Annotated in this window: 35 protein-coding genes and 2 tRNA genes; 23 read left to right on the top strand and 14 right to left on the bottom strand. The window is 45.9% G+C overall.

What is annotated here, in order from left to right; translation table 11 throughout:
- Positions 1–121: 121 nt before the first annotated feature.
- The 6 genes from JFC06_RS11525 (at position 122) to JFC06_RS11500 (ending at position 4,122) form a co-directional block, all read left to right on the top strand.
- Positions 122–457, top strand: coding sequence for a hypothetical protein (locus JFC06_RS11525; RefSeq protein WP_198335170.1), 336 nt, complete (start codon positions 122–124; stop codon positions 455–457).
- 362 nt (positions 458–819) lie between these two features.
- A complete protein-coding gene (locus JFC06_RS11520; protein ID WP_198335169.1) occupies positions 820–1,224 on the top strand; it encodes an ATP-binding cassette domain-containing protein in 405 nt (134 codons plus the stop codon).
- A gap of 6 nt (positions 1,225–1,230) precedes the next feature.
- Positions 1,231–2,277 carry an AAA family ATPase gene (locus tag JFC06_RS11515; protein WP_198335173.1) on the top strand — a complete coding sequence of 349 codons (1,047 nt, stop codon included), beginning with the start codon at positions 1,231–1,233 and terminating at the stop codon, positions 2,275–2,277.
- 186 nt (positions 2,278–2,463) lie between these two features.
- The gene (locus JFC06_RS11510) at positions 2,464–2,874 is read left to right on the top strand and encodes an OsmC family protein (protein ID WP_198335168.1); all 411 of its coding nucleotides are present in this window, start codon (positions 2,464–2,466) and stop codon (positions 2,872–2,874) included.
- Between the two features lie 67 nt (positions 2,875–2,941).
- Positions 2,942–3,406 carry a flavodoxin family protein gene (locus tag JFC06_RS11505; protein ID WP_198335167.1) on the top strand — a complete coding sequence of 155 codons (465 nt, stop codon included), beginning with the start codon at positions 2,942–2,944 and terminating at the stop codon, positions 3,404–3,406.
- 74 nt (positions 3,407–3,480) lie between these two features.
- Positions 3,481–4,122, top strand: coding sequence for a DUF938 domain-containing protein (locus JFC06_RS11500; RefSeq protein ID WP_227685599.1), 642 nt, complete (start codon positions 3,481–3,483; stop codon positions 4,120–4,122).
- A 151-nt stretch (positions 4,123–4,273) separates the two neighbouring features.
- Here JFC06_RS11500 and JFC06_RS11495 read toward each other — a convergent pair whose 3' ends face one another.
- Entirely contained in the window at positions 4,274–5,071 is a 798-nt protein-coding gene (locus JFC06_RS11495; protein ID WP_198335165.1) for a dienelactone hydrolase family protein, read from the bottom strand.
- Positions 5,072–5,545: 474 nt separating this feature from the next.
- Between JFC06_RS11495 and JFC06_RS11490 the strand changes: the two genes are divergently transcribed.
- Together JFC06_RS11490 and JFC06_RS11485 are read left to right on the top strand one after the other, a co-directional pair.
- Positions 5,546–7,633, top strand: coding sequence for a catalase (locus JFC06_RS11490; protein WP_198335164.1), 2,088 nt, complete (start codon positions 5,546–5,548; stop codon positions 7,631–7,633).
- Positions 7,634–7,818: 185 nt separating this feature from the next.
- The gene (locus JFC06_RS11485) at positions 7,819–8,607 is read left to right on the top strand and encodes an MBL fold metallo-hydrolase (protein WP_198335163.1); all 789 of its coding nucleotides are present in this window, start codon (positions 7,819–7,821) and stop codon (positions 8,605–8,607) included.
- Between the two features lie 62 nt (positions 8,608–8,669).
- On the opposite strand, the gene JFC06_RS11480 is transcribed toward JFC06_RS11485, so the two are convergent.
- From JFC06_RS11480 to leuS, 7 genes are all read right to left on the bottom strand, one after another.
- Positions 8,670–8,745: transfer RNA gene (locus JFC06_RS11480), tRNA-Lys, on the bottom strand.
- 159 nt (positions 8,746–8,904) lie between these two features.
- Positions 8,905–8,980: transfer RNA gene (locus tag JFC06_RS11475), tRNA-Lys, on the bottom strand.
- A gap of 337 nt (positions 8,981–9,317) precedes the next feature.
- Positions 9,318–11,315 carry a MacB family efflux pump subunit gene (locus JFC06_RS11470; RefSeq protein WP_198335162.1) on the bottom strand — a complete coding sequence of 666 codons (1,998 nt, stop codon included), beginning with the start codon at positions 11,313–11,315 and terminating at the stop codon, positions 9,318–9,320.
- A 116-nt stretch (positions 11,316–11,431) separates the two neighbouring features.
- Positions 11,432–12,763, bottom strand: coding sequence for an efflux RND transporter periplasmic adaptor subunit (locus JFC06_RS11465; RefSeq protein WP_198335160.1), 1,332 nt, complete (start codon positions 12,761–12,763; stop codon positions 11,432–11,434).
- A gap of 217 nt (positions 12,764–12,980) precedes the next feature.
- Complete coding sequence (gene holA / locus JFC06_RS11460) at positions 12,981–14,057, bottom strand: DNA polymerase III subunit delta (RefSeq protein WP_198335172.1); 1,077 nt, start codon at positions 14,055–14,057, stop codon at positions 12,981–12,983.
- A 160-nt stretch (positions 14,058–14,217) separates the two neighbouring features.
- The gene (locus JFC06_RS11455; protein ID WP_227670130.1) at positions 14,218–14,934 is read right to left on the bottom strand and encodes an LPS-assembly lipoprotein LptE; all 717 of its coding nucleotides are present in this window, start codon (positions 14,932–14,934) and stop codon (positions 14,218–14,220) included.
- A gap of 63 nt (positions 14,935–14,997) precedes the next feature.
- Complete coding sequence (gene leuS / locus JFC06_RS11450) at positions 14,998–17,739, bottom strand: leucine--tRNA ligase (RefSeq protein ID WP_198335159.1); 2,742 nt, start codon at positions 17,737–17,739, stop codon at positions 14,998–15,000.
- A gap of 207 nt (positions 17,740–17,946) precedes the next feature.
- Here leuS and JFC06_RS11445 point away from each other — a divergent pair, with 207 nt between their 5' ends.
- Positions 17,947–18,324, top strand: a complete 378-nt coding sequence (locus tag JFC06_RS11445; RefSeq protein WP_198335157.1) for a Spx/MgsR family RNA polymerase-binding regulatory protein — start codon at positions 17,947–17,949, stop codon at positions 18,322–18,324.
- A gap of 42 nt (positions 18,325–18,366) precedes the next feature.
- Here JFC06_RS11445 and JFC06_RS11440 read toward each other — a convergent pair whose 3' ends face one another.
- The 6 genes from JFC06_RS11440 to JFC06_RS11415 all read right to left on the bottom strand — a co-directional run bounded on the left by JFC06_RS11440 (position 18,367) and on the right by JFC06_RS11415 (position 25,849).
- On the bottom strand, positions 18,367–18,600 hold the full coding sequence (locus JFC06_RS11440; protein ID WP_198335155.1) for a hypothetical protein: 234 nt from the start codon (positions 18,598–18,600) through the stop codon (positions 18,367–18,369).
- Positions 18,601–18,609: 9 nt separating this feature from the next.
- Positions 18,610–19,521: an acetylglutamate kinase gene (gene argB / locus JFC06_RS11435; protein ID WP_198335153.1), complete on the bottom strand. Its 912-nt coding sequence runs from the start codon at positions 19,519–19,521 to the stop codon at positions 18,610–18,612.
- Between the two features lie 197 nt (positions 19,522–19,718).
- Positions 19,719–21,521, bottom strand: coding sequence for a phosphohexomutase domain-containing protein (locus JFC06_RS11430; RefSeq protein WP_198335152.1), 1,803 nt, complete (start codon positions 21,519–21,521; stop codon positions 19,719–19,721).
- Positions 21,522–21,682: 161 nt separating this feature from the next.
- Positions 21,683–22,147, bottom strand: coding sequence for a dUTP diphosphatase (gene dut / locus JFC06_RS11425; protein ID WP_198335150.1), 465 nt, complete (start codon positions 22,145–22,147; stop codon positions 21,683–21,685).
- Positions 22,148–22,282: 135 nt separating this feature from the next.
- Positions 22,283–23,686 carry a magnesium transporter gene (mgtE, locus tag JFC06_RS11420; protein ID WP_198335148.1) on the bottom strand — a complete coding sequence of 468 codons (1,404 nt, stop codon included), beginning with the start codon at positions 23,684–23,686 and terminating at the stop codon, positions 22,283–22,285.
- 129 nt (positions 23,687–23,815) lie between these two features.
- Complete coding sequence (locus JFC06_RS11415; protein WP_198335146.1) at positions 23,816–25,849, bottom strand: UvrD-helicase domain-containing protein; 2,034 nt, start codon at positions 25,847–25,849, stop codon at positions 23,816–23,818.
- 811 nt (positions 25,850–26,660) lie between these two features.
- On the opposite strand from JFC06_RS11415, the gene ndhC reads away from it, so the two are divergent.
- From ndhC to JFC06_RS11345, 14 genes are all read left to right on the top strand, one after another.
- The gene (ndhC, locus tag JFC06_RS11410; RefSeq protein ID WP_198335144.1) at positions 26,661–27,284 is read left to right on the top strand and encodes an NADH-quinone oxidoreductase subunit A; all 624 of its coding nucleotides are present in this window, start codon (positions 26,661–26,663) and stop codon (positions 27,282–27,284) included.
- Between the two features lie 178 nt (positions 27,285–27,462).
- Positions 27,463–28,131: a NuoB/complex I 20 kDa subunit family protein gene (locus JFC06_RS11405; protein WP_193005618.1), complete on the top strand. Its 669-nt coding sequence runs from the start codon at positions 27,463–27,465 to the stop codon at positions 28,129–28,131.
- Positions 28,132–28,279: 148 nt separating this feature from the next.
- On the top strand, positions 28,280–30,055 hold the full coding sequence (nuoC, locus tag JFC06_RS11400; RefSeq protein ID WP_198335143.1) for an NADH-quinone oxidoreductase subunit C/D: 1,776 nt from the start codon (positions 28,280–28,282) through the stop codon (positions 30,053–30,055).
- Positions 30,056–30,199: 144 nt separating this feature from the next.
- Positions 30,200–30,709, top strand: coding sequence for an NADH-quinone oxidoreductase subunit NuoE (gene nuoE, locus JFC06_RS11395; RefSeq protein WP_198335142.1), 510 nt, complete (start codon positions 30,200–30,202; stop codon positions 30,707–30,709).
- Positions 30,706–32,130: an NADH-quinone oxidoreductase subunit NuoF gene (gene nuoF / locus JFC06_RS11390; protein ID WP_198335140.1), complete on the top strand. Its 1,425-nt coding sequence runs from the start codon at positions 30,706–30,708 to the stop codon at positions 32,128–32,130. The genes nuoE and nuoF overlap by 4 nt, the downstream gene beginning before the upstream one ends.
- Before the next feature lie 10 nt (positions 32,131–32,140).
- Positions 32,141–35,236: an NADH-quinone oxidoreductase subunit NuoG gene (gene nuoG, locus JFC06_RS11385; protein WP_198335139.1), complete on the top strand. Its 3,096-nt coding sequence runs from the start codon at positions 32,141–32,143 to the stop codon at positions 35,234–35,236.
- Between the two features lie 52 nt (positions 35,237–35,288).
- Positions 35,289–36,281, top strand: a complete 993-nt coding sequence (gene nuoH / locus JFC06_RS11380; RefSeq protein ID WP_193005637.1) for an NADH-quinone oxidoreductase subunit NuoH — start codon at positions 35,289–35,291, stop codon at positions 36,279–36,281.
- Positions 36,282–36,336: 55 nt separating this feature from the next.
- Positions 36,337–36,885 (top strand): NADH-quinone oxidoreductase subunit NuoI, encoded by a 549-nt coding sequence (gene nuoI, locus JFC06_RS11375; protein WP_193005623.1) that lies wholly within the window; start codon positions 36,337–36,339, stop codon positions 36,883–36,885.
- Positions 36,882–37,601 (top strand): NADH-quinone oxidoreductase subunit J, encoded by a 720-nt coding sequence (gene nuoJ, locus JFC06_RS11370; RefSeq protein WP_198335138.1) that lies wholly within the window; start codon positions 36,882–36,884, stop codon positions 37,599–37,601. Before nuoI ends, nuoJ begins: the two co-directional genes overlap by 4 nt.
- Before the next feature lie 98 nt (positions 37,602–37,699).
- Positions 37,700–38,008, top strand: coding sequence for an NADH-quinone oxidoreductase subunit NuoK (gene nuoK / locus JFC06_RS11365; RefSeq protein ID WP_040641932.1), 309 nt, complete (start codon positions 37,700–37,702; stop codon positions 38,006–38,008).
- 4 nt (positions 38,009–38,012) lie between these two features.
- Positions 38,013–39,887: an NADH-quinone oxidoreductase subunit L gene (nuoL, locus tag JFC06_RS11360; RefSeq protein ID WP_198335137.1), complete on the top strand. Its 1,875-nt coding sequence runs from the start codon at positions 38,013–38,015 to the stop codon at positions 39,885–39,887.
- Between the two features lies 1 nt (position 39,888).
- On the top strand, positions 39,889–41,514 hold the full coding sequence (gene nuoM / locus JFC06_RS11355) for an NADH-quinone oxidoreductase subunit M (RefSeq protein WP_198335135.1): 1,626 nt from the start codon (positions 39,889–39,891) through the stop codon (positions 41,512–41,514).
- Between the two features lie 3 nt (positions 41,515–41,517).
- Positions 41,518–42,996 (top strand): NADH-quinone oxidoreductase subunit N, encoded by a 1,479-nt coding sequence (locus JFC06_RS11350; protein ID WP_198335134.1) that lies wholly within the window; start codon positions 41,518–41,520, stop codon positions 42,994–42,996.
- 194 nt (positions 42,997–43,190) lie between these two features.
- Complete coding sequence (locus JFC06_RS11345; protein ID WP_198335133.1) at positions 43,191–44,030, top strand: ferredoxin--NADP reductase; 840 nt, start codon at positions 43,191–43,193, stop codon at positions 44,028–44,030.
- The last annotated feature ends 282 nt before the right edge of the window (positions 44,031–44,312 follow it).

The following is a 44,312-nucleotide window of genomic DNA, read 5'->3' as shown; positions in this document are numbered from 1 at the left end:
CGTAGCGCCAATGGTAGTGTGGTTCGCCCATGTGAGAGTAGGTCATCGTCAGCTCTCTATTCCTGATTTGCCCCTTGATACTAACGTATCAAGGGGCTTTTCTTTGCCTGATTGATTATAAATGTGGGTTGCTGACAAACCTGTAGGAATGAGTTTGGTAGGTTTAATAAATCCGCTTGAAGGTAGAAATAAAATTAAGATGTATTTTACAGGCTTGTATAGGCTATACTTAAGTTCAGTATTTAAACATAACTGTTTTGAGTACTCTACTCTAAAAGGAAAAGTGCAATGGCTGTTAAACATACACCTACTAGCGAAATTCATAGTGGAACAAAAGGCGGGCGTACTGGTTGTGGTTTTGATACTAAGCTACATCCCAACCATTGGGTTAATAGTTCGCAAAAAATTACCTGTGGCAAAAATGGATGTAAAAATTAATAGTTTATTTTATATTTAAAGTTTTACTAGACTTGATCTCTACTTGGACTCAGAAGTGCAACATTGTTGCCCCATTAGTAATATAGTTTGCCCATGTGAGAGTAGGTAACCTTCAGCTCTCTATTCTATATAAAAGCCCCCTTCGCTAATGCGAAGTGGGCTTTTCTTTGGCTGGATGTTTTATTGCTTCATTTGATTATAGTTTTTTTATGTACAAAAATAAACTAAATCAGTAGTGATATCTTATTGAGTTTTATTCAAAACAACTTCCTCAGATGATTGTATCTTAGATTATAATTTGTATTATACGTTATCGGGACTTACAGATAGATACTATGAAAATCACTCTTGAAAAATTAAAAAAAATAGAAAAACTAGAGTTTGAAAATACCAAGTCAAGGTGTTTGGCTTATTACAGGTTTAAATGGTTCAGGTAAAACGAGTTTATTAGCTGCTTTATTTAGAATTGGATCAAGCCATGCGTTTCAACGCTATTATAGAACGAGTACTTTTGAAGATAAGCTTGATTCATTCAGTGACGCAAAAATTACGTATCAAATCAATGGTAATGAAGTTTCTTATGCTTATGGTGGAAAACGATGGAGGGCTACTCCAAGCAGAAATTCAAGGTTGTTTCAAAATTTTCCATATAATTCAGTAAAATTTATTGAAGCTAATGGAAGTAGAGTAGAACCCTTTGCTGATGAAATTAGACCTAGATCTGTAAGGACAGCGCCTGAAGATATTCGAGCTTTCATGGAGTATGTGTTGGGTGATAGCAAATAGAGTAATCTGAAGTATGTTAATACAAGAAGGGGTGTTGGAAGCGAGGCTTATCTTCTATCATATTTAAGTAGAGGAATAAAGTATTATTTTTCTGAAAAAAATTTTAGTTTAGGTGAGCTTTGTGTATTAAAGCTTGCTTGCCAACTTTCCAATATCCAACAAACTAGTTTAGTTTTAATTGATGAGATCGAAATGGCTCTTCATCCTCAAGCACAAGTACGATTACTTGAGAAAGTAAAGGATATATCAAGTATCAAACAATTAACTACTTTATTTTCTACGCACTCAGCCACTTTAATAAAAAATATTGATAGAAAAAGGATAATTTTACTCAAAGAGCAGACTGTGGAAATATTCAAAAGCGTACTCGATGTCTACCCAGCACAAGTATTAGGAGAAATAGCTTTTGATGACGAACTCAGTGCGGATTATATTTTTTTAGTTGAAGATAAACAGGCTAAAATACTATTGGAGCAAATGCTAGCCTTTTATATCTCAGAAACGCACAGTACAAGAAACTATTCACCATTGTATAAAATTGTTCCTATTGGCGGGTATAAACAAGTTGTTGAACTACTCAATAGCTCAAGTCAGATATTTCCAGAGTTTGTTAAACGCTATGCTTTTCTAGATGATGATGTACGATCTGAAATACTTGTTAATGCTACACTACAAAATAATCAGGACTTGTTACAATTATTTGAGCAATCTAATAGTAATATTAAATATTTACCATGCACTCCTGAAGTTGGATTAATGGAAATGATTGAAGCAGGAAACGCAAATACTGAAATTAATGGCTTATTTAATGGTGCATCAATAAATATTCAAAGAATCATTTCAAACTCTGATTATACGAGCTTAAATAAACAAAATAATCGCGCTAAAGCTAAAGATAGAATCAAACACGTAGTTGAAAAAATTAATTCCTCTACAGGTGTAATTGATAACGATATATATAAGTCACTGTATAAACTTTATTGTGAACAGACTTACAATCAATCGTTGACTGGTTTGGACCAATTATTAGCTCCCATCCTAAATTCAAGGTAGCGTATGAAAAGTTAGTTAATCTTGATTACTATTAAAGTCCTCAAAGGTAGTATTAATCTATAGAGTATATTTTAAGTTATTGTGCATTAATTCCTAAATTTATAATCTAGTTTTTTGACTATCAGTACACTACTTAAACCTGTTAAGACTAGTAAATCAACAACAGTAACTATCAAAGAGAACCCAATGACCACTTCAAAAGTAACCTACCAAGGCGATCTACGCACCACCGCTATTCATTTGCAATCAAACAATGAAATCATTACCGATGCGCCAACAGATAATCAAGGTAAAGGCGAAGCGTTTTCACCGACTGATTTATTAGCGACTAGCTTAGCCAGTTGTATGCTGACCATTATCGGTATCAAAGCGCGGGAGATGGATATCGATATCGCAGGTACTACGAGCGAGGTGACCAAAATCATGGCCGCTGAGCCAAGACGTGTTAGTGAAGTGCATGTGGCTATCACATTTAATAAACAGCTTGATGAAAAAACGCAAAAAATATTTTATAACACGGCGCTGACTTGTCCGGTTGCAAAAAGCATCCATCCTGACATTATCCAAAAGGTGACTGTTAATTCTAAGAGCTATTAATTCTAAAGCTAACAAATCTAAGAACTACTAATTCCAGAAACTAGTAACCTCTATAATGGTGATTGATATGGCTACCAAAACCTTACTTATTGTCGCTCACGCACCGTCGCCCAATACCGAGAAGTTGGCACAAGCGGCCTACGATGGGGCCAATCATCCTGATATAGATATCAATGTCATTCTAAAATCACCGCAGGATACACAGCCCGAAGATGTACTCGCAGCCGATGCGCTATTATTAGGCACGACTGAGAATCTCGCGTATATGGCAGGGCTCACCAAGGACCTCTTTGATCGCTGTTACTATCCCGTATTAGAAGAGAAGCAAGGCATGCCATTTGCCTTGTACATTCGCGCAGGCCAAGATGGTACAGGTACCAAACTTGCAATGAAGACGATTACAACTGGGCTGCGTTGGGAGTGGATTCAAGAGGCGCTGATTTTACAAGGGGAGTGGCAAGAGGTATTTGCCGAGCAAGTCGAAGAGCTGGCTATGACACTAGCCGCAGGAGTAGAGGCTGGGATTTACTAACATTAATGTTATGCGTTGTCTAATACTGCCAACGTTGTCTTTATTTATAGGGGGAATCAGTGCAAAGATCCAATTTGGGTAATACAGATGTAGAGCCGCGGGAGACACTGCCATTTTCTCAAGCTTGTGAAAACAATAAAGGAGCCATCTTAGCGGTATTGAAAACCGTACTGGCATCGTCTGCGCACGTTTTGGAGGTGGGGTCAGGAACAGGGCAACACAGTGTGTACTTTGCACCGTATCTGCCACATTTGCAGTGGCAAACCAGTGATTTGGACAGCAATCACAAGACTATCCAAGCTTGGCACAATGCCTATCCATCGACTAATTTGTCTCTGCCGTTGTCGCTTGATTTGGCAAAAAGCGATTTCCCCGTTAATGTAACCCAGCCGTTACCTTACGATGCCATTTTTACGGCCAATACCCTACATATTATCACTTGGCCATTGGTTGAGCGGTTACTTACGCTAGCGGGAGGCACATTGCCCTTATGTGGAAAGTTAATAGTATATGGCCCATTTAACGAGAAGGGACGCTATACCAGTGATAGCAATGCTCAGTTTGATCAATTGCTACAGCAACGAAACGCTGGTAGCGCTATTCGTGACAAAGAAGCGGTTATAGCATTGGCTGACAGTCACTATCTAACGTTAATCGCAACTCATGCTATGCCTGCTAACAATCAACTGTTGGTATTTGAAAAGGTAGCTACCTAGTACCTAGCATTAAAATTCAGCTGTATTAAGCCTCTCATTTCACCTGCTTTTTATTGATAAAAAGCACCGGCACCATAGCTTACATAGAACTGCTATAGTGCCTGTGCTTCGTAAACATCATTCTCTACCTTAGATAGCGTCAGTACGTCTCTTATTTGTTAGGGTACTCATTCGCTAAAAAATCTAAATAACGGTTCCATGACCGTTCATCCGCCCGAGCGTCGTATCTGTCGCTACCAAACACAGTAAAGGCGTGGGGCGCACCGCTATAGGTGATCATCTCATGAGGCACCTTGGCCGCCTCTAACGTCTTGCCTAAAGTCGCAAAGCTCTCTAAGGATACAGAGTCATCAGCAGAGCCATGGAACACCAAAATCTCTCCAGTAGTCTGATCATAACTTTGACTCGTTGGAATATCAAAGGCACCGTGGAAAGGGACAAAGGCTTTTTGCGGGAACCCTGAACGTGCTAGCTCTAACGCAACGGTACCCCCAAAACAGTATCCCATGGTAACGCCTTTACGCACATCATTACCTTGTAGTCGTCCTGCATTCAACGCCCCCTCTAACAAGCGCCGCATTTTGCTGCGATCGTCATATAATGCGCCGGTTAAGCGTTTGTTTTCCTCAACAGAAGTGGGGCGGATTCCTTGTCCAAACATGTCTGCCGCTAGGACGTTGTAGCCTTCAGTCGCTAGCATCTCAGCGCGTTTGCGTTCATAGTCTGTGAGTCCATCCCAATCATGAATCAGTAAAATAAAAGGGGCGTTGGGCTTATCCGCTTTGGCGTAATAGCCTTCGTATGCTTGGTCATCCACAGTATAGGTAACATTTTTGGTTGTAATGGCAGCAGCCGTTTGGCTGACGGTCAATGCCATCATGCTCACTGCAGCACTGATGATCAAAGAGGAGTAAGCACTTTTAGAGAGAAAACGCGGTGTTGATAACATAGTCGGTAGCCTTATGGTTTTATAAAAAAGATAAATATATGGCTAAAAACTATGTCCATTTTATTTATCAACGATGATTAGCACGTGTCCTCACTATGAATCATTTAGAAGATTATCGATTAAATGGAGAACACGGCCTAATTGCTCATAAAATCATACCGTAAAGAATAACTACATTACAAGATGCGATTGTTAAAAGTTATACGTCATTAAAAAACGTAACGTTCGCTTAATCCATGAATGTGTGCAAAGTTTAACCAAAAATCAACAAGGTTCACTATATAAAAAACTGAAATTTTGGTTAGTATAAGTCGCAGGCCTATTATTTCTTTTTGTTTTAATAATTGGTAACACTGGAAGCACAGATAATAAAAGACATGTGAAGTCACAACTATCTCAAAGGATACTAAATCTGTGTGAGCACATTTTTGATGGTCTCAAAAAGACTATTTTACTCATTAGTAAGGATATTTTATGAAAAAGACTCTTGATCATAACGACCCCGCTAAAAATATGAATACGGAGCGTGGGAATGGAGGTGAACCTCACCAGCGTGCTGAAGGTGACACTCAAGTGTTAACCACGCAGCAAGGTGTGCCTATCTCTGACAATCAAAATTCTCTAAAAGCCGGAGACCGTGGTCCAACGCTGTTAGAAGATTTTGCCTTACGTGAAAAAATTACCCATTTTGACCATGAGCGTATCCCTGAACGTGTCGTTCATGCTAGAGGTAGTGCGGCTCATGGCTATTTTGAGCTGACCGAATCACTGGCAGAGTACACAACGGCCAATATCCTAACTGAAACTGGTAAGCAAACTCCGGTCTTTACCCGTTTCTCAACGGTAGCTGGTAATAAAGGCTCAAAAGATACACCGCGCGATGTGCGTGGTTTTTCCACTAAGTTCTATACGGACGAAGGCAACTGGGATTTAGTGGCTAACAACATGCCTATTTTCTTTATTCAAGACGCTATTAAATTTCCAGATCTCATTCATGCAGTAAAACCAGAGCCAGATCGCGGATTTCCACAAGCCGCCTCTGCCCATGACACATTTTGGGATTTTGTCTCTTTAACCCCTGAAACCATGCACAACGTTATTTGGCTGATGAGCGACCGTGCGTTACCACGTAGTTTTAGTATGATGGAAGGTTTTAGTATTCATAGTTTCCGTTTGATCAACAAAGAAGGTAAAAGTACGTTTGTACGTTTCCATTGGAAGCCAGTAGCAGGCGTGCAATCACTCATTTGGGATGAAGCGGTTAAAATTTCTGGCGCTGACCCTGATTATAATCGCCGAGATTTATTTGAAGCGATTGAAGCGGGTGATTACCCAGAATGGCAATTGGGCGTTCAGCTCTTCACTGAAGAAGAAGCCGATAAGTTCCCATTTGACCACTTAGATGCAACCAAGCTGATTCCAGAAGAGACCGTACCAGTGAAGATTATCGGTAAGCTGGTACTGAACCGTTATCCTGATAATTTCTTTGCAGAAACTGAACAAGTAGCGTTCTGTCCATCGCACGTACCACCAGGTATCGATTTCAGTAACGATCCTCTATTACAAGGTCGTCTGTTTAGTTATTTAGATACGCAGTTATCACGTTTGGGTTCACCAAACTTTGCGCAGATTCCAATCAATGCGCCGAAGTGTCCGTTTGCCAACAACCAAAAAGACGGTCATATGCAAATGCGAGTGCCAAAGACGCGTGCTTTATATGATCCACAGAGTCTAGATCCAGAAAGACCCCGTGAAAGTGAAGAGAAAGGCTTTAAATCGTTTGATGAACAACTGGATGATGGTGTTAAAGGTCGCGTAAGAGCAGAGAGCTTTGCCGATCACTATAGTCAACCGCGCATGTTCTATCGTAGTCAAACGCCAGCAGAGCAAGCCCATATCGCCACCGCTTATACCTTTGAGCTCAGTAAAGTAGATACACCACATGTACGTACACGTATGCTTGGACACTTGCGTCAGATCGATGAAGAGTTGGCTTCTCGCGTGGCTAAGGCGCTGGGTATGGAGCTACCAGAACCAGCTGAAGCGATGGCACCAGTACAAGATTTAGCGCTATCAGAACCGTTGCAAACGATTGGAAGAACACCTAAAACCTTACAAGGTCGCATGATTGGTATCTTGGTCGCAGAAGGCTCAAAACATAGCGAAATTAAGAAGTTTGAAGAAGCTGCTATGAAAGAGGGCGCACGAGTCAAGATTGTTGCACCTAACAAAGAAGTAGCGTTAGATGATGGTACGCGTATCCAAGCAGATGAGCGGGTATCAGGCGGACCGTCAGTGTTTTTTGATGCAGTCGTGAGTATTATTATGCCGGATCAAGCCAAAAAAATGGCCAAAGACAGTGCTACGTTAGATTGGTTTAATGATGCTTATGTACACTGTAAAGCGATTGCCTATTGCGGTGCGACAGATGAGTTTATTTTAAGTAAACTACCGGTCAAAAAAGATGCCTTTGTTACGCCACTGGCTGAACTCGATAGCTTTATTGATAATGCCAAACAGCGTTTATGGGAGCGTGAACCAAAGGTACGTGATTTGGCATAAGCGTTGTCTAACCAAACTTTACTCTTATCATAAAAAGACTCAGCCTAAGTGCTGAGTTTTTTTATGGATAAAAAATACATGATGAGAGTAAAAACGATAGTCACAAGCGTTCACTGAAAAGGATTTATTTTGTACTGATCAACGCTATACTAAAAATACAAATATAAGCCAGTCAGGGATGATGAATGAGTTCATGTGAAATTGTACGCTTAGAAGGATATATTCAAAACACTTACCTTGCTGTGTATCCCAATAAGATATTATTGCTGGATGGTGGCTGTCGCCCTGATGTCGCGATGGTGCTAGACTACATCAGGCTTACTTTGCAAAGACCCATAACGGATTTAAAAGTAGTCGTAGTCACTCACATGCACCCTGATCATGCAGGCGGTGCCCATAAATTTAGAGAAAAAACAGGCTGTCTGATTGTGTCTGCAGATAAGTCGCGTCAGTGGTACAGTGGTCTTGGTGGACGTGCCATGCACTTTGTGGATATGAATCTTGCTAACTACGTGGCAAGACGTCAAGGTCGATCTCTCACAAATCTATATTATCCAGCACACCTCAAACCCGATGTTAGGGTTACAGAGGGTGAGTGTGTGCCAGAATTTGCGGACTGGCAGATACTTGAGACGCCAGGACATACTGACCGTGATCTCTCTTTATTTCACGTACCAAGTCGGCAGGTATATACGGCTGATTTGATTATTAAGCTGCGACATAAATTCGTTGCCCCTTTTCCCATTTATGACCCTAAAATTTATATTAAGTCGCTACAAAAAATCAGAGACTTAAAACCTTCGATGGTGATGATGGCACATGGCGGTGAGCTGGCGATAGATGAGGCAACTTTTGATAAGCTGATCGCCCAAGCGCCTAAGCATCCCCGTACGATTAAAGATACCATTAAGCATAAGCTGCTGTGGCGCAAAGATGCTGACTTTAGCGTTTTTAAAAGACGCCGTAAAAAATAAAATAAAGCAACAAACAGAAAAAAGCCCAGTCACTATGTGATAGTGACTGGGCTTTCTAAATATGGTGGGCCGACCGCGACTCGAACGCGGGACCAATTGATTAAAAGTCAACTGCTCTACCAACTGAGCTATCGGCCCTGAGAAATATAAAAAAGCAGTGCTTTTTTAGCTTCGCAAGATAAACTTCCTTAAAGGGAGGTTTATTGAAACTAGACATTTAAACAATGTCTTAAAAACTTTAATTTATCCTGTTAATGCCGAGTAGGGCAGAACACATGATAAACATCATACTAAATATGGTGGGCCGACCGCGACTCGAACGCGGGACCAATTGATTAAAAGTCAACTGCTCTACCAACTGAGCTATCGGCCCTGAGAAGCGTTAAAAAATTGTATGACAATTTTAGCTTCGCAAGATAAATTTCCTTAAAGGGAAATTTATTAAAACTAGACATCTAAACAATGTCTTAAAACTTAATGCTTTATATACTGAGTTATCAATAATAAAAGAGACAGTAAGCTTGCTTCAGCGTTTAAAGAGTTTGTATCCCTAAACGTGAGAGCACATTATATATATTATTATGACAATTACAACCCCGTATTATAAAAAAAGTGCAAATCTCACGTAAAAACCTGTCTTTTTTTAGAATTTCGTTATTAAATCTCTTTTAAGCGCTTATATTTGGACCAAAAGCGTTAGTCATTAGCGGCTAGTCTCTAGAAAGTGCTTCAACGGGATCCAATTTTGCGGCATTACGGGCAGGCAAGAAACCAAAAATAACACCAATCAAAGTTGAGCAGACAAACGCGGCAATGATGGAGGTCGGTGAGTAAATAACTTTGAAACTATCACCGCCAACACGATTGATTAATTCGCCAACGGCAAAGGCCAAGCCAATCCCAATTAAGCCCCCTAAAATACACACCAAAACGGCTTCAATCAAAAACTGCTGCATGATATCGCTTTGGCGTGCACCGACGGCCATACGCACCCCAATCTCGTTGGTGCGTTCGGTCACTGATACCAGCATGATATTCATCACACCAATACCGCCGACCACTAAAGAGATGATAGCGATGGAGGAGATTAATAAAGTCATTGCCGTCGTCGTAGACTCAATGGTTTGGCGAATAGAGTCTGAGTTGCGTATACGAAAATCATCGGTGCCGTGGCGACTTTCCATCAACTGAGAGATGGCAGACTCAGCGGCTGAAGAAGATATGTTGTCATTAATGAGGGCGACAAAACTTTCAATATTATTGCTGCCTTTGATACGCGACATCATCGTGGTATACGGCATATAGAGTGTCGGTGAATCAACGCTTCTACCAAAGCCACTATCATTGGGCGCAAGGACACCAATCACCCGACCTGGGACGCTGCCTATTAATAAAACCTCACCGATGGGATTGGCATTATCTGGAAAAAAGGTTTTTTTGGCGTTATCGTCGATAATAATGTCTTGCGTACGGCGTAACATACTTTGCTCATCAAAACCTTGGCCTTGAACCAAGGTCTCACCACTGACACTAAGATAATCTTGACCGACACCACTGACGCTAGCCGCTTCTTGTATGTTGCGATAGCGCACATTTAGATTGGCATCAAGCTGAGGACTCACACTGATGACATAGGGCTGGTCTGCGATCGCCTGAGCGTCTTGTGGGGTTAAGTTTTCATCATTGTACTGGCGTCTTGGGTCGCCATAAGGATAGCCGTCACTGACGGTAATGGTGTTGGTGCCAAGAGAGCTGATATTGGTCAGGATTTGCGCCTGTGAGCCTTTGCCTAGCCCTACGACTGATACGACTGATGCGATACCGATAATAATACCAAGCATGGTCAAAAGGGTGCGCATTTTATGAGCACGCATCGCTAGTAAAGACATTTTAAACGCTTCAAGTAGGCGATCGATAAAGCTACTAAAGGCGCTTTTGCGATTATTGTCTAAAATGGGCTCAGGTTGTATGTGGGTTTGCTGATAATGGTCGTTTTTATAATCGGCAATCACGTAGCCGTCTTTGAGCTCAATCACACGCTCGGCTTGCGCGGCAAGTTTTGGGTCGTGCGTGACCATGATGATGGTATGACCTTGATTGTTTAGGTCATGCAATATCTTCATAACATCGTCGCCAGACTTGCTATCAAGCGCCCCCGTGGGCTCATCTGCTAAGATAATATCACCACCGTTCATGAGCGCACGCGCAATAGACACACGCTGCTGCTGCCCACCTGAGAGCTGATTAGGACGGTTGTGGATTTTGTCTGCTAATCCTAAATCTGCTAACAGTTTTTCGGCGCGTTCGCTACGAGTTTGTCCATCCATACCAGCATACACCGCAGGGACAGAGACGTTGTCTTGGGCGCTAATATCACCAAGCAAGTGGTAACGCTGAAAAATAAAACCAAAATGCTCACGGCGTAGCTTGGCCAGCTCATCCGCGTCTAAGCGATTGACTGACTGTCCATATATTTTGTATTCACCGGCAGTGGCTTGATCCAAGCAGCCTAAGATATTCATTAAGGTTGACTTACCAGAACCGGACTGACCGATGATAGCAACCATCTCGCCTTGATTGATGGTTAGGTCGATATCATGGAGCACGCGAATGGTTTGCTCACCTGCTTTAAACTCTCTGATTAGTCCTTTGACCTGCATCAATGGCACGTCTGCTGCAATATTAGGGCTTGGGTCTTTGGTACTCATTTACGCTGCTGCCTATATCAATACTGCTTATATAATTGCTGTTAAAAAAAGTGAGAAAACGTTTATCCATTAAGGTAAATGCACAAAGGTGAAAGCAAAGTTTTTGTACTTAAGGATTAAAACGGTCTACCACCTTTGGGACCTTGTCCTTTCGCCGCACTCTCTTCGCTTAGTATCACCTCATCACCTTTGTTGAGACCGCTTAAGATTTCTACATTGACGCGGTTATTAATACCCGTTTTCACGATTTGTTCAACCACTGAGCCATCCGCTTTTAAAACGCGAACTTTAGCCATTTTTGTGTTGGGCTCGTCGTTAGGGCCGACTGTCTGTTGGGGCTTATCAAGGGGCTGCAGGGCAGCGGCAGGAATCAGTAAGGCATCTTTTGCTTGATTGATGACGATGTAAACCTGTGCCGTCATATCAATACGAAAGCGCCGATCGGTATTGGGCACCTCGATATAACCGACGTAATAAATAGCAGCGTCGGTTGAGCTGGTGTCGCTAATTTGTTCAGGGGCCGGCTCAATTGCTTTGAGTACAGCGTCAAATTTTTGATCAGGATTACCAATGATATTGAAATAGACGGGCATACCAGCGTTGACATTGATGACGTCTGCTTCAGAAATCTGAGCGTTGATACGGACAGTGGATAAGTCTGCTAACGTCACGATAGTGGGGGCCGTTTGATTGGCGTTGACGGTGGTGCCTTGCTCGGTGGTAATCGATACCACGGTGCCTGATATCGGGGCACGGATCGTGGTGTAACTGAGGTCTTCTTCAGCAGTGCTCACGTTGGTTTGCGATTTGCGTAAAGCGGCTTGCTGACTTTTGATATTGGCCTCGGTAGTAGCAATGGCGGCCTTAGCGGTATCGATAGCAGCACGAGCATTGGCAACAGCGGCTTTTGCGGTTTCAACGCTAGTCGCTTGCGTGTCATACTCTTGCTGAGAGATGGCATCGATAGCGACTAAGTCCTGCAAACGAGCAAAATCTGCTTGTGCTTGCTTCAGCTCAGACTGACGACTGGCAAGGTCGGCATAGGCACTCTTTAAGCTGGCTTGGCGGCTTAACGATTCTGCTTGAGCGCTTTGTATCGCGGCTTGGCTTTGCTCAAGGCTGGCGCGTTCATTGCTTAAGTTATTTTTTTGTGTGACTTGATCGATTTGGGCAATCAGATCGCCTTGCTGTACCTCATCACCAACCTCAACGTAGAGGCGTTTCACTTCCCCTGAAACCTGAGCACCGACATCGACCGTGTTTAGCGCTTTGACTTTGCCAGACGCCATCACATTATTTTCGATATCGCCAATCTCAGCCGTTGCCGTTAAGTAGTTGGGGGTGGTTTCTTTGGGTTTTAAGAAGGTATAGGCTAGTGCCCCTAGTGCTACGACAATTAAGGCGACGACTCCCCATTTAACAGCAGATTTTTTGCTCATTTTGCGCATGACAACTATCCAATCACAATTAAATCAAGTGTAGCTATAGTAGAGGCTTCATAGGCAAAAGGGAATGGTAATTAGTTTAAGAAAGGTTAAGGCAATGTCGGGGCGGTAAAAATATAGAAATGGGGTTGATGCTAACTCACAGATAGGGAAAATACAGTCAGTTGAAAATAAAATCGATACGTTGATATCATCGTGCGAATGGGAAAGAGGGCTGCACTTATCTTGTGGTAAACAAACGCTTGCCCGATAATTCAAGCGCTGCCTGTAATAATAACTCCCACGCGGGCTGGCGAATAAGACCTTTGATGGCTTGGTCACAGCGATACAGCAAGGCTGGCCATTCGGCAGTTTGCGTTTTTGAATGCCTGCGGCACGCCTGTTGGTACAAACCTTGTTTACTGCGCCAAATCCCAAGTGCTTGAGGGTCTTGACCGTCCGTTAACTGTATAATTTGACGCATATCTTTGCTGATTGCCCACAACACCAAGGTGGTGGGTTCATCGGTGGCTTTTAGCTGAAACATAATTTTGGCAACTTGGGCGCTGTTACCTGCCAGCATGGCATCCGACAAATCGAACACACTAAATTGAGCATCACTGACCAGCGCGGCTTGTAAGTCTTTAATGTCCAGCGCCACGTTTGTCGTAGGCGGTGTAAGCGGACTCGTCTCCTGTCTCGAGTCATCACTGTTGCCGACTAGCTGCGGGGCAAACAAATAAGACAGTCGCCATAGTGTCTGATAAGCACTAAGTAAATGGTGCTCGGTATGTGACATCAGCAACTGCCAAGCATCTTGAGACAGCTTTAAACCAAACTGCTGCGCTTGTATCTGTAACAGTTGCTGGCGCTGCTGCTCGTTGTACAGGTTACAGTCAATGACATGACCATATTGAGCAAAAGGGGCAAACCACTTGCTGCTCTGACTGCGCTTATCTTGTTTGGGTGTAAGCCATAATAAACTATGACTGTGCGCCCCTGTTTGGGCGTCTTGCGCAAAGCTCGTAAGCTCGGCAATGACCGCTTTATCAGGTTTGTGATTACCCGTCACAATTAAGGCACTGGCATCGTCAAATAAAGACTGGCTTCCCAGCTCTGACAGTACTTCTTGCCAGCTTTTAACCGATATCAGCTCTATACGCTTGATCGCGTAATTCTGCGCCCGCCAATGTGGCCGCATGGCATCGATAAGCCACTGACTCAGTAATGGCTCATCACCATGCGCTAGCCACAAACCAGCGACCGCAACGGAGGGTTGCAGCAGCTTTGGATAGGCCTTTATAAAAGTATCTTGCATAGAGTGGGGTACACAGATTGGTGAGCGTGTCATACCAATCTCAAAAATATGATGAGCGCTGTCAGACTCGTTTAGCCTACTAAAAGTAGGGCTGACACGCGCTTTTTTGTTGATCAAATTTTTGAAAATGGCATCATTTAATAATAGTATTGATTAAATATTATGGTGTTGGCATCACTACGACCGTAGGCGCCGTCTCTTTACTCATCTGCACAGCGTTGTGTGTGGCAGGGGGGACTTTAGGTAGAGAGATAGCGACATATTGATCCGTGATACGGCGAGCCAAACTGTCATACAGCCAATCGCGAATCTGATCGCCTTGCTGATCATCGGTACTAACCGACGCTTCATTGTACTGATAACTACGCTCGACTTGGATAGCATTGGTCAGCGTAACCGGCTTACCGTTTTCTATCGTTTGATAGCTGACATCCGCTGATAAGACCAAGCGGATTTCTGTCAAAACCCCGACCAGCTCATAACGTTTAAAACGTACGTTGCTGACCTTGATGGCAGCCATCGGTTCAGCGCTCGCTTGTTGATTATTACTAGCAATATTGGCCGCCGTCATATTTTCAATGACATCGACCCCTAAAGTTTCTAGGCGCTGTGTTAAGGGCAGTTTAAGCGGAAAGGAGGTGCGATTGTCTTCGATAATCACCGCTGTTTTGGCGACGTTAAGCAGCATCGGAGCATCATAGCCCCGTAGCTGAAAGCCGCAACCACTCAGACCAGCCGTTGCCCCCAGTACCGCAAACATGGGTAGGGCCGCCAGTAGCGCTGTCGCTAGTTTTGATCCACCTGATTGGTGAGCAAAATGGCTGAGTTTGCTTAATCTGGTTTGACGTGACTGCTCAGCTCGACGCTTATACGACATAATCGCTATCCTCATTTATAGAAGGCTTAGAGTCCTAAGCCTAAAAGTCTTCGCCTAAGACACTTAGCCTGCAACCACGATATTAACCAATTTGTTAGGAACAACGATTTCTTTTTTGATCTCGCCTGTCAGGAATTTTGCCACTCCCTCCATTGTCCGCGCTTGCGCTTTTAACTGCTCTGGATCACTGTTTGGTGCCACATCCATCTTACCACGCATTTTACCGTTGACCTGTACCACCATCGTGATCGTGTCCTGTACAAGCGCACTCTCATCGACAGCTGGATAGTTCAATGTCAATGTATCAAGCCCTAGCTGCTCAAGTAAATGCTCACCAATGTGCGGGGCATATACTGATAGCATAATCAGCAAATCCACCAAGGCTTCGTGTTGTACTTGCAGGTCTTGCTCATTATTGGCTTTAAAGCCGGATAGCTCATTGGCAAGCTCCATGAGACTAGAGACTGGCGTGTTCAATGCCAAACGATCACCCAAATCATTATCAATCTTGGCAATGGTCTCATGCGTCTTACGACGTAAGTTTTTGGCTTCTTTGCTTAAACCGTCTGTACTTAAGGCGTCATTGGTTAGCGACTCTACGCTTAAATTTGCAGCAGTAAGCGCTTGCATGTGATCGCTTGCAATGCGCCAGACTTTTTTCACAAAGTTATAAGGGCCTTTTAGGGCATCATCTGACCATTCTAGCGTTTGGTCAGCAGGGGCCGTAAACAAAGTGTATAAACGCACCGTGTCCGCGCCATACTTATCAATGGTTATTTGCGGATCAACGCCATTGTTTTTTGACTTAGACATTTTTTCGATTTTACCAATCGTCACAGGCTTACCATCTAACTTTAAGATGGCTTTGATTGGTTGACCGCGCTCGTTGTAATCAATATCGATGTCTTCTGCAAAATAATACGTGGTACTGCCATCCGCATTGACGCGGTAAAAAGTACCAGCGAGTACCATGCCTTGAGTCATGAGATTAGCAAATGGCTCATCACCGGTGACTAAATTCTCATCACGCATGAGCTTGTGGAAGAAGCGCGCATATAATAGGTGCATCACGGCGTGCTCCACACCGCCTACGTATTGATCGACAGGCAACCATTTACTGGCAGCAGACTTGTTGACCATGTTTTGTGCATCGTCTGGGCTGGCAAAGCGTGCGTAATACCAGCTTGATTCGACAAAGGTATCAAAGGTATCAGTTTCACGCTCAGCCGGATTGCCGCATTTAGGGCAAGTGGTGTTGACAAACTCTGGAATATTTTTGAGTGGGTTACCACGGCCATCAGGGACAACGTCAGTCGGTAAGACAACTGGCAAATCTTGCTCTTCAACAGGTACGGTACCGCAATGCTCACAGTTGATCATTGGGATAGGGCAACCCCAATAACGCTGGCGCGATACGCCCCAGTCGCGTAGACGGTACTGAATTTTTTTCTTCGCCAACTCTTGTGGCTCAAGTTTGGCCAGCATTGCCTCAAACGCTTGCTCAAAGTCCAATCCGTCAAACTCACCTGAGTTGACCAAGGTGTTACGTTCGGTGTAAGCAAGGTTGGCCTGAGTATCATTTGCCTTGGCGTCTGCTTCTATCTCATCAAAATAACCCTTCGGAATATCGATCACTTGTTTAACAGGGAGGTTGTATTTGGTCGCAAACTCATAATCGCGCTCATCATGAGCAGGAACCGCCATGACCGCGCCTGAGCCATAGCTCATGAGTACATAGTTGGCAACCCAAACAGGCACTTCTTCGCCAGTCAGTGGGTGCGTCACGGTGAGACCTGTGTCCATACCGATTTTTTCGGCTTTGGCCAGATCGGCTTCCGCCACTGAGCCTTTTTTGCAAAGGGCACAGAACTGCGCAATCACATCATCTTTTTCAGAGGCGTATTGCGCAAGTGGATGCTCTGCCGCGACGGCGACGTACGTCACGCCCATTAAGGTATCAGGACGAGTGGTAAACACATCTAGGGTGTTTTTTTCACCCGCAAGCTCATAAGGGAAGTGGACTTCCATACCAGCACTGCGGCCGATCCAGTTGCGCTGCATGGTCAGCACCTCTGATGGCCAATGACCTTCTAGTTGGTCCAAATCATCCAATAGCTCATCGGCATAATCGGTGATGTTAAAGTAATACATAGGGATGTCGCGTTTTTCGACAGCAGCACCACTACGCCAGCCTTTACCGTCGATGACTTGCTCATTGGCTAAAACCGTATTATCAACCGGATCCCAGTTGACCGTGGCAAGTTTTTTATAGACTAGGCCCTTTTTGTACAACTGTAAAAACAGCCACTGCTCCCATTGATAGTACTCAGGGCTACAGGTGGCAAATTCACGTGACCAGTCGATTGATAGACCCAGTAGCTTGAGCTGTGCGCGCATGTTGTCGATATTGGCAAATGTCCATGCGGCAGGCGGCGTTTGGTTGGCAATCGCAGCGTTTTCTGCTGGCAAGCCAAAGCCGTCCCAGCCCATTGGCTGCATGACTTCATAGCCTTTTAGGCGGTAATAACGGCTCAAAACATCAGAGATGGTGTAGTTACGCACGTGGCCCATATGCAGCTTGCCGCTTGGATAAGGGAACATAGACAGCATATAACGACTTGGTTTGTCGCTTGGCTCATTACCCACTTCAAAGCGCTTGTCTGTTGCCCATTTGGTTTGCTGCGCCGCTTCAATCAGCTGCGGTTGGTACTGGGCATTCACATTAGAGTGGTCGTTAGAAGTATTATTGGTAATGTCATTAGCATTGTTAGTATTAGATTGGTCTGCTGTCACGGCGTTGCTCATAGTCGGCTCGGAATTGGTTAATACAGATAAAAATAGGTGGAATTTGACAATGCCATAGCATAGCGCAAATTGGCAAAAATTGCGACGATATGATGTGGTTGCTTATGAGGTTTATGGCAGAAAAAGGCCTTAGAAATGATAGACTGTCTCTATTTATTCAGCCTTGGGTATAATAAGACAGACAATGATCATTGACGAGGAACTTATATGACCATCACCATTTACGGTATCAAATCTTGTAGCACGATGAAAAAAGCGGTTACTAAGCTGGATGAGTTAGGCATCCCTTATGATTTTCACGATTATAAAAAACAAGGCATCGACAAAGACACGCTACAACGCTGGGTGGATGAGTTGGGTATTGATAAAGTACTCAATAAGCGCGGCACGACATGGCGCAAGTTAGAGGATAGCCAAAAGCAAGCAGCTGATGCCAGTATGGACAACGCGATAGACTTGTTAGTCGCAAACACCAGTATGATTAAACGACCGATTGTAGAAGGACAAACTGAAGGTAAAAATCAGGATCAGCCAATATTGCTGTGCGGCTTTGATGAAGCCAAGTTTGATGCCACTTTTTTATAACTTTTATAAAAGAACATCATAATAAGCATGATAAAGCCCGAGCTAGTAGCCTCTTAGCTCGGGCTTTATTGCGCCTACAACAAACCAAATGACGCTGGCGAGCCAAACAATGAGCACGTACAGACGGATTTGTTCTGCGCTCCAATCTAGGGCAAACCACTCAATGAGAAAAAATGACTTCCAACCCTCGACCCATTTTGCGCCGCCATAGCCAATAATCCACCCGCAATACAGGCTTTCTAGGATAAAGATTAGACACCATAGCCACAGCGCCATTGTTTACTCCTAAAGCAAGGCTGCATCCAAGTCGCGACTGATGAGCGTGCCAACCCCTTCATTGGTAAAAATCTCCAGCAAGGTGGCATGAGGCACGCGGCCATCGACAATAACGGCACTTTTAACGCCACTACGTACCGCATCAAGCGCACACTGAATTTTAGGGATCATACCGCCTGATATCGTGCCGTCCTCAATTAAGCTGTCGACTTTCTTTGGCGTGAGTCCAGTCACCACCTCACCATCACGACCGAGCACCCCTTTGATATTGGTCAGTAGCATGAGCTTTTCTGCTTGTAAAAACTCAGCCACTTTACCCGCGACTAGATCAGCATTGATATTATAAGTGTTGCCTTCACTATCGACACCAAGCGGGGCGATCACTGGGATAAAGTTGGATGAGATTAGCATGTTAATCACGTCTTTATTGACGCTAACGACGTCACCCACGAACCCTAAGTCGACGGGTACTGCCACCCCATCTGCGCCGATTTTTTCCATCATCAACTTTTTGGCCGTAATCAAGTTGGCATCTTTGCCAGTCAGACCGATGGCGCGGCCACCGTGCTTATTGATTAAGCTCACGATAGATTTGTTGACGCTGCCGCCCAACACCATCTCGACGATATCCATGGTGTTTTTGTCGGTGACGCGCATCCCATCGATACGGTCTGACTGACGGCCCAGCTCTTTTAACAAGTTATCAACTTGTGGTCCGCCGCCATGGACGACCACAGGATGCATACCTACGGTTTTTAGCAAGACGATGTCGCGGGCAAACGAGCTCTCAAGCGCAGGGTCAGTCATGGCATTGCCGCCGTATTTGACCACAATCAACTTATCGACAAAGCGCTGAATGTAGGGTAGAGCGGTGGTCAATACTTCAGCGGTAATTTTGGCATCATCTAAGTTAAGCGTCATTACAAACTCCTAAAGGACAGGGTTAAATGGATGGGTGGTTTGGGCACAGTGTTTGCGAAGTGTAAGCAAAACATATTCCAGTAGCACAAGGATATGAACGTATCGATTTTACTTTTAACGGATTGTATAGTTAGGTCACTATAAAAGAGACACAGCTAGACTGCTATCAATTTTTCTTGGAAGCGTTTTGGCGCGGTCTACTCTGCAGGAATAGCGACAATTTGCTCTGCCAGTTTTTTATCAAATGGCCGACATAAAGTGGCAAATGTCGCTTGAACCGCTTTGAGATCTGTTAAGCTGTTGCCCGCAAAGCGTGCGGTCAAATGATGGCTGGTATTTGATTGACGCACCACCCCAAAACCATGCGCAAAATCCAAACGCACGCCATCGATACAGCTTAGCTTTGTTCCGACTGGCAGCAACCGTCTCGCTTGCTCGAGCGTCAAGTGTTGTCTGTGCGCTGAACAGTGGCAAAGCGGGGGTGAACACGCATTCAGCAAGTCAAAGTCATGGCTCGAATCCACTGATTGGGCCGCTTCCACGAGCTGGCGTAGATACTGACAAAGTCGGGCCAACTGCTCTATGATTGAACAATCTGTCGGTCTCGTCTTTGGCACTGGTAGATAGTGGTCAGCGGTACTCACCATATCAGGTAACGTGTGAGTAATGTCCGCTAGTACTTTTTTACCCCCGTGCTCGTCAGCAGCTGATAACCAGTGCAGCAGTCGCAATGCGGCATACATGGCGTCATCATAAACGATAAAGCGGCGGTCGTTAAATATAAAATGCCCTGAGAATTCCCCAGCAAAAATAATTTGACTGGGAGACTGCTGCATCTGTTGACGCATAAAGCTGCTACCCGTCTTACTGACCACGGGCACTGTACCAAGCTCAGACAGTAGCTTTGGCAAATGATGAGAGCATTTAATATCAAAAAGGATTTGCGAGGTAAGTTGTGAATCAGCTAAAGCGTCAGGACAGGCGGACAGTGCTACTTGGGCTAACAAGTAAAGCAGGTGATCAGGCATGACCACTTTACCGTTGTTATCCACCACCATCAAACGATCGCCATCTCCGTCAAAGGCTATCCCTATATCGGCTTGATGAGCAACAACGCTCTGCTGTAATGGTATAAGACGGTGAGGTTCGGTAGGATCGGGATTGCCAGCGGGGAAATTGCCGTCTGGTGTGTCGTTGAGCATAATAACTTGACGGCAAAAACGCTCAAACAAACGCTGAGCGACATTGCTGGTCGCCCCATGCATACAATCAATCACTACCACTAAGTCAAGTTTGGCAGATGAGTAGTAAGTATCCTTAGGGTGCTGTTTATGGATTGGATAGATTTGCTCAAACACTTGGGCAATGGCATCAATATAAGCTGTTGCGACTTGCTCGTGAGGTAAGACAGTCTGATGGCCGGTAACAGGCACAGCAGTGTCTATGCAAGGCGTACGGTGTTCTAGCTTCACTTTTTGCTTATCGCTTGGATGATGGGCAGCGCTATCTACTAATTGCTGATACAGCATCTGGATATCGGTGCCGCTTGGGGAGCGATGGTCTATTAACCACTTGATTCCTAAAATGTCTTTGGCAGAATGACTGGCCGTCACGATAATGCCATGACCCTGATATTGCTCTGCCCAAAAAACCATCATTGGGGTGGTCACTAGGTTTAGTTGGACCACGTGTAAGCCATGCTGAGTCAATATATCAGCCAACCTATGAGCGATAACGTCACTACCGCAGCGCACATCATAGCCGATCACGATGATGGTTCTTTTAGAGTTAATAGTTTTAGAGTGAACAGTTTTAGAGCCAACAGTTGGCGTCAGTGAGCGGCTGTTGGCAGAGACGTCTTTTGAACCGCAGTTTTGCTGATGATAAAGCTCGGCAAAGGCAAGGCCCAATGCGGTTACAAAACGAGCAGTGAAGTGCTGGCGTGACCCACGAATATCATAAGCACGAAATAAGCATTGCTGCGCAGCAAAAGACGGCATTGCTTATTCTCCTTACTATCATGATTAATATTGTCGTGAACAATGTTGTCGTGGTTATTGATACCGCTACTCATACAACTTGAGTGTTAACTTTAATAATTGTCAATGGCGATGTCTATCTAATCTAATCACCGCTACTGCTTAGCAGTGACTACTAACCGCTACTGACGTCCTGAATGGCCAAAGCCGCCAGCACCGCGAACGCTTTCATCACTAAATTCTGAGACGACCTCAAACTCAGGACGAGCGACCGGCACCACGATATACTGAGCCATGCGATCGCTTGGATTGAGGATAAAGTCTTCGTTGCTGCGATTCCAAATACTGACCATAAGCTCACCTTGATAATCTGCATCAATCAGCCCAACCAAGTTACCCAAGACGATACCGTGCTTATGACCGAGACCTGAGCGCGGCAAAATCATACCCGCATAATTAGGGTCTTGGATATAAACGGCGAGGCCGGTGCCGATTAAGTGCGTGGCACCCGCTTTAATCGTCAAAGGCTTATCGATGCAAGCCCGCAAGTCAATACCTGCACTACCATCAGTGGCGCGAGTAGGAAGAGAAAACGCTTTATCTTCGGTGATTTTAGGGTTTAAGACTTTCACTTGTACAGCTTGCATAACGCACTCACTTAACGATTTAATGGTTTTATAAATAGAACAAATTTAACTTTTTAATACAAATAGACAGTATGCTTTTAAGGCAAAAGCAAGCCCCTGTTTTTAGATTACGGTCTTTAGGTTACTGTTTTTAGACTACAGTATCAGCACACTTGCTAAGCCCAAGAAAGACATAAAGCCGACAATATCCGTCACGGTGGTTAGGATAACCGAGGCAGATAATGCAGGGTCAATATTCATGCGTTTTAGCAACAAAGGAATACTAATACCAGAGACGTTCGCTGCCGTCATATTAATGGCAATGGCAAAGCCGATGACTGCACTGATTTTAATGTCATGAAACCACAATTGGGCGATAAACGCCATGATTATCGCCCATATGATACCGTTTATCGCGCCAACCCACAGCTCTTTATTGAGTAGCCACAAGCGGTTAGAGCCCCCGATTTGACCCATGGCCATACCGCGGATCACAACAGTGAGTGTCTGCGACCCTGCAATACCGCCCATGCTCGCGACCACGGGCATGAGTATCGCCAGCGCCACCACTTGTGCTAACACGGCTTCAAACTGCCCAATTACCGCAGCGGCTAAAAGGGCAGTACACAAATTAATGCCTAGCCAAACACTCCGACTTTTCGCGCTGGTCAAAATAGGTGCAAACAGCTCTTCATCTTGACTGACACCAGCTAGGTTTTTCATGGTGCTGTCGACATCATCTTGGATAATCTCCATGATGTCCTCACCATTTAATTGACCCACCAACTCGCCATAGCTATTAATAACGGGCGCAAAGCGAATGTCTTCTGATCGAAAAATCGCGGCGGCATCTTGAATGTCTAAGCGATCATTAATAGTGACGGCCGTATCAATCAGCTCTGAGACTAAGGTGCTTTGGTCGTGTTTAATCAAATCAACCAGACTCAGTAGTCCGAGTAACTGCTGGCTTTGATCGACCACCAACAGCTCTTGGCTCTCATCATCGAGTAATTCATCATTTTCTCGGAGCCAGTTTTGTACTTCAGCCAGACTCACACTGTCGCTTACCTGAATCAGGTCAGGATCCATATAACTACCAACTTCCCAGTCGGCATAGGTGTCGAGCTTATTCACCTGAACGCGAATGTCTTCATCCAAGGTGGCCATGACTGAGGAACGTACGCTCTCGGTCACGGTATCCAAAATCTCGGAGATGTCTTGAGCATCAAGGTCTTGGGTAAATAAGGAGATTTCCTTGGAGGAGATGTTTTCCATCAGTGGCTGACGGGTATCAAACTCTAGCTCAGCGAGCACCTCACCCTTTATGTTTTCAGGCACTTGCGCCCAAATCAACAGACGATTTTGGGTAGGAAAAGACTCTAGCAGGTTGGCGATTTCATACTCTGACTGCCGTTCTAAAAATTCAGTAATCGCCTCATAAGCCTTATCAGCAACCAGCCCCTGTAAGTACAGGAGCTTATATTCGGCGCTATATTCTGCCGGATTATAGTCTCCCGGTAGCACTGATGGTCGTTCCTGATCGGGCGTAGAGCTAGGCATAAAGGTTCCAGAGTTTTTAAAAGGTACAAAGTTTTTAACAGAGGTAATAAGGGCAAAGCCTAAAATGTTTGATTAAGCCATAAGCCGCCAATTGACTTTTGACTTTGCGATCAAGCACTGAGCCGAACGCTAGCGTTTACCCAATAATGCTCGAATATTGGCCAAATACTCATCAGCGACTTTTTCAGGGTCTTTGGTGGCTTTTTTCTTTTTCGCCTTGGCCGGCCAGTCAATATGATCTTCTGGCAGCTCCTCTAAAAAACGTGACTCTGAGGTAACGCGCATTTGACCACCTGCACGGCGCTGGGTGGCGAGCGTCAAGGTTAGCTCACGGCGCGCACGGGTAATACCTACGTACATCAAACGCCGCTCTTCTTCGACCGTTTCGCTCAAGATAGAGTTGCGGTGCGGCAGCATCTCCTCCTCAAGCCCCATGATATAAACGTAATCAAACTCTAGGCCTTTTGCCGCGTGCAAGGTCATCAGATTGACTTTATTGGTATTCTCTTCTTCTTGCTGTTGCTCGAGCATATCAAGCAATACCAGCTTACGAATGATGGTATCAATCGTCCGATCTTCGTCTTCTTCCGCGCGATTGATCAACGACTGGATGCTGGTGTAGAGCATATCGATGTTATCGATGCGGTTTTTTTCTTGTTGCGGCGTTTTGGCATCACTACGGACAAAGTCAATATAGCCCGTCTCATCGATCATCTGGCGCACAATAGGCACAGGGTCGGGGTGTTGATCGAGCTCGCGCGTATAGTGCTCAATAAACTCACCAAATTCTTTTATCGTGCCGTAAGCCTTTGATGGCAAGACATGCGTCAAGCCAGCATGAGTACAAGACGCTAGTAGCGAGATGCTGTGCTCTTGGGCAAACAAGCCCAGCTTCTCAAGCGTAGCAGGACCCATGCCGCGCTTTGGCGTGTTAATAATCCGCAAAAACGCACTGTCGTCTTCAGGATTCAAGATCAAGCGCAGATAACCCATGATGTCTTTGATTTCACTACGCGCAAAAAACGACTGACCGCCGGATAACTTATAAGGCACTTGCAGCTGCCGCAATTGTGCCTCTAACATACGCGCTTGAAAGTTACTGCGATAAAGGACGGCATATTGCTCCCACTCATTCCCAAAACGCAGTTTATGTGTGACGATTTCTTTGGCCACACGCTCGGACTCATCATCGTCGTTACGGCAGTTGATAATACGGATTTTTTCGCCTTGGCCTTTATCTGACCACAGTTTTTTCTCAAACAAATGCTCATTGTTGAGAATGACCGCGTTGGCCGAGGTTAAAATACGCGTGGTTGAGCGGTAATTTTGCTCAAGCATGACGATTTTGAGCTTTGGAAAATCTTCTTTGAGTAGCGCCATGTTTTCAGGCTTGGCCCCGCGCCACGCATAGATAGATTGGTCATCGTCACCCACGACCGTAAAACGCCCTTGCGGCCCGACCAAATATTTGATCATTTCATACTGAGCGGTGTTGGTATCTTGATACTCATCGACGAGCAGATAGCGGATACGGTTTTGCCATTTGTCACGCAACTGCGCATTTTCACGCAGTATTTTCGTTGGCAGTACAATCAAGTCATCAAAATCAACCGCGTTATACGCGCGTAGGTTGCGCTCGTATAGGGCATAAAGGGTCGCAAAAATCATGTCTTCCGGATCGTCTAACGTTTCCATTGCCTGATCAGGCTCAATCAAATCGTTTTTCCAATCCGAAATCATCTTGATCGCTTTACCCACCAGCTCACGACTCTCAGCGCCGCTCAAGTTATCGCGCATCATCAGCTCCATGAGCAAACGCTTACTGTCGTCGCTGTCCATGATAGAGAAGTTGCCCTTAAGCGGGGTATGAATCAGCTCGTAGCGTAAAAACTGTAGGCCAAATTGGTGAAAGGTGGACACGGTCAGTCCACGCATTTTTTCGCTTGGCAACAGTTTACTGACACGGGCTTTCATCTCGCGTGCCGCTTTATTGGTAAAGGTCACGGCAGTGATGCGCTCCGCTGGCATGTCGCACTCTTCGATCAGATAGGCAATCTTGCGCGTAATCACTGACGTCTTACCGGAACCTGCACCTGCTAGCACAAGCAATGGCCCGGATACGTAAAGCATGGCCTCGGTTTGTTTGGGATTAAGTTGACTCATAACGTGACCTGTAAGACAAAAGCAAAAAAGTGGGGTGCGCTGATAACATCATAGCTAAATGCAGGCGGCGTGTATCATTAAAATGGATATCGTGACGTTTTTAATAAAAAATCACATCATAAGGGTAAGAGGATTTGTGACTCAACGACAATATAATGATAGTAAGCCATTGAATTTAGGTTGGCTATTATAAAGCAAAAACCGTGACTTTGGGGAGGAGTTGGGTGCTGAATCCGTGCGTTAAAGCCGCCGATTGAGGTCTTAGAAAATGAGGAAAACCGCTACTGCAACCGCTAGGGGCTAAAAGTGCGGATTTGGGGTTAATATAAGGTAACGTCTATATCATAACTTATGGTAAAAAAAACACATTTTTTTTGCAGATAAAGTGACCGTTCAATACAGTTAAAAACTAGCTTTTGGGCGCTGATATGCGTATAGTACGTAAATAATTTATGCCAGTTGTCACGTCATGATTGACCACGTGTAATGAGCTATTAAATCAATTAAGTAAACCTCGGATATGATATTGATTTAATACGTTGATCTTACGTTGTTAGGAGATGCGTTAGGCGACCAGCCTTTTATCCGCGCATACCGGAATATCTACAGTTGGTCACGTCTGACATCGTCGTCAATAAGCTTGATAATTGGTTGTTACCAGCACAGACCCTAAAATAGTAACTTAAATACAGTGGCTCAATGACAGTCGCTTTGTATTTTTGTCTGCGTTATGCCTATCGCTAGATGGCCTTAAAATAGGTCATATTTACGCTGGGCTTAACACTCGATTGGGTGAGGAGCACGTATTATCATGTCTGCTTTTAATTGGTCAGCCATTGCTTTTATCTTAGCCGCCATTGGGCTAGTTGTCTTTATGCTGGCCGTTCCGCGTTTGCTTGGTGGTCGCTCTCAAGGTTCACAAAAAGAAGAAGTATTTGAAGCGGGTGTTGTCGGATCTGGCAACGCCCGTATTCGTTTGTCTGCCAAATTCTACTTGGTGGCGATTTTCTTTGTTATCTTTGATCTAGAAGCGCTATATCTTTACGCTTATGCGGTGTCAGTGCGTGAAGCGGGCTGGCTTGGCTTTGCTGCTGCCGCCGTCTTTATTACCATCTTAATCATCGGTTTGATCTATGAGCTAAGCTTAGGTGCGATGAACTGGGCCCCAGCTGACAAGCGCCGTAAAAAAGAACGTCTGTATGCCGCGCCCGCAGGCTTTAATTTGGCAGACATCACGGGCTTTGATGGGGTTGATGAGCTGATGGTTGATCCGACGGGCAAAATACCAGCGCAGTCCTCAGGACAAATTAATGTCTCAAACAATATTGAGACCAATCGCCGTCACCTACAAAACATCGATCATATTAATACCACCGGTCATGTCACTTCCGTGGATTTTGTGTCGTCTGCTCCGCGTGATAACGTTGGGCGTTAGTGGCTAACGGTCTCGTCAGGCTTTTTGTAGCGGATAAAGGCTGTTAGCAGAGACAGGATGACGCCGTCATGTTTGTCTATTGAATGTATATTAATGATCATTTATTCATAATAGAAGTTAAGGCCGTCGTGATGGCAAGGTGTTTGCCACGCGACGCCTAATATAAAGGTTGTATGTTATGAAATACACATTAACAAAAGCCAACCCTGATGCAGATACCTATCCTGCACAGACCAGTCAAACGGTCAACGATCCTATCGAAGATGAAGTCAATAAAAATGTCTTTATGGGTCGTCTCGAAGACCTCGTCCATTCGACAGCAAACTGGGGGCGCAAGCACTCGCTCTGGCCATTTAACTTTGGTACGTCTTGCTGTTATGTCGAATATGCCACGACCTTAACAGCGGTCCACGATTTGTCTCGCTTTGGGGCAGAGGTTATTCGTGCCTCGCCCCGTCAGGCAGATGTCATGATCGTCGCTGGTACTTGCTTTATTAAAATGGCGCCTGTCATTCAGCGTCTATACGAGCAAATGCTTGAGCCAAAATGGGTCATCTCTATGGGGGCCTGTGCTAACTCTGGCGGTATGTACGACATTTATTCTGTGGTACAAGGCGTCGATAAAATTATCCCCGTAGATGTTTATGTGCCAGGCTGTCCGCCGCGCCCAGAAGCCTTGATTCAAGGGTTAATGCTGCTACAAGAGTCCATCACCAAAGAGCGCCGCCCGCTTGGCATTCATGTCAATGAGCAGGGTGTGTATCAGCCGCAAATGACGCCTGAGCGTGACCGTAAGCAAGCGGATCGTATCGCTGTGAAAAACTTGCGTAGCCCAGACAGTATTTAGTCAGCCGGTGTTTAGCCAGTGATGGTTTAAGCGGGCAGTTTGGCTCGATAATTAAAAATCCCTAAACGGGTTAAGTGTGCATACGCTCATCATAGTTCGCTTATGTTTAACATAGCTCAGTTATGATTAATGAAGGAATACATCATTCATGGTCACGGTAGTCGAAAATATAGATCCTAAGATTCAGCCTGTTCCAGCTGTTATCAAAGAGTTGGAAGATAAGTATGCTGGCAAGTTTGTGATACAGCACACTGTGGATGAGATTCCAACAGTTTGGGTCGCGCGTGCTGATTTACTAGACATTCTCTTGTTCTTGCGTAAATTGCCCAAGCCCTATGTCATGCTATTTGACTTGTCTGCCATCGACGAGCGTCTGCGCCAGCATCGTGGCGGCTTGCCTGACAGTGATTTTACGGTGTTTTATCATCTGATGTCGCTTGAGCGTAATAGTGATATACGCATTAAAGTGGCGCTGAGTGAAGATGATCTCAATGTGCCGAGCGCCACCCAGATTTGGCCAAATGCCAATTGGTATGAGCGCGAAGTGTGGGATATGTTCGGTGTGGTCTTTAGTGGTCACCCCCATTTGACCCGCATCTTATTACCCAAGTATTGGGAAGGGCATCCACTGCGTAAAGAGTATCACGCGCGTGCGACGGAGTTTACGCCGTACTTCTTGAACACAGCAAAGCAGCAATACGAGCAAGAGAACCTGCGTTTTGTCCCAGAAGAGTGGGGCATGAAGCGCTCAGGGCGTGATGAGGACTTTATGTTCTTGAACATTGGTCCTAACCATCCCTCGGCTCATGGTGCGTTCCGTTTGGTGTTGCAGCTGGATGGCGAAGAAGTGGTCGATTGTATCCCTGACATTGGCTATCACCATCGCGGCGCAGAAAAGATGGCTGAGCGTCAAACGTGGCATTCATACATTCCTTATACTGACCGTATCGATTATCTCGGCGGTGTGATGAATGAGCTGCCGTACATCATGTCGGTCGAAAAGCTGGCTGGTATTACGGTTCCACCGCGCGCTGAAACCATCCGCGTGATGATGAGCGAGTTTTTCCGTATTACCAATAACCTACTGTTTGTCGGTACTTTCATTCAGGATGCAGGCGGCATGACCCCGGTGTTCTATATGTTTACCGATCGCCAAAAAGCCTATGACGTCATCGAAGCGGTGACCGGTTATCGTATGCATCCGGCTTGGTTCCGTATCGGCGGTACGGCGGCTGATTTGCCGCGCGGCTGGCAGCGTTTGGTCCGTGAGTTCTTAGATTGGATGCCAAAACGCTTGGACGAGTACGTCAAAGCGGCATTGCAAAACAGTGTGCTTAAAGGCCGTACCCAAGGTGTGGCACAATACAATGCCAAGCAAGCGCTGGCGTGGGGCGTCACTGGGGCAGGTCTACGTGCCACCGGCGTGGACTTTGATCTGCGTAAAGCACGGCCATATATGGGCTATGAAAATTACGATTTTGAAGTGCCAGTTGGGTATAACGGTGACGCTTATGATCGCTGTATGGTGAAAGTCGAAGAGATGCGTCAGTCGTTACGTATTATTCGCCAGTGTATGGACAACATGCCACAAGGACCTTACAAGGCCGATCACCCTCTGGCTGTACCACCGCCAAAAGACCGTACGCTAAACGATATTGAGACACTGATTAACCACTTTATCTCAGTATCGTGGGGACCTGTGATGCCAGCGGGCGAGTGTACGACGATCGTCGAGGCGACCAAAGGTTTGAACAGCTATTACATTACATCAGACAAAGCCACGATGAGCTATCGCACGCGTATTCGTACGCCGACGTTTGCCCATTTGCAGCAAATGCCGTCAGTCATCAATGGCTCGCTTGTATCCGATGCTATTATGTATTTGGCGTCGATTGATATTGTAATGGCGGATTGTGACCGTTAGCGTTTGTGAAAAAAGAGATATTAATCAATATATTATTGCCAAATGGCACACCAAAATGCTCTCACACGTCAATATGGTCACGGTTGCAGTATGACTGACGTTGCCTTGTGATAGAGCAGGATGAGTGAGGAAAGATAAAAGATTATGAAAATTGTTTCCGACAAAATGCCAAAAGTAGATGTGGCAAGCATCCTCACCGCTGAGGAAATCACTGCCATTCATGAGTTTATGCATCATTACCCACAGGCACGTGCAGCCTCGCTCGATGCCCTAAAAATCGTGCAAAAGCGCAACGGTTGGGTTGATGATGCGCAAGTCAATGCCATCGCCAACATCTTAGACATTCCGATGTCAGATATGGATGGCGTCGCCACTTTCTTTAATCGCATTTATCGTCAGCCTGTCGGGCGCCATGTCATTCTTATTTGTGATTCGGTGGCTTGCTACTTAACGGGTTATGAAGCGCTCTCCGCTGAGATCAGATCGCAGCTCGGTATTGATTATGGCCAGACAACCGCAGATGGCCGCTTTACGCTATTGCCGATTTGCTGCTTAGGAAACTGTGATAAGGGGCCAGCAGTGTTGATTGATGAAGACACTTATGGCCCTGTCCAGCCATCTGAGGTTGCGCAATTATTGGAGCTATACGCATGAGTTTAACGATTTCAGAGCAAATTGCTCGTCGCGGCCAAGGCCAAGCGCCAAGCCAATTGAATGCACAGCGTGTTCCGATTTATGGTGATAAAGCGACAGCCACTAGTGAAACCAAGCCTTTGACTTGGCGTTTGGCGCATCATGATGCCGTGCTTGATCTGGCAACCTACGAGTCTTTAAAAGGCTTTACTGGCTTAAAGCAAGCGTTAAGTAAGTCACCTAAAGATGTGGGCAATATGATTAAAGCTGCCAATGTCAGAGGTCGCGGTGGCGCAGGTTTTAACGCTGGATTGAAGTGGTCATTTATGTCGCCGCCGGACGGTTTGCCGCGCTATCTCATTTGTAACGCGGATGAGATGGAGCCAGGTACGTTTAAAGACCGTTTGCTCATGGAGCGTCTGCCGTTTCAGCTGATCGAAGGGATGCTGATCACCGCTCACGCTATCGGAGCGACGGATGGCTATATCTTTATCCGCGGTGAATACATTCTAGCCGCTGAGCGTTTGGTTACTGCCATCGAAGAGTGTTTGGCCAATAATCTAATGGGCGATAACATTTTAGGCTCAGATTTTAGTTTTAATTTGCATGTGCACACGGGCGCTGGACGTTATATTTGCGGTGAAGAGACGGCACTTATTAACTGCTTAGAAGGTCGCCGTGCCAACCCACGTACCAAACCGCCGTTTCCACAAATCTCTGGCGCATGGGGCCGTCCAACAGTTGTCAATAACGTTGAGACCTTAAGTAATATGCCAGCGATTTTAAATCATGGCGTAGACTGGTATCAGTCGCTATCTAAGATTAAAGGTAAAAGTGACACCCCTGGTACTAAGCTGTTTGGCTGTTCAGGACGGGTGAACGACCCAGGCCTATGGGAGCTGCCTTTTGGTTACACCGCTCGTGAGATTATTGAAGACTTGGCGGGCGGTATGAAAGACGGCAAAAAACTAAAAGCGTGGTTGCCAGGCGGCGCATCGACCGACTTTTTGACCGCAGAGCATTTAGATGTGGTGGTAGACTTTGACCCCATTCAAAAAGCCGGTAGCCGTATGGGTACAGGGCTGATCATGGTGGTCGATGAATCACAAGACATGGTGCCACTGCTGCGTAATCTTGAGATTTTCTTTCAGCGCGAATCATGCGGTTGGTGTACACCATGCCGTGATGGGCTGCCGTGGGGCGTTAAACTGCTCACCGCTATCAATGATGGCGAGGGACAAGTGGGCGATGTCGAAAAACTAGAGGGCCTCACGCGTGACTTATGGATTGGCAAGACATTCTGTGCGCATGCGCCGGGTGCGATGGAGCCACTCATGAGTGCGATTAAATATTTCCGTCCTGAGTTTGATCAAAAAATCGCGCAGGCGGTTGGTGTAGACGTCATTGATGCTGCAGCCAATCAACAGCCAGTAGTGAAATAAGGAGAGCGGCATGGCAGTCATACATATTGATGGAACCACTGTCGAAGTAGATAGCAGCGACAACTTACTACAAGCCTGCTTATCACTCGGCATTGATGTGCCGTATTTTTGTTATCATCCCGCCCTAGGCTCAGTAGGCTCGTGCCGTCAGTGCGCGGTCAAGCAATTCCAAAACGCCGAGGATATGGAAGCGGGTCGCGGTCGCCTTGTCATGTCTTGCATGGTCGCACCTGAGAATGACACGTACATCTCAGTCACTGACGATGAAGCCAAAGCGTTTCGTAAGTCGATGGTTGAGCTACTCATGACCAACCATCCGCATGATTGTCCAACTTGTGAAGAGGGCGGTCATTGTCATTTGCAAGACATGACTTATATGTCAGGCCATAGTCGTCGTCGCTATCGCTTTACCAAGCGTACCCATCACAACCAAGAGCTTGGCCCCTTTATCGCCCACGAGATGAATCGTTGTATCGCGTGCTATCGCTGTGTTCGCTTTTATAAAGACTATGCGGGCGGCGAAGATTTGGGTGTTTATGGCTCAAACAATCGTGTTTATTTTGGCCGTGATCAAGACGGACAGTTTGAAAGCGAGTTCTCAGGCAACTTAACCGAAGTTTGCCCAACGGGTGTGTTCACTGATAAGACGCATTCTGAGCGCTACAACCGTAAATGGGACATGCAGTATGCGCCTAGCATCTGTCACGGCTGCTCGGCGGGTTGTAACACTTCACCGGGCGAGCGTTATGGTGAATTACGCCGCATCGAAAACCGCTACAACGGTGACGTAAACCGTTACTTCTTGTGTGACCGTGGTCGTTTTGGTTACGGCTATGTCAATCGTGCCGATCGCCCAACCCAAGCGCTTGAGCGTATCAATGATAAGCATGTCAAAATCAATATTGACTACGCACTCGATGAAACCATCAAACGTATCAAGGACAAAAAAGTCATTGGTATTGGCTCGCCACGTGCCAGCCTTGAGACTAACTTTGCGCTAAAAAACCTCGTCGGCTTTAATAACTTCTCGACAGGCCTGAACCATCAGCAGCAATCTCTGGTCAATAAATGTATCGAAGTGCTTAGTACTGAGGGTATCTATAACCCAAGCATGACAGATATTGAAAGTCATGATGCAGTGCTGGTATTGGGCGAAGACATTACCCAAACGTCATCGCGTGTCGCATTATCAGTACGTCAAGCCGCAAAAAACGAAGGGCTAAAAATGGCCGCCGCGTTGAAGACACAGTCTTGGCTTGCAGAACCGGTCAAACGTATCGCGCAAGATGCACTAAGCCCAGTTTATGTCATCGATGTGACGCAAACCAAGCTAGAAGACATCAGTAAAGTGAGCGTGGTCGCGACGCCTGAAGATATCACCAAACTTGGCTTTAAAGTGGCTGATGAGATTGCAAGCTTCGCTGATGATTTAGCAGACATAACAGATCCACAAACAGCTGAACAAAACACTGATGCCAGTCCTGATAATGACGGCATGCAAGCATTGGCGCAGCAAATCGCTTATGATTTGATCCAAGCGGATAAACCATTGGTCATATCCGGTAGCAGCTTATCTTCTACGGCATTGATAGAAGCAGCGGCACAAATTACTCAGGTCTTAACGCAAAAACGCGCGGCAATCAAAGCGACTGAGCAGCAACAAGTTGAAGCGCATAATGCTATGGTTCGTGATAAGCAGCTCCGTGCAGTAGAAAAACAGGCACAAACTGAGCAACCTGAAGAAGACAAAGAGCTATCAGCAAAACCCGCCAAGCCTGCAACGGGCACCAATAAAGAAGCGCAAGATGATGTTGAGCGTGAGCCTGCTGAAACTGCTGAGCTAAGAGAAGTTAACAAGAGTTACCACGCTCAAGCGGGTATTTATTTGACCGTTCCTGATGCCAACAGCATGGGCGTTTGCTTGCTTGGCGGTCAGTCAGTTGAAGAGCTGCTAGCGACCGATTTTGATGTGGTGGTGGTCGCTGAAAACCAACTGACAGACGCGATTGATGCCAGTAAATTAACGCAGCTATTGACTGATAAAACCGTCATAGCCTTAGATCATCAGCTGCTCGATTGGCACAAAGACGTCGATATTGTCTTGCCAGCCGCAAGCTTTGCAGAAGCGGATGGCACCTTGATATCGGCTGAAGGACGGGCGCAGCGCTTTTTCCAAGTGTATGACAACAACTACTACCATCCAATGAGCAGCATCAAAGAAGGCTGGCGCTGGCTACATGCGGTCCATAGCAGCGTTGAAGGCCGTGATGTCGATTGGACGCAGCTTGATGATGTGATCAATGCCTTGATTGCAACGCATCCTAAACTTGCGGGTATCAAAGGCGCGGCACCAGATGCCGATTACCGTATTACAGGTCTTAAAATTGCCCGTCAGCCGCGCCGCTATTCAGGTCGTACCGCCATGCGTGCGCCAATATCAGTCCATGAGCCGATGCAGCCAAAAGATTTGGACACAGGTTTAACCTTCTCTATGGAAGGCTATAGCGGCAAACAAACACCAAGTTCGATGATTCCTTTTGCCAATGTGGCAGGATGGAACTCACCGCAAGCATGGAACAAGTATCAAGATAAAGTCGGTGGCCACCTAAAAAATGGCGATCCTGGAGTGCGCTTATTCGATCAGCTAGCGCGCCTAGCCACTCGTCAGTACGTCGCGCCTGATGCCACGTCTGCGAACACGACGGATATGCAGCAAGGACAGGCCAAATTGGTGCCTATCCATAATATCTATGCCAGCTCTATGATGGCATCTCGTAGCCCAATCGTCGCTGAGCAACTGCCTGTTGCCGCATGGCGTATTGGTGTGGATGATGCTAAAGACTGGAATATTGCGGCCGGTGATTACTTGGCGATTGAAATCGATAAGCAACAAATCACCTTGCCAGTACAGCTGGTGGGTTACTTAGCAGAAGGTTGTATCGGTTATCCAGTTGGACAGGTGAGTATCATTCATCCGTCAATGCCAGCGTCGGTACGCAAAGTTGAGGCACCAGTGACGATGATGGGTAGCATGGCTAACGATATGATGAACAATAATAACGCTGCGCAAATGAATACAGCGCCGACCACCACACAGGAGGTGTAATATGCAAGTTACCCGTATTATCCCTGATGTGCCAAGCTTTTTGGCCGGTAGTATGAGCTTTGACGCTTGGTCTATTCTGTTTTTGGTGGGCCAATCGTTGGTCATCTTTTTAGTGGTAGTGCTGGTTGCTGCTATGATGATCGTCTATGAGCGCCGCATGTTAGCCTTGTGGCAAGACCGTTATGGCCCCAACCGTGTCGGCCCTTTTGGTTCACTGCAGCTGATTGCTGACATGTTAAAAATCTTCTTTAAAGAAGATTGGACACCAAAATTTACCGATAAGTTTATGTTTACCTTGGCCCCAGCGGTCGCGATGTTTACCGCCTTGGCCTCCTTTGCCATTATTCCTATCTCGCCCATGCTGGGCGTGGCAGATTGGGACATTGGTATCTTGTTCTTCTTTGCCATGGCCGGTATCGCTGTTTACGCGGTGATGTTTGGGGGCTGGGCGTCTGCCAATAAGTTCTCGTTACTGGGTGGTTTGCGCTCTGCGGCACAGACCATCAGTTATGAAGTCTTTTTGGGTTTATCATTGATGGGCGTGGTCGCGTTAACAGGCTCCTTTAACTTGCGCGCTATTGTAGAGTCGCAAATTGATGGCTGGTATATCATTCCGCAGTTTTTCGGCTTTTTGACCTTTGTGGTGGCTGGTGTGGCCGTGACTCACAGGCATCCATTTGACCAACCAGAAGCAGAGCAGGAGCTCGCGGAAGGGTATCATGTCGAATACTCTGGTATGAAATTCGGTATGTTCTTTATTGGCGAGTATGTCAACGTTGTACTGATTTCTGCCCTCATGACGTGCTTGTTCTTTGGCGGTTGGCTGCCACCTTTTAATTTAGATATTCCATTTATTCCACCAGCTTTTTGGTTCATGATTAAGACGTTGTTCTTTATGACCATGTTTGTTTTGGCTCGAGGCTCACTCATGCGTCCGCGCTATGATCAGGTGATGAACTTTGGCTGGAAAGTTTGTCTGCCAGTAACCTTGATTAATTTATTGGTGACTGCTGCGGTCATTTTGATCTTTTCCCCAACGTTGTAATCATCACTAGCCATCACTGATGAACTAGGGTAAAGCTGATAAGGATAATAATCCCATGTTTACTACCATAAAAAAGACCGTCATTGGTATATTTACCATTGTCCGCAGCATGTGGATGGTCAATAGTCATGCGCTCAGACCGCGTGACACCATTCTTTATCCTGAAGAGCCGGTGCCCGTACCGCCGCGTTTTCGTGGACGTATTGTCCTAACGCGCGACCCTGATGGGGACGAGCGCTGTGTGGCTTGTAACTTGTGTGCGGTGGCCTGTCCGGTTGGCTGTATCTCGTTACAAAAAGCTGAGCGTGAAGACGGACGCTGGTATCCAGAGTTTTTCCGGATCAACTTTTCGCGCTGTATTTTTTGCGGATTGTGTGAAGAGGCGTGTCCAACCACAGCCATACAAATGACGCCTGACTTTGAGCTGGGTGAATATAAGCGCCAAGATTTGGTTTATGAAAAAGAGCATTTGCTTATTTCAGGACCAGGCAAATATCCCGATTATAACTATTATCGTGTGACGGGTATGGCGGTAGCGGAAAAACCAAAAGGGGCGGCTCAAAATGAAGCTGCACCGATTGATCTGAGGAGCTTGCTGCCATGATGAATATTTTGAACCATCCTGAATTGGCAGGGTTTTATTCGCTTGCGGCGGTGGCAATCTTTGCCAGTCTACGCGTGGTGACCCAATCCAATCCAGTGCATGCGATTTTATCGATGATTGTGTCGTTACTGGCGATCGCTGGCATATTTTTTGTGTTGGGTGCGCCATTTGCAGGGGCACTTGAGATCGTTGTTTATGCTGGCGCTATTATGGTGCTGTTTGTCTTTGTCATCATGATGCTCAATTTAGGGATGACCAATGATGAGCGTGAAGAGCGCTGGCTTGATGCGGGTACTTGGGCGATACCGACAGGATTGACCTTGATTATTGCCGTCGTGCTTTACGCAATGATTGGTCTTAATCATGACGAAGCCGCTATGATTGGCGGTACGACGGTTTCGGCCAAAGTCGTTGGGACGGTGCTGTTTACTAAGTACGTGATGCTCATCGAAGTGGCGGCGTTGTTGTTATTGGCAGCCTTGGTTGCGGCGTATCATTTGGGCAAAGAGTCGAGCGATGATGAGATCGTCGGTAATGACCCTCAAGGCTTTCAGACCCATACGGGTAATACCAAGCCATATGGTAACGATAGCACCCATACAAAGAGTGAGGCAGTAACAATGGCTGAACCTTACGAATATAAAGATGTTGACCCGCATGACTATGTAAGTATGAATGTGGGTGTGAATAAAGTCACGCGCAAGGAGTCCGACTGATGGTACTAGCAGCGAGCGTGGCACAAGATGTGTCAAACGTGCCGTTTGCCCATGAGGTGACAGGCTTAGTACAGCCTGTGGCTGAGGTACACAATGTATTGGGTATGATCCCTATGAGTCATGGATTAATTTTGGCAGGGATCTTGTTTGCCATTGGTCTGTGCGGGGTCATGGTACGACGTAATTTCCTATTTATGCTAATGAGTCTTGAGATCATGATGAACGCGGCAGCACTGGCCTTTGTGGTGGCAGGAAGTCGCTGGGTTGATCCAGATGGACAGATTATGTTTATCTTTATTTTGACGTTGGCAGCAGCAGAAGCGGCCATTGGTTTGGCCATATTATTGCGGTTTTATCATAAGCGTGGGCATCTTGATGTCGATAGCGCCAATGAGATGAAAGGATGATGTCATGAGTTTATTACCATTAACCTTTATATTCCCGCTCATTGGCTTTTTGATTTTAGCCTTTATGCGCGACAAATTAACGGAACAGGTGGCAGCGGCTGTTGGTGTCGGTAGCATGCTGTTATCAGCTCTATGTACGTTGGTGGTTAGCTATAGCTTTTTGACCACCAATCCAGCCGGCACGGTAGTAGAGATTCCACTGTGGACGTGGTTCCAAGTGGGTGACTTTGCGCCCCATTTCGGCTTGAGCTTTGATGGCTTGGCGTTGACCATGACTGGGGTCATTACGGGGATTGGCTTTTTAATCCACCTGTTTGCCGCGTGGTATATGAAAGGGGACACTGGCTTTGCCCGTTTCTTCAGCTATATGAACTTGTTCGTTGCCAGCATGCTATTGCTGGTATTAGCAGATAACTTGTTCTTGCTTTATCTTGGTTGGGAAGGCGTGGGTATCTGCTCTTACCTTTTGATTGGTTACTATTATCATGACAGAGCCAATGGCCTTGCCGCGATGAAAGCCTTTACGGTCACGCGTGTGGGTGATGTGTTCTTAGCCTTTGGTTTGTTTTTATTGTTCCGCGAGTTCGGTACGCTGAATATTCAAGAGATTATTACGCGCGCGCCGGAAGTATTCGATATTAATAATCCAACGATGATGCTTACTACCATGATGCTCGTTGGCGGTGCGATGGGTAAATCAGCGCAGTTGCCACTGCATACATGGCTGGCTGATGCGATGGCAGGCCCGACACCAGTCTCGGCGCTGATTCACGCCGCGACAATGGTCACCGCTGGGGTTTATTTAATTGCCCGTCTGCATCCCTTGTTTGAATTGACCCCAGGTATCTTGTTGTACTGGGTCGGCGGCGTAGGGGCGTTGACACTGGTGGTTGCTGGTTTTTGTGCGCTTGCGCAAACAGACATCAAACGTATTCTTGCGTATTCGACCATGAGCCAGATCGGCTATATGTTCTTAGCGCTTGGCGTTGGCGCATGGCAAGGGGCGATCTTTCACTTAATGACGCATGCTTTCTTTAAAGCCTTGTTATTCTTATCATCAGGTGCGGTCATTCTTGCGGTACATCATGAGCAAGATATCTTTAAGATGGGCGGACTGCGTAAGAAAATACCATTGGTATTTTGGTGCTACATCGTGGGTGGCGGTGCACTGGCTGCGATACCTTGGGTCACTGTTGGTTTTTACTCGAAAGAAGCGATTCTTTGGGAGACTTATGCCACCGGTCATATGGTCCTGTTTTATATGGGGGTATTCGGTGCGTTCTTAACCGCGATTTATACCTTCCGTATGATTTGGATTATTTTCTTTGGCGAAGAAAAAACCCATGCGCACAAATTATCAGGGGTGTCGTATTGGCTGCCTCTTACTGTACTGCTTGTGTTATCTACCGCGGTTGGCGCATGGATCACACCGCCCTTACAAGGGGTGTTGCCGGAGAGTGTTGGGCATTTATTAGAAGTGGCGGGTCAAGCGCATGGCAAACATACAGCAGAGTATATTGCGATGGGTGCGATGGCGGCAGGTTTGATACTGGCGGCACTACTATATGTGGTCAATAAGGGCCGACTGCTGACGAGCTTTAAGCGCTCGCGCATTGGTGGGGCGCTATATCACTGGTGCTATCATGGCCTCGGCTTCGATGCGCTATACGATGTGATTTTTGTAAAACCCTTTTTGTTCATCGGCCGCTTATTTAAAGCCGACCCTATCGATAAAACGTGGTATGTGTTACCTAAGCTGGCTTCAGCAGGTAATAAGGTATTGTCTGCGACGCAAACAGGGTCACTTCGAGGCTATGCTGCAAGCTTTGGCTTGGGTATGGCGGTATTGCTAGTGCTGGTAATGATGACGGTGGTATAAGATGATTGAGTTACAACAAACGTGGATGCTACCAGCATTGATTGCGATCCCTTTTATTGCAGGGTTGCTATGCTGGTTGGTAGAGCGGTTCAATAAACGTCTGCCGCGCTGGATTGCCTTGATTGGTATGACGTTGACCTTTGCCTTGTCATTGGTACTCTGGCAATACGGTGATTTTAGCGGTATGAGTAAACAGGTGATTGCACCGAACTCTGCAGTGCCTTGGGTGGCTGAATTTAGTGTGCCGTGGATACCGAGCTTTGGTATCAGCTTTCATTTGGCATTAGATGGTTTGTCGCTATTAATGGTAGCGTTGACTGGCCTGCTCGGTATTGCTGCGGTGGCTTGTTCGTGGAATGAGATTCAGCGCCGTGTTGGCTTTTTTCACCTGAATTTGCTGTGGAGCCTGGGCGGCGTCATCGGTGTTTTCTTAGCCATTGACCTGTTTTTATTCTTCTTCTTTTGGGAGATGATGCTGGTTCCTATCTACTTCTTGATCGCGATTTGGGGTCATGATGTCGTTGGCAAAACCAAAGAATATGCCGCAACCAAGTTCTTTATTTATACCCAAGCCTCTGGGTTAATCATGCTTATCGGTATATTGGTATTGGTCATTATCAGCTACGCACAAACGGGCGTGGTGAGCTTTAACTATAATGATTTGCTCGGTACGTCACTTGGCGGCTGGGAATATCCAATCATGCTGTGCTTTTTTATTGGCTTTGCGGTCAAATTACCGATTATTCCTTTTCATGGTTGGTTGCCAGATGCGCACGCGCAAGCCCCAACCGCAGGTTCGGTGGATTTGGCTGGTGTGCTCATTAAGACGGCGGCCTATGGTTTGATTCGTTTTGTTTTGCCCTTGTTTCCAGTGGCGTCACAAGAGTTTGCACCGATTGCGATCACCTTAGGTACGATCGGTATATTCTACGGGGCGTGGCTCGCCTTTATGCAAACGGACATGAAGCGTCTGCTGGCGTACACCAGTATCTCGCACATGGGCTTTGTGGTCTTGGCGATTTATGCCGGCACACTGCTTAGCTTACAAGGTCTGATGATTCAGATGCTCGCGCATGGCTTAAGCTCGGCGGCACTATTTATCATGGCAGGTCAGTTGTATGAGCGTCTGCACACACGCGATTTGACCTTGATGGGCGGCATGTGGGGACAGTTCCGCTACTATGCGCCGATATTGATGTTCTTCTGCGCCGCCTTACTTGGGATACCGGGCACAGGGAACTTCATTGGCGAGTTTATGATTTTGTTTGGCTCATTTACGCAGTATCCAGTGTTTGTCGTCTTGGCTACCTTTAGTTTGGTGCTGGCAGGGTTATACTCGCTTATTCTGATTCATCGCGCGCTATTTGGTAAAAACAATATCGAAGCGTTGGCCGTACAAGAAACCAAATCTCATGGATTACCGGTACGTAAACTAAAAGATTTGGGCAAGCGTGAGCTGTCGTTGTTATTGATGCTGGCTGCTGGTTTGGTATGGCTCGGACTGTACCCACAGCCGTTCCTTGATACCTCAAGTCATGCGATGCAGTGGATTAATAATGCATATATATACAGTCAAGTGACACAGGTAGATGCGTCGCAACTGCTTGATGCAATGGAGGCACGTTAAGTCATGTATAATATTACGATGAATGATTTGATGGGATTGTTGCCTTATGCACCGATTATAGCCGTCGTTATCACAGTGTTGGTGGTCATGATTGCCATCGCCGTTAAACGCTCACATATGGTCACTGGCACGGTGACGGTCGTCGGTTTAAATATCGGTCTGTTTATCTTAATTGGACAAATGGCTGGTATCATCGAGAGCGGAACGGTCTTACCAAGTGCTGAGCAGTTATTTGTTATTGACAACTTTGCTCAGTTTAACATGGTGGTTATTTTTGTCTGCGCCTTGGCCTGCTGTACGTTATCTTATGCGTATTTGGCAAATCTCAAAGACAACAAAGATGAGCTGTATCTGCTCATGTTGCTATCGACGATTGGCGCGCTGCTCATGGTAAGCGCTCAGCACATGGCATCGTTCTTTATGAGTTTAGAGATGCTTTCAGTGCCACTATATGGCTTGCTATCCTATACTTATATGCGTAACCGTTCGCTTGAGTCAGGTCTGAAATACTTAGTATTGTCTGCGACCGCATCGGCAACGTTGCTGATGGGCATGGCCTTTATTTATGCAGAAGTCGGGGCGCTCGGGTTCAAGCCTATTAGTATGATGCTTAGCAATCTTTTTGAGTCGCCACTCTTGATACTTGGCGCGGCGATGATGATGTTTGGTATTGCCTTTAAATTGTCGGCTGCGCCCTTTCACATGTGGACGCCTGATGTTTATGAAGGGGCACCTGCACCGATCGCCACATTTTTAGCCTCGGTTTCCAAGGTTGCGATGATGGCGCTGGCCGTTCGCTTCTTAATTGATACGGCTTTATTGGCGTTGCCATCGGTACAGATGCTGCTTATGGTGATGGCGACCTTATCGATTTTGGTGGGTAATTTATTAGCCATACGTCAAACCAGTCTCAAACGTCTACTCGGTTACTCTTCGATTGCCCATATGGGTTACGTGCTGATCGTTATCGTGAGCATCGGGACGGCTGCGGATAGTATATCGAGTATGTATATGGCAGTTTATGCCTTTACCTCTATCGGTGCCTTTGGCGTGGTGACGTTGATGTCCAGTCCTTATCGCTTATCTGGAGAAGCGGATGAGCTGACTCATTATCAAGGACTGTTTTGGCGTCGTCCGGTGCTGACCGCTGTCATGACTATTATGATGTTGTCATTGGCAGGTATTCCGCTAACGGCAGGCTTTATCACCAAGCTATTTGCAATATTGGCCGCTGTACAAGGCACCAATTGGTTCTTAGCGGCGATGATTATCTTGGGTAGTGCCATCGGCTTGTTCTATTACTTGCGTGTCATGCTCACGCTATTCAAACGTCCTAAGCAATTTATTGAGTTTGATGTGGCTGGACAATGGGGTATCCGTACCGGCGGGATCATGGTGATTGCGGTCACAGCGATTATTGTCTTCTTCGGTATCTTGCCAAACAGTATGATTGAGTTGGCAAGTCTGGCTCGTATTTGGTAGGGCTGTCCTATTTGATGATGTTGCTGTCAAAGACAAGGTATAAGTGGCTGTATGCTGATGCCGCTACTTAGCCATTGTTACGGTTAGAAAACCAAGATGCGCCAGCTTTGTGATAAGCTTGGCGCATCTTTTTATTTGTAACGTTTAAAAAATTTAGACAATAACGATTAATAATGTGTGAGTGAATGACTACTATGAGTGATAATATTCAAAAGGTAACAGTGCTCAGTAAAACCACCTGGACGCCAAATCTGTTTAGCTTTACGGTCAGCCGTCCAGATAGCTTTAAATTTACGGCAGGGCAATTTGTCCGTTTGGGTGTCAATCCTAGTCAGCTACAGTATTATAAGCAGCGGCAAGACGTCTCGGAAGCCACTGATGGGATGTTTGAGGCAGCCTTGAATGAAGACATCTTTCGAGCTTATTCGATTGTATCGTCACCCTTTGATGAGGTGTTAGAGTTTTTCTCTATTGTTATTCCTGATGGTGCCTTTACCTCGCAATTACAACACCTGCAAGTAGGGGATGAGCTGCTGCTTAATACTCTGCCGTTTGGGTTTTTGACGCTAGCACGTTATCAAAAACCACTGCCAAAAGACTTGTGGTTGCTGGCGACAGGGACGGGCTTAGCGCCATTTTTATCTATGTTACAAGACTTGAAAACATGGGAAGATTACGAGCATATCGTACTCGCTTATAGCGCACGCTCGACAGCAGAGTTGGCGTATATCGAGAAGATTGAGCGCTTGCAAGAAGACTTTGGCTCGCTGGCTGACAATCCAGCAAAGCTGATTTTTATTCCAATCGTGACCCGTGAGCCTGTGAAAGGAGCGTTGTCAGAACGTCTACCAAAGCTATTATTGGATGGCACTCTGCAAGAGCGGGTAGGTATTGCTTTAGACGTTGATAGCACCCACGTCATGCTATGCGGTAATCCAGATATGGTGGAAGACACCAAAGAGGCGTTAAAGACGCTCGGCTTGGTCATGAATCGTCGCGGTGAAGGAAATATTGCGGTAGAAAACTATTGGTAACCGCATGGTGAATATAAGCTTACTAGGGCGTGTCCTCAATTCAATCGATAGTCATCTAAACGGACTAAAAATGGCTAAATCTTGCCAAACAGCGGCAAATAGTTGGTTAATATCTCGATATTATCTGCACTATTTTTCTTGTTTGACTGCAATTTATCTCATTTTTATCACCATTTTTAAAATGAGGACACGCCCTAGCATAAAAAAGCGCTGACGCTTAGAGACTCTGAACTGACCCCCAAATGTTGGACGGTTTAAGTTTATATCAAGGACTGAGTTCTG

This window comes from Psychrobacter namhaensis (genome assembly GCF_016107545.1).
GTDB lineage: Bacteria > Pseudomonadota > Gammaproteobacteria > Pseudomonadales > Moraxellaceae > Psychrobacter > Psychrobacter namhaensis.
This window is presented reverse-complemented; position numbering and strand designations above follow the sequence as displayed.

Excerpts from the sequence above, each read along its gene's own strand:
- JFC06_RS11525 (WP_198335170.1), top strand. The coding sequence starts at position 122 with ATGTGGGTTGCTGACAAACCTGTAGGAATGAGTTTGGTAGGTTTAATA.
- JFC06_RS11510 (WP_198335168.1), top strand. The coding sequence starts at position 2,464 with ATGACCACTTCAAAAGTAACCTACCAAGGCGATCTACGCACCACCGCT.
- JFC06_RS11505 (WP_198335167.1), top strand. The coding sequence starts at position 2,942 with ATGGCTACCAAAACCTTACTTATTGTCGCTCACGCACCGTCGCCCAAT.
- JFC06_RS11495 (WP_198335165.1), bottom strand. The coding sequence starts at position 5,071 with ATGTTATCAACACCGCGTTTTCTCTCTAAAAGTGCTTACTCCTCTTTG.
- JFC06_RS11490 (WP_198335164.1), top strand. The coding sequence starts at position 5,546 with ATGAAAAAGACTCTTGATCATAACGACCCCGCTAAAAATATGAATACG.
- JFC06_RS11485 (WP_198335163.1), top strand. The coding sequence starts at position 7,819 with ATGAGTTCATGTGAAATTGTACGCTTAGAAGGATATATTCAAAACACT.
- JFC06_RS11470 (WP_198335162.1), bottom strand. The coding sequence starts at position 11,315 with ATGAGTACCAAAGACCCAAGCCCTAATATTGCAGCAGACGTGCCATTG.
- JFC06_RS11465 (WP_198335160.1), bottom strand. The coding sequence starts at position 12,763 with ATGCGCAAAATGAGCAAAAAATCTGCTGTTAAATGGGGAGTCGTCGCC.
- holA (WP_198335172.1), bottom strand. The coding sequence starts at position 14,057 with ATGCAAGATACTTTTATAAAGGCCTATCCAAAGCTGCTGCAACCCTCC.
- JFC06_RS11455 (WP_227670130.1), bottom strand. The coding sequence starts at position 14,934 with ATGTCGTATAAGCGTCGAGCTGAGCAGTCACGTCAAACCAGATTAAGC.
- leuS (WP_198335159.1), bottom strand. The coding sequence starts at position 17,739 with ATGAGCAACGCCGTGACAGCAGACCAATCTAATACTAACAATGCTAAT.
- JFC06_RS11445 (WP_198335157.1), top strand. The coding sequence starts at position 17,947 with ATGACCATCACCATTTACGGTATCAAATCTTGTAGCACGATGAAAAAA.
- JFC06_RS11440 (WP_198335155.1), bottom strand. The coding sequence starts at position 18,600 with ATGGCGCTGTGGCTATGGTGTCTAATCTTTATCCTAGAAAGCCTGTAT.
- argB (WP_198335153.1), bottom strand. The coding sequence starts at position 19,521 with ATGACGCTTAACTTAGATGATGCCAAAATTACCGCTGAAGTATTGACC.
- JFC06_RS11430 (WP_198335152.1), bottom strand. The coding sequence starts at position 21,521 with ATGCCGTCTTTTGCTGCGCAGCAATGCTTATTTCGTGCTTATGATATT.
- dut (WP_198335150.1), bottom strand. The coding sequence starts at position 22,147 with ATGCAAGCTGTACAAGTGAAAGTCTTAAACCCTAAAATCACCGAAGAT.
- mgtE (WP_198335148.1), bottom strand. The coding sequence starts at position 23,686 with ATGCCTAGCTCTACGCCCGATCAGGAACGACCATCAGTGCTACCGGGA.
- JFC06_RS11415 (WP_198335146.1), bottom strand. The coding sequence starts at position 25,849 with ATGAGTCAACTTAATCCCAAACAAACCGAGGCCATGCTTTACGTATCC.
- ndhC (WP_198335144.1), top strand. The coding sequence starts at position 26,661 with ATGTCTGCTTTTAATTGGTCAGCCATTGCTTTTATCTTAGCCGCCATT.
- JFC06_RS11405 (WP_193005618.1), top strand. The coding sequence starts at position 27,463 with ATGAAATACACATTAACAAAAGCCAACCCTGATGCAGATACCTATCCT.
- nuoC (WP_198335143.1), top strand. The coding sequence starts at position 28,280 with ATGGTCACGGTAGTCGAAAATATAGATCCTAAGATTCAGCCTGTTCCA.
- nuoE (WP_198335142.1), top strand. The coding sequence starts at position 30,200 with ATGAAAATTGTTTCCGACAAAATGCCAAAAGTAGATGTGGCAAGCATC.
- nuoF (WP_198335140.1), top strand. The coding sequence starts at position 30,706 with ATGAGTTTAACGATTTCAGAGCAAATTGCTCGTCGCGGCCAAGGCCAA.
- nuoG (WP_198335139.1), top strand. The coding sequence starts at position 32,141 with ATGGCAGTCATACATATTGATGGAACCACTGTCGAAGTAGATAGCAGC.
- nuoH (WP_193005637.1), top strand. The coding sequence starts at position 35,289 with ATGAGCTTTGACGCTTGGTCTATTCTGTTTTTGGTGGGCCAATCGTTG.
- nuoI (WP_193005623.1), top strand. The coding sequence starts at position 36,337 with ATGTTTACTACCATAAAAAAGACCGTCATTGGTATATTTACCATTGTC.
- nuoJ (WP_198335138.1), top strand. The coding sequence starts at position 36,882 with ATGATGAATATTTTGAACCATCCTGAATTGGCAGGGTTTTATTCGCTT.
- nuoL (WP_198335137.1), top strand. The coding sequence starts at position 38,013 with ATGAGTTTATTACCATTAACCTTTATATTCCCGCTCATTGGCTTTTTG.
- nuoM (WP_198335135.1), top strand. The coding sequence starts at position 39,889 with ATGATTGAGTTACAACAAACGTGGATGCTACCAGCATTGATTGCGATC.
- JFC06_RS11350 (WP_198335134.1), top strand. The coding sequence starts at position 41,518 with ATGTATAATATTACGATGAATGATTTGATGGGATTGTTGCCTTATGCA.
- JFC06_RS11345 (WP_198335133.1), top strand. The coding sequence starts at position 43,191 with ATGAGTGATAATATTCAAAAGGTAACAGTGCTCAGTAAAACCACCTGG.